The sequence below is a fragment of the Paenibacillus illinoisensis NBRC 15959 genome (assembly GCF_004000925.1).
Classification (GTDB): Bacteria; Bacillota; Bacilli; order Paenibacillales; family Paenibacillaceae; genus Paenibacillus; species Paenibacillus illinoisensis.
Genome location: NZ_BIME01000022.1, coordinates 1 through 44,836 on the forward strand (window position 1 = coordinate 1; position 44,836 = coordinate 44,836).

The 44,836-nt window shown below is 44.1% G+C and carries 31 protein-coding genes and 1 pseudogene; 5 read left to right on the forward strand and 27 right to left on the reverse strand.

The genetic code is table 11. From position 1 onward, the window contains the following. On the forward strand, positions 1–1,148 hold a 1,148-nt coding region (locus tag PIL01S_RS28660; RefSeq protein ID WP_127541163.1), incomplete at its 5' end, for a molybdopterin-dependent oxidoreductase. 121 nt (positions 1,149–1,269) lie between these two features. On the opposite strand, the gene ligA is transcribed toward PIL01S_RS28660, so the two are convergent. From ligA to PIL01S_RS28730, 14 genes are all read right to left on the reverse strand, one after another. Further along, positions 1,270–3,288: an NAD-dependent DNA ligase LigA gene (gene ligA, locus PIL01S_RS28665; protein ID WP_127541165.1), complete on the reverse strand. Its 2,019-nt coding sequence runs from the start codon at positions 3,286–3,288 to the stop codon at positions 1,270–1,272. Positions 3,289–3,501: 213 nt separating this feature from the next. Then, positions 3,502–5,862, reverse strand: coding sequence for a DNA helicase PcrA (gene pcrA, locus PIL01S_RS28670; RefSeq protein ID WP_127541167.1), 2,361 nt, complete (start codon positions 5,860–5,862; stop codon positions 3,502–3,504). 291 nt (positions 5,863–6,153) lie between these two features. Further along, positions 6,154–6,849: a heptaprenylglyceryl phosphate synthase gene (gene pcrB / locus PIL01S_RS28675; RefSeq protein ID WP_127541169.1), complete on the reverse strand. Its 696-nt coding sequence runs from the start codon at positions 6,847–6,849 to the stop codon at positions 6,154–6,156. A 364-nt stretch (positions 6,850–7,213) separates the two neighbouring features. Beyond that, on the reverse strand, positions 7,214–8,089 hold the full coding sequence (locus PIL01S_RS28680) for a phosphatidylinositol-specific phospholipase C/glycerophosphodiester phosphodiesterase family protein (RefSeq protein ID WP_127541171.1): 876 nt from the start codon (positions 8,087–8,089) through the stop codon (positions 7,214–7,216). Between the two features lie 179 nt (positions 8,090–8,268). Continuing rightward, positions 8,269–9,669: an undecaprenyl-phosphate glucose phosphotransferase gene (locus tag PIL01S_RS28685; protein ID WP_127541173.1), complete on the reverse strand. Its 1,401-nt coding sequence runs from the start codon at positions 9,667–9,669 to the stop codon at positions 8,269–8,271. Beyond that, positions 9,666–10,655, reverse strand: a complete 990-nt coding sequence (locus tag PIL01S_RS28690; protein ID WP_127541175.1) for a glycosyltransferase family 2 protein — start codon at positions 10,653–10,655, stop codon at positions 9,666–9,668. The genes PIL01S_RS28685 and PIL01S_RS28690 overlap by 4 nt, the downstream gene beginning before the upstream one ends. 94 nt (positions 10,656–10,749) lie before the next feature. Then, complete coding sequence (locus PIL01S_RS28695) at positions 10,750–11,718, reverse strand: glycosyltransferase family 2 protein (RefSeq protein ID WP_246058584.1); 969 nt, start codon at positions 11,716–11,718, stop codon at positions 10,750–10,752. A gap of 63 nt (positions 11,719–11,781) precedes the next feature. Continuing rightward, on the reverse strand, positions 11,782–12,645 hold the full coding sequence (gene rfbD / locus PIL01S_RS28700; protein WP_127541178.1) for a dTDP-4-dehydrorhamnose reductase: 864 nt from the start codon (positions 12,643–12,645) through the stop codon (positions 11,782–11,784). Then, entirely contained in the window at positions 12,645–13,667 is a 1,023-nt protein-coding gene (gene rfbB, locus PIL01S_RS28705) for a dTDP-glucose 4,6-dehydratase (protein ID WP_127541180.1), read from the reverse strand. The genes rfbD and rfbB overlap by 1 nt, the downstream gene beginning before the upstream one ends. Before the next feature lie 18 nt (positions 13,668–13,685). Then, on the reverse strand, positions 13,686–14,246 hold the full coding sequence (rfbC, locus tag PIL01S_RS28710; protein ID WP_127541182.1) for a dTDP-4-dehydrorhamnose 3,5-epimerase: 561 nt from the start codon (positions 14,244–14,246) through the stop codon (positions 13,686–13,688). A gap of 21 nt (positions 14,247–14,267) precedes the next feature. Then, on the reverse strand, positions 14,268–15,011 hold the full coding sequence (locus PIL01S_RS28715; RefSeq protein WP_127541184.1) for a sugar phosphate nucleotidyltransferase: 744 nt from the start codon (positions 15,009–15,011) through the stop codon (positions 14,268–14,270). Positions 15,012–15,029: 18 nt separating this feature from the next. Continuing rightward, positions 15,030–16,133, reverse strand: coding sequence for a glycosyltransferase (locus PIL01S_RS28720; protein ID WP_127541186.1), 1,104 nt, complete (start codon positions 16,131–16,133; stop codon positions 15,030–15,032). Positions 16,134–16,146: 13 nt separating this feature from the next. Next, entirely contained in the window at positions 16,147–17,148 is a 1,002-nt protein-coding gene (locus PIL01S_RS28725; protein WP_164764371.1) for a glycosyltransferase, read from the reverse strand. A gap of 35 nt (positions 17,149–17,183) precedes the next feature. After that, on the reverse strand, positions 17,184–17,867 hold the full coding sequence (locus PIL01S_RS28730) for a hypothetical protein (RefSeq protein ID WP_127541190.1): 684 nt from the start codon (positions 17,865–17,867) through the stop codon (positions 17,184–17,186). Between the two features lie 44 nt (positions 17,868–17,911). Here PIL01S_RS28730 and PIL01S_RS28735 point away from each other — a divergent pair, with 44 nt between their 5' ends. Beyond that, on the forward strand, positions 17,912–19,111 hold the full coding sequence (locus PIL01S_RS28735) for a glycosyltransferase family protein (RefSeq protein WP_127541192.1): 1,200 nt from the start codon (positions 17,912–17,914) through the stop codon (positions 19,109–19,111). Between the two features lie 151 nt (positions 19,112–19,262). Here PIL01S_RS28735 and PIL01S_RS28740 read toward each other — a convergent pair whose 3' ends face one another. The 5 genes from PIL01S_RS28740 to PIL01S_RS28760 all read right to left on the reverse strand — a co-directional run bounded on the left by PIL01S_RS28740 (position 19,263) and on the right by PIL01S_RS28760 (position 25,285). Next, complete coding sequence (locus PIL01S_RS28740; protein WP_127541194.1) at positions 19,263–20,420, reverse strand: hypothetical protein; 1,158 nt, start codon at positions 20,418–20,420, stop codon at positions 19,263–19,265. A 158-nt stretch (positions 20,421–20,578) separates the two neighbouring features. Then, positions 20,579–21,529, reverse strand: coding sequence for a glycosyltransferase family 2 protein (locus PIL01S_RS28745; protein ID WP_127541196.1), 951 nt, complete (start codon positions 21,527–21,529; stop codon positions 20,579–20,581). A gap of 3 nt (positions 21,530–21,532) precedes the next feature. Next, positions 21,533–23,620 (reverse strand): CgeB family protein, encoded by a 2,088-nt coding sequence (locus PIL01S_RS28750; RefSeq protein ID WP_127541198.1) that lies wholly within the window; start codon positions 23,618–23,620, stop codon positions 21,533–21,535. A gap of 24 nt (positions 23,621–23,644) precedes the next feature. Further along, on the reverse strand, positions 23,645–23,968 hold the full coding sequence (locus PIL01S_RS28755; protein ID WP_127541201.1) for a hypothetical protein: 324 nt from the start codon (positions 23,966–23,968) through the stop codon (positions 23,645–23,647). Beyond that, positions 23,969–25,285 carry a nucleotide sugar dehydrogenase gene (locus tag PIL01S_RS28760; RefSeq protein ID WP_127541221.1) on the reverse strand — a complete coding sequence of 439 codons (1,317 nt, stop codon included), beginning with the start codon at positions 25,283–25,285 and terminating at the stop codon, positions 23,969–23,971. Positions 25,286–25,490: 205 nt separating this feature from the next. Between PIL01S_RS28760 and PIL01S_RS28765 the strand changes: the two genes are divergently transcribed. From PIL01S_RS28765 to PIL01S_RS28775, 3 genes are all read left to right on the forward strand, one after another. Further along, positions 25,491–26,267 (forward strand): ABC transporter permease, encoded by a 777-nt coding sequence (locus PIL01S_RS28765; RefSeq protein WP_127541203.1) that lies wholly within the window; start codon positions 25,491–25,493, stop codon positions 26,265–26,267. Between the two features lie 16 nt (positions 26,268–26,283). Beyond that, a complete protein-coding gene (locus tag PIL01S_RS28770; RefSeq protein ID WP_127541205.1) occupies positions 26,284–27,015 on the forward strand; it encodes an ABC transporter ATP-binding protein in 732 nt (243 codons plus the stop codon). Positions 27,016–27,197: 182 nt separating this feature from the next. After that, a complete protein-coding gene (locus tag PIL01S_RS28775; protein WP_127541207.1) occupies positions 27,198–29,663 on the forward strand; it encodes an O-antigen ligase family protein in 2,466 nt (821 codons plus the stop codon). A 100-nt stretch (positions 29,664–29,763) separates the two neighbouring features. Here the strand turns inward: PIL01S_RS28775 and galU are convergent, their stop codons facing one another. The 8 genes and pseudogenes from galU to uvrA all read right to left on the reverse strand — a co-directional run bounded on the left by galU (position 29,764) and on the right by uvrA (position 44,561). Further along, positions 29,764–30,642, reverse strand: a complete 879-nt coding sequence (gene galU, locus PIL01S_RS28780) for a UTP--glucose-1-phosphate uridylyltransferase GalU (RefSeq protein WP_127541209.1) — start codon at positions 30,640–30,642, stop codon at positions 29,764–29,766. A 78-nt stretch (positions 30,643–30,720) separates the two neighbouring features. After that, positions 30,721–33,582 carry a DEAD/DEAH box helicase gene (locus PIL01S_RS28785; protein ID WP_371860031.1) on the reverse strand — a complete coding sequence of 954 codons (2,862 nt, stop codon included), beginning with the start codon at positions 33,580–33,582 and terminating at the stop codon, positions 30,721–30,723. A 666-nt stretch (positions 33,583–34,248) separates the two neighbouring features. Continuing rightward, a pseudogene (locus PIL01S_RS30205) lies at positions 34,249–34,491 on the reverse strand (SWIM zinc finger family protein); the annotation flags it as partial. Between the two features lie 189 nt (positions 34,492–34,680). Continuing rightward, positions 34,681–37,194 (reverse strand): U32 family peptidase, encoded by a 2,514-nt coding sequence (locus tag PIL01S_RS28790; protein ID WP_127541213.1) that lies wholly within the window; start codon positions 37,192–37,194, stop codon positions 34,681–34,683. 491 nt (positions 37,195–37,685) lie between these two features. Then, entirely contained in the window at positions 37,686–39,584 is a 1,899-nt protein-coding gene (locus PIL01S_RS28795) for a stalk domain-containing protein (RefSeq protein WP_127541215.1), read from the reverse strand. A 42-nt stretch (positions 39,585–39,626) separates the two neighbouring features. Next, on the reverse strand, positions 39,627–40,790 hold the full coding sequence (locus PIL01S_RS28800; protein WP_174818742.1) for a S1C family serine protease: 1,164 nt from the start codon (positions 40,788–40,790) through the stop codon (positions 39,627–39,629). Positions 40,791–41,049: 259 nt separating this feature from the next. After that, on the reverse strand, positions 41,050–41,259 hold the full coding sequence (locus tag PIL01S_RS28805) for a DUF2759 family protein (protein WP_095291462.1): 210 nt from the start codon (positions 41,257–41,259) through the stop codon (positions 41,050–41,052). Between the two features lie 443 nt (positions 41,260–41,702). Beyond that, positions 41,703–44,561 (reverse strand): excinuclease ABC subunit UvrA, encoded by a 2,859-nt coding sequence (gene uvrA / locus PIL01S_RS28810; protein WP_127541217.1) that lies wholly within the window; start codon positions 44,559–44,561, stop codon positions 41,703–41,705. Positions 44,562–44,836 lie beyond the last annotated feature (275 nt).

Consider the following 44,836-nt stretch of genomic DNA (forward strand, 5'->3'; position numbering starts at 1 on the left):
TACTAGCGAGTAAACACTGGAAACAGCTCCGGAACAGACCTTGGCAAAAAGTGAATACGATCATCGTGCTTGTTCTGCTGGTTGGCTGGTTAATCTCAGGCATTGTATTGTGGCAATTTAAACTAGCAGGACCGAGATGGTCAAATGCCGCACTTTTGACTCATGATTTGTTGACCTGGGTGGGTCTGCCTTATATTATCTACCACTCCATTACCCGTACCAAATGGTTGAAAGATTCGACACGCCGCACGGTGAGTGCTGCCACATCGACGAAAGACTTCAGCGGCACAGCCGATTCCTTGGGTACATCTGGAGAAAACACTGCTGCTGCTGCAATTTCAACTCCTAGATCGGATCGTGCTGCTGCGACAAAATCACCTGACCAACCCCAGAAACCCGAACCCGTGTATACACGGCGTGCGTTTATTCGGTCTGCTGTAGGTGTGGGGCTAGCCGTTACACTCGGCCCTACCTTTGTCTCCTGGGTTGGACGCAATCTCAGTATCGATAACAGCATCGACAGTATGCTGGAGAAAGACCCCAATCGGATGAGTCCGTTGCCGCAACCTGCGGCTGCCTCTTCCCCTCCCATTGGAGGAGGAGCTGAAGGTCATTTCCGAGTATACACGGTTACGCCCATCCCTTCCTTTTCGAATGAGAATTGGTCATTCCGGATCGATGGGCTTGTCGAACGGGCACAATTATGGAATTGGGAACAGTTCGTTAAACTCACTCGCACCGTACAGGTCAGTGATTTCCATTGTGTAACTGGTTGGTCCGTATACAAAAACACCTGGGAAGGCATTTCTCTTAAACAGCTGCTGACCCAAGCCGGAGTTAAGCCCGGAGCACACAGTGTCAAATTTTACTCTGGAGATGGGGTATATACGGATGCCATTACGATGGATCAAGCACAGATGGATGATATTATTGTCGCTGTCATGCATGATGGCAAACCCATCCCGGCAGATCTCGGGGGTCCGGTACGACTTGTCATTCCCCAGATGTATGCCTATAAGTCAGTAAAATGGTTGAATCGCATTGAGCTTATCGACAGCGAACATATCGGTTATTGGGAAGAAAGGGGATATGACAAGGATGCATGGCTTACAGGCGCAGCTCAGCGCATTCCCAATATCAGTTCCTAACGTTTGACCTCCACCCCATGTGGAGTCTATGAATGAAAAAACATCGTACAGATGCATAGCAAAAACCCCCGATCCACCTAATGTGGCTAATCGGGGGTTTCTTCATTTCCAAGGTTATAGGTTAGCCTTGCTGATTCAAAAGACGAACGAGTTCATCCTCATCCTCAATGGTTGGGATGCCCAGATCATGCGCTTTGGCTAGTTTGCTGCCCGCCTTCTCTCCTGCAATGACAAGGTCGGTCTTTTTCGAAACACTGCCTGTCACTTTCGCTCCGAGCGCTTCCAGTCTTTGCGTTGCCTCGTCACGTGTCAGTTGATGTAGCGTTCCGGTCAGCACGACCGTTTTACCGCTAAAGAAGGAGTCTTCGACTATCACTGCTGGTGCCTCAGGTGCCTTTGCTTTTACGCCCAAGTCCAGCATTTTCTCGATGGCAGCCTGGGTAAACGGATCTGCGAAGAACGTTACAATACTCTCTGCTACAATGCCGCCTACGTCTGGAAGTTCAACAAGTTCCTCCACGGTTGCATTCATAATAGCATGCAGATCACGATAATGGTCGGCCAGCATACGTGTCGTTGATTTCCCTGTATTCGGAATGCCCAGCGCGTACAGGAACGAAGCAAGGTCACGATCCTTACTATGCTCCAGCGCAGCGAGAAGGTTGCTCGCTTTCTTTTCACCAAACCGCTCCAGCTTCACCAGATCATCAAATTGCAATGTATACAGATCAGCAGGCTCACGCACACTGAGCTCATCATACAGCTGAATCGCTGTCTTCTCACTGAATGTCTCAATGTCCATCGCATCACGGGAAGCAAAATGGGAGATTCGGGCCACGGTCTGTGGTTTACAAGCCAATTTGTTATTACAGAACAGATGCGCTCCGCGCTGCTCAAGTGGGAATCCGCAAGCCGGACACTGCTCAGGATATATAATCTCCTCGCCATCGCTCTCTTCCGTCACTTTACCCAGGATTTCAGGAATGACGTCATTGGAGCGGCGGATAAAGACACGTGTGCCCAAGGCAAATTTCAGATTTTTACGCTCAATATCGCCCACATTGTTCAATGTACAGTTCGAAACCGTTACTCCCGCCAGTTCGACCGGTTCTACACGTGCGAGCGGAGTTACTTTGCCGGTACGGCCCACATTCCAATCAACGGATTTGAGGACAGTTGTGGTCTCTTCTGCTTCGAACTTGTAGGCTACAGCCCAGCGTGGGAACTTGTCCGTATAACCCAGCACTTCACGTGTGCGCATGTCGGTGATTTTGATAACGGCACCATCAATTAGGTAGTCCAGCTGACCCCGATTCTCCTGAATGGCGGCAAGCTGTTCCATCACATCATCAAATTCATGGAAGTACGTAATCGATGGATTAACTTTGAAACGGTTCTCACGCAGAAAATCCATCATCTCTTGATGATTGGCAAATTGAATGTCGTCCGAGTACCCTACATTGTAAAAATAGGCATTGAGCCTGCGCTCGGCCGTCGTCTTCGGATTCAGGTTGCGCAGCGCTCCGGCTGCTGCGTTACGGGCGTTTTTGAGCGGCTCCGCTGCCGTTTCATTGTACCGGTTCAGGACGGACAGATTCATGATGCCTTCGCCTTGTACTTCAATCGTACCGTCAGTATACGGAATTCGGAGCGGGACGGATTTGATCGTTCTAACCTGAGCCAAAATCCCTTCGCCAACCGTTCCGTTCCCGCGTGTAGAAGCCTGTACCAATTCACCATTGGTGTATGTCAGGTTCAGGGTGAGCCCATCAAACTTCAACTCAATAACGTAGCCGGGTTCCGGTAAAGGGTTGCCTGGATTTTTGCTGTTGTAGTCATTCACGAGCTTCAGTACACGAGTATTCCAGCTCCGCAGCTGCTCGATGTTTTGGGCTTTGTCCAAGCTCCACAATGGAGACAGATGGCGATGCGGGGTAAACCCCTTCAGCAGTTCGCCACCGACACGCTGGGTTGGAGAATCAGGCAAAACCATCCCGCTCTCCTGTTCCAGGGTAACCAGTTCGTCATACAGGAGATCATATTCCTTGTCACTGATCTGCGGCTGATCCATCGTGTAGTACTGATAATTATGCTGGTTCAGCTCCGTAACGAGTTGCTCCATCCGGTGCATCGGGTCCATACAGGGCCATCCCTCCGTTAATTTAATCTATGTAGAACGAACACTCAAATTGCACTTGAACTCCGCAGGCAGAATAATCCTCCGATCGCTGTTGTCACTGAATTTCTTGTCATATTCATTAAGGTTGAAATCCCGTGACAAAGGCGAACGCATTGCTTCTACAGATTTTCTGCCCTCTTCGTTATTGTGCAATATTAAAGTTTCGTTCTTAATCTATTCTACTTTGGTAATTGGAGCAAAACCGGCGAGCAGGCGCTTCACACCTACCGGAGCCGGGAAGGCAATTTGCAGTTCCGTGTCATTGCCGGTACCTTTTACCGCTACAATAGTACCCGTACCCCATTTGCCATGCTGCACTTTATCTCCGGCTTTGAAGCCTGCTTCACTATTCGAAGCTGCGGGCTTGGAAGCAGATGTTGGCGTAGCATATGTTGGACGCGAGGTACTTGTGGTCACACGGGAAGTTGGCGTGGACGAAGTAGCCGAGGAGCCACTTCTGCTCTGTTGTTCAAAGAGCTTGGCCGCACTTCCACCACCAAAGTTACTTCCTCCACTGGAGCCAAGTCCACGTCCGCCATAGGATCCTCCTGCATTGGCACCACGACGGTAACGGTCACGGGCAATGGATGTATCCTCTTTGAGCTCATCCGGAATTTCATCCAGAAAGCGTGAAGGCGGGTTCGCCGTAGTTCGTCCAAATAAGGTACGCATCTGGGCACAAGACAGGAAAAGCTGTTCTTCTGCACGAGTAATCCCCACATAAGCAAGTCTGCGTTCTTCCTCCAGCTCTTCATTATCCATAAAGGCCCGGCTGTGCGGGAAGACGCCTTCCTCCATACCCACGATGAATACGACAGGGAATTCCAGACCTTTGGCACTGTGCATCGTCATCAGGGTAACCGCGTCACTCTGATCCTCTTCATCATCGTTCATGCTGTCGATATCTGCAATGAGTGCCAGATCGGTGAGGAACGAGACGAGCGTTTTGTCTTCATTATTTTTCTCAAATTCCATGGTCACGGAAAGGAACTCTTCAATGTTTTCCAGACGTGCGCGGGATTCGAGTGTATTTTCATTTTGCATCTCAAGCCGATACTGACTCATCTCCAGAATCTTCTCGGTCAGCTCTGTTACAGACAGGTACTCTACCATCTGATGCAGTGCAGCAATCATGTCGTAGAACTCCACCAGCGCGTTCCGCGTGCGGCCCGCAAAGCCGAGATCATCCACAACCTGAAGCACACGGAATATGGAAACTCCACGTTCTCCTGCTGCAGCTGCCAGCTTCGCCACGGTTGTATCACCAATGCTGCGTTTAGGCACATTAATTATCCGGGTGAGGCTGATATCGTCGTCAGGGTTGGAGAGCAGGCGCAGATACGCCAGAATGTCCTTGATCTCTTTACGATCATAGAACTTGATGCCGCCGACAATCTGATACGGAATATCAGACTTGATCAGAATTTCCTCTATAACCCGGGACTGGGCGTTCGTACGGTACAAAATGGCATGGTTTTGATAGGATTTGCCGTTCTTCACATTTTTACTAATCTCAGAAGTAACAAAATACCCCTCATCATGCTCGGAGTCCGCACGGTATACCTTGATCTTCGAACCGCCTTCCTTGTCCGTCCACAGCTTCTTCGGCTTACGTCCGGAGTTCAGGCCAATAACCTCATTCGCTGCATTCAAGATGGTTGAAGTTGAACGGTAATTCTGCTCCAGCATAATGGTCTGTGCCTCTGGATAGTCTTTCTCAAAGTTCAGGATATTGCTGATATCCGCTCCACGCCAGCGATAGATCGATTGGTCACTATCCCCTACGACGCATATCCGGTGATGACTGTCAGCCAGCATGCGGCACAGCATATACTGCGCACGGTTCGTATCCTGATACTCATCGACGTGGATGTATTGGAATTTCTTTTGGTAAAAGTCGAGGACTTCAGGCACTTCTTTGAACAGTTGAATGGTTGCCATAATGAGATCGTCGAAGTCGAGCGAATTGTTGGCTCTCAGACGTTTCTGGTACATTTTATATACCTTCGCCACAATGCCTTCAAAATAGTCGCCAGCCTGCTTCTCATACTGGTCAGGACCGATCAGTTCATTTTTCGCGGTACTCATCATGGCCTGAACAGCTTTGGGTTCGAATTTCTTGGTGTCGATATTCTGGTCTTTCATACAGCTGCGAATAACGGATAACTGGTCGGATGAGTCCAAGATACTGAAGTTCGAAGTAAAACCGATACGTTCAATGTCACGTCGCAGGATGCGCACACACATGGAGTGGAACGTGGATACCCAAATGTCGCGGCCTTGGGAGCCGCCAACGAGCTGTGATACCCGGTCCTGCATCTCACGAGCAGCTTTGTTAGTAAACGTAATCGCCAAAATGCCCCATGGAGGTGTTTTGCGTGTTGCGATAAGGTAAGCAATCCGGTGTGTCAGCACCCGGGTCTTACCACTGCCCGCTCCGGCCATAATCAGTAACGGTCCATCGGTTGCCTCGACGGCTTGCCGCTGAGGGGTGTTAAGCCGTGCCACGGCATCATGTATATTTACAGGTTGCATGCATGCATGCTCCTTTCGTTGGTTGATCGATTAAGCAAAATCAGAGGTTACACTGGTCACTCCGATGGCAGTACCATCTTCCGATCGTTGTTATCCCCGGATTTTTTTGATTCCCTTCTTCAAAGGGAAAATCCTGTGATAAACACGAACACTTCGTTTCTTCAGATTGGTTCTGCCCTCTCCGTTGTTGTGTAAACGTAATTGTGCTTAATATAAATTTTATATTAGTAGGGCAAAGTTCTATTTTAACAGATCGCAAGGGGAAATTGGGGGAATGGTAAACTAAACCGATTAAACGGTTCCTTTTACAGCTTGTACCGTCTCAAGTGCCTTCTTCAAATCGCTGTACACAATGTTACCCACGACGACGGTGTCGGCAACTTTGGAAGCTTGTGCTGCTTTCTCGGAATTGTCGATTCCCCCGCCGTAAATGAGATGTGCGCGATCCAGTTGTCTATGTGTCTCACCAACCAGCTCCATGTCTCCAAACGTACCGCTATACTCCATATATACAATAGGAAGATTGAGCAGCCGCTCTGCAGCTTGGGCATACGCCACCGCCGCACCAGTTGTCAGCTCTGTATCTGCTCCGGTCAAATGCGCTACGGTGGAGTCGGCATTAAGCACAATATACCCTTCGGCAATCAACAGGTCCCACGGAATAAGGTAACCAAAACGTTCGATGGCCTGTTGGTGGTGCCCAATCATCCATTTGCTATCCGTGGCATTCAGCACCATCGGGATCAGATATCCGTCAAAACCAGGGACAACCGCCTCCAGATCGGATACTTCCAGCACACAGGGCAGCTCGTAGCGACGCACGCGGGACATCAGGTCTACTGTGTTGTCGTAGGTGATTCCCGAAGAGCCCCCAACGATAATAGCATCGGTTCCCGACATACATACCAGATCGAGTGCTTCATCCGTGATTTCCCGGTCCGGGTCGAGCTTAAATACGTGTCTCCACTGCTTAATCATGTCTATCAACGAACATTCCTCCAGAGGTTCTTCTGCATCCTAAAAAGCTTGTAAACTAAGTCTAAGTCAGTAGACAGTGAGTGTCAATGTTCGTATAAAAAGGGGAACAAAAAATCACAGACTTTTCCCTGTAAAGTGCAGGAATCAGTCTGTGATTTTAGGAGGGAAGGATGTTATCTCGCTATTAATCAAACAATACTCAAGTAATCTCGAGTAATAATGAAGGGCTACTTTTCTGAGGTGATTGGAATGAAACGTGCAGCTTTAGGTTTAGGTTAGGCTTGGGTGTACTTTGTGCCATGAGTATTACTTAGACGGCTATGTGGCATGCATAGTAAATGCAGTGTAAGTGTTGATTTGCAGCATACAGATATTACGGCTTCCAGGCAAAACGAGTATTCATCTGATCCAGTTCTTCTTCCGTCAACACATCTGAATAGACGCCATATACGCCCCACTTTTCATAGTTGGCCACCTGGTCGGTGTCATTGATGGTATGCACATAAGTAACAGCGCCTGCCTTCTTCAGCTTGGCGACGAAGTTCTGATTCACTTTATATTCCGGCATGGTTACGGCGTCAATATCATTCTTTTCCACAAAATCAACGACCTGCGCTTCAGTATCCTGCGTTGCATAGAGGGTATAGATAATGGACGGGAACGCATAGATTTCTTTCACGGTTTCCAGCATGGGCTCATTATAAATCTGCACGACGATGCGATCCATTACAGATGGGTCTTTCTTTTTGGCAGCATTGACGAGAGAAGATAGCACCTGCTGAATATCCTCATTTTTCTGCTCCTTGGTATCCGTTACGATATACATATCGGGATATTGCGACAGCACATTAATGATGCCCTCAGCATCCATGGGTTGGTAGATGCCCAAAATTGGGGTGTTCATAAATTCATCATGCGTAAGTGCCCCAGCCTGTTTGTCTTCAGGAAGCTCCTCTTCCTGTCCCAGCAGTTTGCTCATATTGGCAGTCCATTCATGTCTGGCTACGGCTACACGATCTGAGGTGAGCATGAAGTCGATCTCAAACACTCTTGTGCCTTTCTCATAATTGGCGATCATCGCTTCATAAGCGTTGGTATAAGGCTGATCACGGATACTACCCATGGCGTGAGCAATCAGTCGATAGGCCGTAAATCCATCCCGCTGTTCCTCACTCTGACTCTCATAGGCAAAAAAGAGGGTACCCACGGTAACGATCAGTAGTGTAATGACGGCAGCGATTCGTTTCATATGATGTTCACATCCTTTAGGAGTGATATTAGGGGGAGGAAATGTATAGCTAATTAGATATGACAGCGTATGTACGGGTTTTCCTTTTTGATAGCTAACTACCCGAATTGGTGAGGGGTAAAACAAAAAAGCCGCCCGGAGGCAGCTGTTAAATGGTGGTACGGTTTAGTTTGTTGGATCTAATACGCATTCTTGAGACCGTTTCGAATGGTTTCCCATATGATTTTGATATCGAATAATAAAGACCAGTTTTCAATATAAAAGATGTCCTGTTCGATCCGATCCTCGATGGACGTATCGCCTCTTAAACCTTTACTCTGCGCCAATCCCGTAATTCCTGGGCGGACATGATGTTTAATCATATACTTCGGAATTTCATCCCGGAATTGATTCACGTAGTACGGACGTTCCGGCCTTGGGCCAACCACACTCATATGACCCAGCAGCACGTTAAAAAATTGAGGCAGTTCATCCAGGCTGGTGCGTCTAATAAATGTACCGAATGCTGTTCGACGCGGATCATCCTTCGTGGACCAACCTGTATCAACTACACCTTCAGGAATGACTTTCATGGAGCGGAATTTAAACATCATGAAGTTGCGTCGGTTGAGCCCAACACGTTCCTGTTTGAAGATGATCGGTCCAGGCGACGTCAATCGTACACCCAATGCAACGATAACCATTACCGGGGAAGTCAGGATGATAGCGACGAGAGAGAACAGAATGTCGAACGCACGCTTCATCAATCGGTTTACAGCCATATCCAGTGGGATATCACGCACGTTAATCATCGGCATGCCGGCGAAGTTGTCGAAATGCGGACGTGCCGGAAGATAATCAAAGAAGTCTGGAATGATCAGTGTCCGTACGCCGGCCTTCTCGCATACCTCAATGATATGTGGATACTTATCGTGAGCATCCAAAGGAAGTGCAAGAATCACCTCGTCGATCATACGAGTCGACAGGATTTCTTCCAATTGGTCAATTCTTCCCCTGATCGGATTGTAGCGCTGCTGCTCCTCATGATCCCAGCGACGATAATCATCGAGAAAACCATATACCTCGTACCCGAGATCAGGATAGCTACGGAGGTTATCATAGAACCGTTTTCCTAGAGAACCTGCTCCAAGGATCAATACGAATTGACGGTTGAAGCCCTTTTTGCGTAGTCTTCTCAGTTGAAGTTTGACGATGTATCGGTAGATCAGGGTAAAAGCAACGTTACCAATCATGTACATGGCCAGATATGCACGAGAAATATCAACTTCCTTGAAGAAGAACATCAAGCTCATCAGCATAAAGAAGGCGATCCCATGGACCTGAATCAGTTTCATGAATTCATCTACAAAACGTTTTTTCCGTTTAGGCATATAAAGGGAAGACATCACACCCGCAAAGACGGAAAGCCCCCCGTAAACTAAGCTCCACGCAAAGTACTTCTCAATTGGCAACGAACCATGGTTGATAAGCAGGTCACTTTCAAACTTAATCCACCAAGCCATTAAGAAGGAAAACTGTATCACCATGAAATCAGCCGCAATGTACAGTTGAGTCAGGAATTGCTGATTACGACGAATCATGCTTTCACCTCGGAAGATGTCTCACGAACTTCCGCATGACCGGATGCTAATTCTTTTTGCGGAGCCGGTCTAATCAGCTTATTGCGGATCAGAGACAATGAGAATTTTAATGAGATACCGAACCATACGGCTGTGTTGATCAAAATGCCATAGCGCTTGGCATAATGTTTACGGTGGAAAACCCACATAGCTCTATGAAACTCATAAATAATTTTCATAGGTTTACGTCGGGCACTCGCACCTTTGTAATGCACAATATATGTACCTGGGTAATAATAAATGCCCCAGCCTGCTTCTTTGATGCGATAACACCAGTCGATATCTTCACCGTACATGAAGAAGGTTTCATCCAAGCCGCCCACTTGGTCGATGGTTTCACGCCGCACGAGCATGAACGCACCGACAAGACAGTCTACCGGATACTCGTCATCAGGACTGAGATGTCCCAATTGGTACTGGTTAAACTTTGGACGTTCTGGGAACATACGTGAGATACCGAATGCATAATAAAATGATGCCGATGGCGTGGGAAATCCCCTTTTGCACGCTTTATCCAGGGAGCCATCAGGAAGGATCACCTTACAACCGGATGCCCCCATCTCTGGATGACTGTCCATGAATTCAATCATGATATCCAAAGTATCCTTCTGTACGACCGTATCCGAATTGAGCAGTAGTATATAGCGTCCCTTTGCGATTTCCATGCCTTGGTTGTTGGCAACGGCGAAACCCGTATTGTCACGATTAGCAATTAACCGAACCTCTGGATATGCGTCACGGATGGCTTCTACGGTTCCATCATGAGATGCATTGTCAACAACAATTAGCTCATATTGATAGGAAGTAATGGATTTATATACTGATGCCAGACAATCCAGTGTCAGTTGGCGTGTATTGTAGTTTACGATGATGATGCTGACATCTGAATCATAGTTATTATTATTTTCCAATCCCCCTCGTAAGGGAACATCTGCTGTTTCAACCATTTTGTAAAACTCCTGACTTTGTAATGCTGTGTTTATCTATTGAAAGTATAGCATATTATGGGTGATGGTGTGGAAGGCATAGCCAATCTACAACTTATATCTTTTTCAAGACGTATATGAGCTTAAGAACAAGGTTATCAAGAGAAGCATGACGGTAAAAAGGCATTATCGACGCATATTTAATACGTTTTATCCAAGAGCTGTCCAGTTGGTTTAAAAAGCACTGTATGTCCTTTTGTTGTTGAGCAGATAATTGATCTTTATGGAGTTGTAAGAACATCTTTGCTTGTTTGCTTAAGATAAAATGATTCTTGCCATTCACGAAACGATTCCATCTATTTTTCCATTTCACGATCCAACCTTCGCTACTCCCGCCCAATACATTGTTTTGATGTTGTCGATACAAAATCGTCGGCTCTTCATCAAAGATAACTTCCCCAAATGCACTAACATACAGATAAATCCACCAATCATGCATAATAACCTGAGTTAGATCGGAAGGAATGTTCATCCTAACTTGCTGAAAAGCGATTGGATTCAAGACCATTGTGCAGCCCACACAGCAGTTTTCGACCATGGCATTATACATGCTTAGCGGTTTAGGAGGGAGGGTTGGCCACACATTCAAATTGTTTAGATCCTGATCTACCATTTGTGTAGAAGAACAATACATCAGTGGTACGTTCGATTGATTTAATTGTAGTTTAGTTACTGCCCTAATAAGTTTATCCCGCTTCCACACATCATCCTGATCACAAAATGCGTAATAATCATACACAGGCTCCGTTTGGCACATCAGTTCAAAAAAACTCCCGATCACGCCCAAATTTTCACCTTTAATAAATCGGATTTGGTCCGGATGAGACTTGGCATATTCGTTTAATTTTTGTACAGTTCCATCAGATGAACCATCATCCCTAATATTAATCTGCACGTCAACTTCATGTTGTGCGAGAAGGCTTTCCATCTGCTCCTCAATGTACTTTACTCCGTTATATGTAGAAAGCATTATGCATACTTTAGATTTATTCACGTGCCACCTCAAAATCTGACTTTTCTTCATTATATACGAAAACTCCCGCTCAAGAGTAAGAGCGAGAGTTACATCGTGCTACTATGGACGTTCCTATTTAGACAATAAGCTGATAAATTCACGCAGGCCCTCCCGCCATGGGCGGAGATCCGTCAAACCATTGGTCCGAATGGATAGATGATCCATTACCGAATTACGCGGCCTTGGAGCAGGTCTGGGGAACTGCTCTGTCGTACAAGGCTCCAATTGTGCTTGGATGGAAAGTCCTCCAACATTTCGAGCTTCCGCAAAGATAGCTTCCGTGAATTCATACCATGTACAAGTACCACTGTTGGAAGCATGATATATCCCATACATTTCGGTCTGCATAAGCTTCAGCAGGAATCCAGCCAAATCTACGGTATACGTAGGTGACCCCTTTTGGTCATGCACCACCTGTAGCTTTGGTTTTTCCTGACCCAGTTTCAGCATCGTTTTGACAAAGTTATTCCCATACAGACCATAAACCCAAGAAGTACGCACAACAAACCATTTGGAGGACAAAGACTGTACCAGTAATTCTCCTGCTCGTTTGGACTTGCCATACACACTTTGCGGGTTCGTATCATCGTACTCCTGATAGGGATTTAACGAGTTGCCATCAAATACATAGTCCGTACTAATATAGATAAGTTTGGCTCCAGCTTTTTCTGCCGCTACAGTAACATTGCGTGTTCCTACCGCATTTACCTTATACGCACCATCGATATCCGTCTCAGCTGCATCTACGGCTGTATAAGCTGCACAATGAACGACCACTTCAGGATGATAAGAGGAGATGACTTCATTACACTGCGCCTGATTCGTAATATCCATCCGATCCCGATCACAAGCAAGAACAGAATGTCCCTCCTTCTCCAAAAGAAGAACGACATCCCGTCCCAATTGTCCGTTTGCTCCTGTAACCAAGACCTTCATTACTTCGCGTCTCCCAATCGAGAACCATATTGCTTGGCATAGTACTGTTGATAGACTCCAGACTGAATACGAGTCCACCATTCTTTGTTATCCAGATACCATTGGATAGTCTCCTTGATCCCGGTTTCAAACGTATGCTTTGGTTTCCAGCCTAGTTCAGACATCGTTTTGGCCGGATCAATGCCATATCTGCGGTCATGCCCAGGCCGGTCTTGCACGTATTTGATTAGGGATTCCGGCTTGCCGAGTTGCTCCAAAATGGTTTTCACGATGTGCACGTTAGTTCGTTCATTATTGCCGCCGATGTTGTATACTTCACCGTTACGTCCTTGATGAATTACCAAGTCAATGGCGCTGCAGTGGTCTTCAACATAGAGCCAATCTCTAATGTTTAATCCGTCTCCATATACAGGCAGAGCCTCGTCAGCCAGAGCTCGGGAAATCATGAGTGGGATCAGTTTCTCCGGAAACTGATAAGGGCCGTAGTTGTTGGAACAACGTGTGATATTCACCGGCAGACCAAATGTCTCATGATATGCGCGCACAAACAGGTCTCCACCTGCCTTGGATGCCGAATAAGGGCTGTTGGGTTGTAATGGAGTCTCTTCAGTGAATAGACCTGTCGGACCCAGCGAGCCATACACCTCATCCGTCGATACTTGAACAAACTTGGTGATATTGTGTTTTTTGGCGGCTTCAAGCAGTGCCTGAGTACCGTTCACGTTCGTCCGTACAAATACATCTGGTTCCAAAATGCTTCGGTCCACGTGCGATTCTGCCGCAAAGTTAACAAGAACGTCCACGCCTTGGCCCATCAAGCGGTCCATTTCGGCAGCATCCGTAATGTCTGCTTTGACAAAGGTATGACGTGCGTTGCCTTCAAGTGATTTTAAGTTTTCCAAGTTACCTGCATACGTCAGCGCATCCACATTGATGATTTCGTAATCAGGATGCTGGTCCAGCATATACATCACAAAATTACTTCCAATAAAACCGGCCCCGCCGGTAACGAGCAGTTTCATAGTGTTGGAACCTCCTAATTACTTCACTTCGAAATTGAAATTGATCTCCGCATCTTGAAGTAAAGGATGTCTTTGATCCTTATCTGACAAAGTCGGACTAGATGTAGGCCAATCAATTCCAAGAGCCGGGTCACTCCATAATATGCCGCGGTCGTTCTCCGGGGAATAGTATTCGTCCACTTTGTACAAGACTTGGGTGTTTGGTACCAGAGTACAAAAGCCATGAGCAAATCCTTTGGGTACCAGTAACTGACGGTGATTATGTTCACTCAAGATGAAACCCTCCCACTGTCCGAAGGTAGGAGATCCTTGACGAATGTCCACGATAACGTCGTAAATCACACCCGAAATAACCCGAATTAACTTCGTTTGTGCTTTGGGATTAAGTTGGTAGTGCAATCCGCGCAACACACCAGGCTGAGCAGATAAGGATTGGTTATCCTGAATAAAGTGGTAGTTGATTCCTTGTTGATTCATAAGCTGCTCATTGTAACTTTCCATAAAAAAACCCCGGTGATCTCCGTGAACCACCGGTTCAATCAAACAGGCACCTGTCAGCTTGGAAGGAGTGATTTTCAATTATTCCGCATCCCTTCTCTTCTATAACTTTAACTTCCCGAACTCGTTTCCGAAAACAATATTCTGCGCCAATTCATTGGCCCTTGCCAATGACGCGTGAGTACCTGCGTCTGTCCACCAACCCTTAAGTATATCGTAGGTAAGATTTCCTCGTCCAATGTACGCATTGTTTACGTCTGTAATCTCCAATTCGCCTCTTGCAGAAGGCTTTAATGTCTTGATGATCTTAAAGACTTCACTATCAAACATATATATGCCTGTTACCGCGTATTTGCTTTTGGGTTTCTGTGGTTTTTCTTCAATGGATACGATGCAATCCCCGTGTAACTCAGGAACTCCGAAGCGCTGGGGATCGGTGACTTCTTGTATCAATATTTTAGCTCCGGACTTTTGCTCGCGGAAATTGGACACATACTCTGTAATGTCGTCTTCGAACACGTTATCACCCAGGATGACCACCATCTGGTCATCACCTGTAAATTGTTCTGCCAGTCCAAGTGCTTGAGCTATTCCTCCTGCTTCATCTTGCACTCGATAAGTGAATGAAACACCTATATCGCTTCCGCTGCCGAGTAGATTTACGACGTCCCCCATATGTTCTTTGCCGGTAATCACCATGATGTCGGTAAGGCCAGCTTGTTTTAATTTATATGCAGAATGGAAGATCATTGGATACTTGCCTACAGGAAGCAGGTGTTTATTAGTTACCTTCGTTAAAGGAAAAAGGCGGGATCCTGTCCCGCCAGCAAGAATTATGGCTTTCATTGCGACCCCCTCTTTACTTCAAAAGAAATTTGTATGCAATAATTCTGAGATTTGTTTTGCTCTTTTCCCCCAGGTGTTCTGCTCTAAGAAATGAATAACTTTTTGTTGCGGAATCAATTCTAATTCTTGTTTTATTAAAGTACGAATTATTTCAACGAGCTCATGCACAGTTTCATATAATTGAACAAATGGGAGAAATTTAATCATTTCTTCATAATTAATGCTTAATATAGGTTTCATAAAAAAGATGTATTCGTACATTTTCACAGGATCAACTGATCTAATTAAATCATTTAAAATAAATGGCATGATAAATGCATCAGCATAATCAGCATGGACTTTTAGCTGGTCATGCTCTATTAGCCCCAAGAACTCTAAACGGGGATGATTTGGAACATTCACTTCAATTGGACCTATAATAGTTACTTTCACTTCAGGAATTTCATTTAGAACTTGCAAAATTAAATCAAAGTCCATCCAATTACTCACAGTACCAAAATAGATTATATTGAAATGTTGATTAACAGAATCGGTTTTAATAGTACTTTTTTTCTCCATTAGAATGGTGTTCATTAAAGAGGTGCTTATACCGTTATTTATAACGAAAACCTTTTTCGTCAAGCCATAGTTTTGTAGCAACTTTTCCTTTAAATAATTTGAAGAAGCGATAATCAAATCAGAATATTCAAGCAATTCTCTTTCCAATGACTGAAAGTATTTAAAATTGCTATCTTCGCAATAAAATTGCGTGAAGTCATCCATACAATCATAAACAACTTTTTTTTGTTCTATAAGATGTGTAGGGATGAACTCCAATATTAAAGGTGAAGTAATCCATATAACATCATAATGATAAAGTTGCTTAATAGATATTGAGTTAATAAATCGCTCACACCATCTCAAAGATTTAATCTTACCTGAATAGGGAAGCTTATTGATGTTCAACACCTGAGAATCCCGATAAACATTACGATTGTTGTGTACTCTCTTGGCAGTGTATAGCTTTCGTATAGGGAATAAATCTACGCTAAAATACCTTGTTAGTTCCTCATATAAGAAATGTGGACGTTGTTTAATCCAGTTCCACTCCACATGCATTATATAGGCAATTCTGAAATTCACTAATATTCACCTACTAAGTATAAAGGATAGGATGAATATTACTCATCCAGTCATCTTCAAACAGATTATTGAAATATTCAATAGACTGCAACATAACCTTCTCATGCACTTCATAAAATTTGATTATATTTTTAATTTTCTGCAAAATATCAGCATAATCTCCCTTTGTGAATAGGTAATCCTCATTGAATTGAACTAACTGAGCATGGGCTTCATTATAAAATAATAAAACAGGGATTCCTGAATACATTGCTTCAGCTGCAGATAAGGCAAAGCTCTCAAAGTGAGATGCTGACAGAAAAAGACCTTTATTTTCCCTGATCATCTTCATAATAGAAGATGTCTTATCGAAGCTAATTTGAGGAAGGTAAACATATTTCTCCATCAGGTGATATTTCCTTAACAATCCTTCAAAATTGATTTCATGCTCTATGATATCTCCTACAAAAAATATCATTAAATCATCTTGAACTTCATCGTTGTATTGAGAAACGATCCTCATAACTTCTTCCACATTTTTCAAAGTGTCTAGTCTACCCAAATAAAATACAGGTGTTCTAGTATAGCGTATAGGGGATTGATGAATTTCATTTATATTATATCCAATATCATTGGATAATCTGAAGACTTTAGGTTTTAACTCTGTAGACACCTCATTGGCTATAGTCTGGACCATAGAGTTAGAAGGAGCTATGATGCCTTGAATATTTGATGGTACATCTTTTAAATATTCTCTATTTTTTCTGTAAGAAGTGTGACATTCAACAAATAACTTTTTTGGATTAATATCACTAATAACTTCTGGGGTATCGATAACAAAGAAAAGATCATACTCGTTATGATTGATTTGATCAACAATATCAAATCTTTCTTTATAATAATGCTGATTGATAATTTTTTTAATTTGTTCGTATCCAGGTCCATTTTGAAGAAAACAAACACTAACAGTGAGATCTTTGTACATATCTAATAATTTTAGAGCTCTGTTTAGCATAACTCTCTCTACTCCGCCCATAGTCGCCCACTTGTACACAAATAAAATTTTCCTTTTCATAAACGATACATGTTAGCATAAAATGCGTTTTCTATATCTGAATAAATCATCTTAATCAGCCTTTCATAGTTACCTTGGTTTGCCATCATATCTATTGTAAATATGTCTGATCTCAACTTATGCAATTCTCGAAAAAATATATCCGAATCCGTTATAATGATATCAGAAGAAAGTGCAATATCTCGTCTAATGCTATTTTTCACGTACTCTTCTAGTGCAATATAGTAAAAAGAAAACCCTCTCGCTCTTAAAAACGTAGTTTCACTAAACTTTAACAAAGTATCGTCAGTAAATATAACTTTTCTGACATTATAACACGTATCTTTCAAGAAATTTTCTGAGTATAGTATTAATTTAGGGATTACGAAAACATTCGGCATAATCTCTTTGAATAGATCCTTATGAAAAAAATTATCAGTTATAAGCAAAACTATAACTTGTGCTCTTCCTAAACATCTCGCTAAATGAAAATCACTTGTTTCGTATTTGGAAACAGACTTTCCAATAATAGTCAGAGAATCAATTCTTCTCAGCTGTATCTCATTATAAAAATCATATTCTTTAGATTTAATTATTTTGAATAACATCTTGTCTTTTCCATGAATATACTTACTTTTAATTCGTCTAAATGTGCCTTTAGCTCCGTATGCCCTAAAGGCATGTTTGATCTTATATATCATCTATGCCTCTCTTTTCTATGAATTTTACACAAGGAGAAATTATAATGACAGTTAAATTAACTAGAAATATGAAAAAATTCATTTCAGCAAATTGGAAAACAAAAATGCGATATCTAAAGAAGTTATGCTTTAAACTTCCTTTTGTAAGACGCATTAGCAAAAAAGTGCTCAAACGACGCACTATTAGTGCATTAAAATCTTTTGATCACTCTGTTAGTGATTCAGTTATCTTTATGTTTTCAGGGACCCACTATATAAAAAACTTCGAAGGAAACAGGCCTATACATCTGACTAGAGAATTTCTTAACAAAGGGCATAATGTTTTCTTTTCATATTGGCGATGGGACCAAGACGAAAAACTACCAACATCAATTAATCCAATGCTATTTCAGTCACCTATTGATTTAACTATAGAAAATTTGGATCTAATAATCAAATACCCGCTTAGTCATTCAAATAAAATCTTCATCATTTCATTCCCTCACCCCTCGTGTGCTAGAATTTTAACAACTCTAAAGTCACATGGATGGAGGATTGTTTATGATATAAGAGATGATTGGGAAGAATTCCACAAAGTGGGACAGGCTATCTGGTATGATAAAAATATTGAACATACAATTCTAAAAGAAGCTCATAGCGTATTAGCAGTATCCCAAGTTTTAGCTAACAAGTTACAGCCATTCTCTACAACGAAAATTACACTAAGTCCTAACGCTCTTTCGCCTAGCTTTAATCAATTGGACATCAAGGGTAGACATAATATCAGAAAAGACAATATTATTGGATATATTGGTCATTTAACTGAGTCTTGGTTTGATTGGAAAGCCTTTTTAAAGCTCGCTAAAAGAAATTCAGATTGGAGTTTTGAAATAGTTGGGCATTCACTCCCCGAAGATATTAGTTTTCCTGATAATGTAAAATATCTGGGTTTCAAAAATCATGATGAAATAATCCAAATATCTATGAATTGGAAAGCAGCAATCATTCCTTTTAAAACATCGGCTCTGTCCGATGCGGTAGATCCCATTAAAGTATATGAATACCTAGCCTTAAGATTACCAGTTGTATCATTTAGAATGCCTCAGATTGAAAAGTACCCATACGTTTATGTATCTCATAATCTTGAAGAATTTGAAATAAATCTGAGGAGAGCATTGCAAATTGCCCCCAATGAAAATGTGATAAGAGAATTCCTGGAATACAATTTATGGGAACAGAGAGCTCAACAATTCCTTTGTGATTAAAATGCTAAGAACCGCTCTATAAGCACTTTTGTGCAATAGAACGGTTCATTTAACCTCTAATGTTTATTCTCTACCTCATGAAGTTCTATCTACTCATTCAAAGGACTAGAAAACTACTCACACAACTACTAAGGGAAATAAACCATTTAGTTTAAAATATATCATAATACTTAGACAACACTCTTTTAACTTCAGTGTACTCTCTCCAATCATCCTCAGTATAAGGCAATATTCCTGCCTCTGAAATATTCTTTAATAGCCCCCCAAGAAGGTGTTGTGGGAAATTCACAATTAAGTTTGTGTTCAGTCGTTCGTAAAATTCTAATTTCAAATTGTTAGCCACTTCAACTACTTCATCTGGTATTCCACTAATCGTATGACTAGCGACTTCTATTCCGGCGTATTTAATAATATAGAACGATAAAAAATCGGATGCAAAATATTGACCAAACTTAAAGTGCGGTTTTTTGGGAGGATCCAGTTCCATTATCTCAATTTTTTTACCAAGCCTTTTAGATGCAATCATCGCAAGTACCTGTTTTCTGTAACGTTTTTCTTCCCCTGGATTAGCTAAAGACGCCAAAGAATCATTAACATATTCAGGCATATAATGTGCAACAACTAGCAATGTCCCCACTTCTGTTAGTCCAAGTACATAGGGAGCATTTCTAATTCCTACTGCAAAATATGCAGCAAACTCCCTACTTTTAAATTGACCTTCAGAAAAATTACCTGGAGATGCTTCTAATATATTTCCGAAAGCATGATATTCGGTGTTTAAATATTCACTAAATAACAATGACGCAATTCCCATAAACGACCACGAATTTTTTCGTAGAGGAGTGTCAACAAGATTAGTTTTGACTGTGTATGGTTTGAACTTTTTGAAGAATAGCTCTTCTCTTGAAAATTTCCCTCCGAAATCCATAGATACTAATCTTGTCTTAGATGGCATCAAACATTTAGCAGCCAAACTATCAAATCCACCACTGAAATTCAATACCAAGTTTTTGCTTTTCTTTTTTTTTAATTCTTTACCATCTAATGTTTTCACATCTGATTTTGTGAAATCTCTAATGGAACTAGCTGTTGATTTACCAACTGGAAGGTTGATTACTATCTCATTGTATTTATTCCCACATAAAGTAGATATAGCCATTGCAACTAAATTATTATCGGGCCGTATCTTAGGAGACAATTCAAAATAAATACGACCACTACTATCTTGTTCATCCCCTCCCTCTTCTTCAAAATTAAAACCAATATGCCCTCTAGATATTAAAAAATCAGTAAATGTTATTTTTTTCATAGATATTCAGCTACCTCTTCGATTTTTATCTAGAATATCACAATATATTCATTAATAATCATATAGAAAGTCTTTGATTACTAGTCCAATTCCTCAAATTTATTTATAAAAAAAAGATTAGAGCCAATGCTGCAAGTTCCCTTGTGTGTAGTCAACACTTAAGCTAAAGCCTCTAATTCAAGATTAAGGGTTTTAATATCATTAATAATGAAATTGTACATTTTTAAGTATCCTGGATACCATCCCTTTACGATTTCATTCCGGTTTTCTTCTTTAACTGACAAAAGCATGTATTCAGTAGTTGCGTTAATTCTTTGCAAGATTTCAAGTGTTAAAAATATCAAATCATTATTAATTCTCGCATACTTTAAACAAAAATTATGAACATAAGTAATAATTTCTTCCCGATCCTTAAATGCTTTAATATTAAATGTTTGAGTCGCTGATAAATTGTTTTCGTTTTGACGAATTGTTCGATACAGAATTATGGAATTAATAGCTATGATTTTTTTTGCATAGAACCATGTTTCTAATGTCAAAGGGATATCTTCATGGTAAACTCCTTCCATAAATTCAACATCATTGCTAATAAATAAATTTCTTTTGAACATTTGATTAGTTGCACTTCCACAATAAAAATTAACTACAGGAATTTCTCTCAAATTGGTATATGGAAGCTTTAGAAACTCATTAATCTTATTCTCTATATAATTAACAGGAGTTAACTTCCCTCCAGTTCCTTTCTCATACATTCTACCTAAGACAACATCAGCATCTGAATATCTGATTGCATCGTACATCCTTTGTAACGCATCTAACGGATAACTGTCATCCGAATCTAAAAAGGTAATGTACTCCCCTCGTGCTTTCTTCAGTCCAGAATTCCTCGCTGCTCCGACTCCCTTATTAATAGAATGGTTAACTACTTCAAAGCGTTCATCTTTCCCTACGAATTCTTCGATTATAAATTTTGAATTATCAGGGGAACAGTCATTTACAACTACGACTTGAATATCTGTAAGTGTTTGTAAGAGTAAAGAATTCAAACTTGCTCTTAAATATTCCTCTGTCTTATATACTGGCACTATTACTGTTACTAAGGGAATCATTTTTTACCTCCTTTCATTTTGGGTTATATATTGTAATAAATTGTTTTTAGGTTGAGGATCAATCATAATTTCTTTAATGATAATTTGCGACAATCCTGATAACTCAATAGAAAACTTATAGTAGAGAGCCCCCTCCTTTTTTCTTATGGATGTGCAACCCTTTGTTATGATTTGATAACCACCCAACACTCGATCATCTTCATCGAAAAAAGTACAAATGACCCTTGCTTTCCCTTGAACTACAGCATCCAAATACACCACTATTATTTCATTACTATTTTCATTCAACATGAATTTCTTTTGTAGGTGAATCGTTGTAGGAGAAGCTGAATCCTTTAATGTATAGATTCCTGTATCATTGTCCGTTGTTACAGATTTACCTATTTTACCTGGAATGGATCTAACAATATTGAAAAGCTCTTCTTTTGATAGGGATTGTTCATAGCTATAATATAACTCTGAAGATTCTATTAAAATACTTAGTTTATTTACATCTTCTAAAGACACTCCTTGATGTAATGAAATGTCATCAACTGTCTCACAAGTATTGAGAGTGTAGTTCTCACAGAAATTGAAGGGGTCTACGGATAAACAGGTCACTCCTTCAAGAGTGCTATTCCCTTCGTTATTACTCTGGTTAAAGCCAACACTCTTTTTGAATTGGGTATCAACAATTGAACGGTCAGTTCGAAGCGAAGTTATTAATGTATACTTTTTCTCAGCATTTTTGAGCTGAACTTCCTCTTGATTATAGTAATAATAACTTCCTTTTCCAATAACCGTTGCAGTCGGCTCATATTTCAAGGATAAGACCAAATCTGTCAAAAAATGATCTCCGTAGTAGTTAGCAACATCAAAGTAAGAAACAAAATCTAATCCGTCTAAAAAACTTTCTTTCATATTTTTTATATTTTCAACTTGAACAGGACAATCAAAATTTTGCAAATTCTGATTTATGGCTTGATCATTTTCAGAAAACAAATATAATTTTTTAGAACCATATTTTTGCCTTTTAAAACTCATATTTATATATTTATATTCCTCAATGTTATTAATAACACTGTATACTCCAATATAAGGATCTTCATTAATTTTTTTTTCCTTGAACACAAGCTGATAGATAAAACCGACACGTTCTTTGTACGTATGCTCTTTTAAAACTTTTCGCAATGCTAATAATCTAGTTTTATCATAAAGAAGCTCATTGCTCGATAAGTTTTCTAATTTGTCTCCGAAGCTTTTTTTGTTATCAAAATAAACTATTAGGTCGCCAAACAAGTTTCTTAACCCCAAACACTCATTGCTTAAAACCAGAGTATTACAAGATATTAGTTCAAAAGCTCGCCGGGCTTGCATCGTTGATGAATGTTTCACTATATTCAAGGTTATACCAAACTTATAGCTTTTATATGCTATATCAACCTGGTCAGGGGGAAGCGTTCCTACAATATATTTCTGATACTTTTTAGGATAGGTGTACTCAGGATTGTTAGGATAAGGGTTACGGTCATATATATCAATTTTCCATTCTTTTTCATCTATTAGATCGACAATATCTTCAAAATCTTTTTTTCTCTCCTCTCTCTTATTATAATAAGAGCCCGCAAAACATGTTCCGTCAGTTCTCTCATACTTTTCAAGCGGGGAATACATCTGTACTGAAGATGCAAAAGGCATACAAAATACTTGATCGTGGCCCAATAGCCTCTTGTAAAGAGGTACACAATCAAAATCTGTTGTAAGAACATAATCAAAATGCGATGCTATATGCATGAAGGTAGTAAAGTGTACTGGATCTTCTTTGTTCCAAAATACTGTTGGAATTTTCTTTTGTTTACACCAATTCATAAGACTTAGAAAATCTTCACTAGGGGATGGTAATAATTTACCTCGCCATGTTCCCTTATAACCATTCCATATTGATTCCACAAATACTATATCTGGTTTAAACTCCCCAATTTCCTCTTTCCACATTCCTGCATTTAAGTTCAAAAAGTCACATTCATACGGAAAAAAATTTTCACTCAATTCATCCAACATCCCGGCAATTCGCACACCGGATATTTTTTGTGTTTCCTCCACATTTCTCATAAATCCAATTTTCCATTCCTCTCTTTATCTTTTTAATAATTTTTTCACAAGTTTCTTTAAAGTAAACTTAATTCCATACACCGCATAAAAGTATGCAAACTTTTTTGTAACGAACAAGAACCTCGAAAATAATCCTTTAGATGACAAATCCACCGGGAATGGAAGATAGGTATTATATTGATTCGAATTAGCTGTATTAGTTTTTATAACAGCTTTCTTTCCTGAATAAGAACCCGCTTGTTCTAACAACTTTATTGAGAGAATGTCCAATCTATTTTTTAATTCTCTATTTTGGCTTCGGACCTTTAACAACTCCATTACAATTTCATTACTTTCCCTCTCTAACACTCACTCTCCCCCTTTAAAGCTAATTGCATTTATTTCCGTTCTTCTTAATACATCAGTAGCAGCGCCACCTAGAACATAAGAACTAAAACCTGCTTCAGTCCATTTTTCTAGGTCTAAAATGTTGCGTGTATCGAGTACTATATTTCCCTTCATTAGGTTTCTCATCTCTTTTGAATCTACTTCTTTGAACTCCCTATGATCAGTCAAAACCAAGATTGCGTGAGCACCCTTCACGGTGTCCTCTAGATTTTCCTCTTTATTCGGGAATTTTTCACCCACATGAGGATCAAAAACACTCAATTGGAAGCCAACTTCCAAAAGTTGACTAACAACAGTCACCGCGGGACTCTCGCGGATATCATCAATGTTCCCTTTAAAAGATAGCCCTAAAATGGCGATTTTAGCTTCTGCCGGAAAAGGAAACATTGATTTCAGCTTTTGCACCACAAAACTTGGCATACTGTCATTAATCTCACGCGAAGTATGTATAAGTTTTGCTATAGTAGGAGCAGACTCATATATAAACCATGGATCGACAGCAATACAATGTCCCCCTACGCCTGGGCCTGGCTTATGAATATTAACTCTCGGGTGGCAGTTAGCAAGTTCTATGGCTTCCCAAACATTAAAGCCCACATTTTCTGCGATTTTTGCCATCTCATTCGCAAAAGCAATATTGACATCACGATAGGTATTTTCCATTAATTTGACCATCTCTGCTGTCGTAGCATCCGTTAAATGAATAGTGCCTTTAACAAATTTCCTGTATAGTTCAGCCGTCCTCTCGGAAGAAATTGTGTTGATACCCCCAACAATCCGATCATTGTAAACCAATTCTTCAAGAAGGTTTCCAGGAAGAACCCTCTCCGGAGAATGAGATATGTACAGATCTTCTTTAACATTTAATCGGGTTTGCTCAAGAAGGGGCATCATTACATCTTCAACTGTTCTAGGAGGTACAGTTGATTCAAGGATTATTAAATTATTTTTCTTAATGTAAGGAAGTATGGATTGAGTCGCTTGAACTACATAATCCAGATTTGCACTTTTGTCAGCTTTAATCGGGGTAGGTACGGAAATGATGAAAGCATCAGCAGGCTGAGTTATCGTTCCGAAACTCAGTCTGCCACTATCCATAACTTCATCCAACATTTCTTGAAGCCCCGGTTCTTCGATATGAATATTACCTAATACTAACCCTTTGATAACTTCTGTATTGATATCAACGCCGTGAACTTCTACGTTGTGTTTAGCAAACATAATTGCAGTGGGCAATCCGATATATCCCAAACCAATGACACATAATTTCATTGTAATTCTCCTCACATTCTATCTTTTCATCTACATATTAAAGCATTATATCATGAATTCCGACAAAATTTATGGCAACCTCAAGATGGACAGATATCTCCTAAATTAGGTTTCATTTGCTCTAAATTGTAGATCTATAATGAATGTGTTAACATAAACGAGGCACTATGATAATCATCTTTTTACGATTGAATATATTAAGGAGCAAATTATGCGAGGATATTGGGATAATTTTCTGAAGTATAAAGATTTAATGATTGAACTCACAAAAAAAGACATTACCCTCAAATATAGAAACTCTTTTCTTGGAATTATTTGGAGCGTGCTAAATCCCCTTCTTTTTATGCTTGTGTTAGTTATCATTTTTCAGGAATTCTTTTCTAGCGATATCGAATACTTTGCTGTTTACGTTTTGATTGGAAGACTGATATATTCTTGCTTCTCTGAAACGACTAACTTCGCTATGCAATCCATTGTTTCAAATGGAGGCCTTATTAAAAAAGTTTACGTTCCTAAGTATTTCTTTCCAATTTCTAGAGTGGCATCTTCCTTTATCACCTCATTGCTGGCTATGATTTCATTGATTCCTGTCATGCTTCTTAGTGGATTGAGTATTTCATTACAAAGTTTCTACATTATTTTACCTTTATTTTATCTTTTACTAATTTCCCTGGGGATAGGATTAATATTAGCCACTATCTACACTTTCTTTAGGGACCTGCAGCATCTTTATTCACTTGCATTGGTTATCATTATGTATACATCAGCCATATTTTATCCTGCTAGCATTATACCTGAACGCTATATGCCCATCATCCGATTTAACCCGATCTTTGATATTATTGAAATGAGCAGAAACATCTTGATATATGGCATACTTCCTTCTCTTCAAACGAATTTATTCTGTTTAATTTATGGAATGGTCGTTTTTCTGTTAGGTTTAGGGATATTCTATAAAAAACAGGATAAATTTATATTCTATTTATAAGGATGGAGAGTTTCATATGAACGAAATAGCCATCAGAGTCGATAACGTCTCCATGAAATACAGGCTACTCAGTGGTAAAATGAATTCATTGAAGGAATTTTTCATACACAGTTTGCACAAAAAAATAAAATATGATGAGTTTTCGGCACTCGAAAATATTAGCTTTGAAGTTAATAAAGGAGAAGTGTTTGGAATTCTGGGTTTAAACGGTGCAGGAAAAAGTACATTGCTAAAGATTATTGCTGGTATTCTTAAACCCACTTCGGGAACTGTAGAAAGAAATGGTTATGTTGTCCCTTTGCTGGAGCTTGGAGGGGGCTTTAATCCTGAACTTTCTGGAGTGGAGAACATTTATTTAAATGGAATGTTACTCGGGTACTCAAAGAAGTTCATTAAAGAAAAAATGGATGAAATTATTGAATTTTCTGAATTAGAAAAGTTTATTCATACCCCAATTAAAAACTATTCGTCCGGAATGAAGGCGCGCCTTGGATTCTCTATAGCCACTTTGGTAAAACCGGAAATTTTGATTGTAGATGAAGTACTGTCTGTAGGAGATCATAAATTCAAGGAAAAATCCGAGGCAAAAATGAAGTCGCTTATGGGATCCGGAGTAACAGTCCTATTTGTATCCCATTCTATCAATCAAATGAAAACAATGTGTGACCGTGCTTTGTGGCTTGAAGATGGGAAGATACGTGAAATGGGATCAGCTGAAGATGTCTGTAATCTTTATCAATCCAATTAAATGTGATTAGTTTTTTTCTATAAGCGACCCTCCTGCAAATTAAAGCGAGAGAGTCGCTATTTTTTGGTATGTGCTTAATATCTGTTACTACCTCTTCTCTTAGTATTCTTACTGAGTTGGTCAATAACTGCGATTGTATGCTAAAATATTGTCGTATCTACAAGAAAAGGAGACTCATTACCTTGTCGAATCCAGTATACGGGAAACAAAAGAAGACGTCGAGCAAGGCTCATTCAAGTTCGACTTCACCGCTTTTATGGACTCTCACCATAGGACTCATCTTATTTTTACTCTGGTCCACGTTTCAAGTTGCGTTATTTAACGGACAGTTGCTTCAATTCGAAGGCCCCATTTATTGGGCACTCGCAATCACAACCCTCCTATTCATTATCTGGGCTGTAGTCTACTACAGAAATATCTCACTAGACTCCCATAGAGATTGGCTGAAATTAGCCGTCCTCCTACTGCCACTTACATACATCCTGTCACTGATCAGTGCAGCTTCAAATTATTTGGCAGTCAACATGATCTTGATTCAATGCATCTATGCCATGTTGTTTGTCATGACGTTGTACCTGCTTCAGAACAAACAAACTAATCATATCATACAATCTTCCTTAATAGGACTTGCGTATGTAATTGTCGGATATGGTCTATTGAATTGGTTTGGTGCATTTACCTTTGCAGGGAAGCTGGTTGGTTGGTTCTCTTCAGGCGTAGTTAACGGGGTATATAACCAAGCGATCTGGAACGATGCCAACGGTCCGCGGCTAGCTTCCGTATTCCAGTACCCGAATACATACGCAGCATTCTTGATGGCTTTTCTGTTCATTAGCATCTTTAGCCTGATTCGTTCTAAAAAGGTGTATATGCAGTTGATCCATGGCTTCATGCTTGTTCCCATCTTGCTGTCCCTGTTACTTACATTGTCGCGGACAGGACTCGTGATGATGCCAATCGTGTTCGTGATCATCCTGTTGTTGCTTAAACCAGCAAAACAGATTTTATGGTTCATTTATCTTGCCATATCAGGTATAGGTACGATTGCTATCTTAAATCCGGTCAATACCGCTGGACTTGAATTGCAGCAGCAGTTCTCTGCTGGACTTGCATCTAAAGGCTGGATATATTTGATTGCCGCATCCATCGTTGTGTCGATAGTCATCTGGGCTATTCAACGTTGGATCGCCCCCAAACTGGAAACAAAGCTCCAAGCTTGGGGTAACCGCAAAGGCGCAAGCCTCTGGATCCCGCTTGGCTCTGCGCTGCTAGCCATTATTGCAGCAGTTCTGCTGTTAGGGACCAGTGTTCGCAACATTCTGCCTGACAGCATCAGTACACGTCTGGAAAACATCAACTTCCAACAGCACAGTGTCCTGGAACGGCTCACCTTCTACAAAGATGCCGCCAAGGTCATTGCGGACTATCCTTTAATTGGAGCAGGTGGCGGAGCTTGGACTGTACTGTACGAAAAATATCAAAACAATCCTTATGTAAGTGCACAGGCACATAACTTCTTCATGCAGTATCTCGTAGAAGTCGGAATCATCGGATTTATCATTTTCATGGCATTTATTATCTATATCTTCTATCAATTTATTCGCAGCTACTTGAGAAGAGACGAGAGTGAAAGAGAATCGCATTTTGTATTTTTTATTTTGTCCATGACCATTTTGGTATTAAGCCTTCTCGATTTCAACATGAGTTATGTCTTCATCGGCATGTTGGTGTTTATCGGGTTTGGAGGTATGGCAGCGGCAATTGAACCACGGCCCGTACAACGTTTGAAAGTAATCCCATCTGCCGCCCGAGGAATTTATACTGCCATTGCCGGGATATCGATCATTGTACTGTTAATTGTATCCGTGCGCTTTTTGCAAGCAAACCAATATGCAAAAACAGCCAAAGAGGTCGCTCAAAATAGCCAGAACTTCCAAGAGATAAAAGCTGCATTAGAAAAGGACTTATCCATTCGTAGCACCCATACTGATTCTTTACTGACACTTTCGACCTTGTATCAACAAGGTTATGAGCAAACGAAAGATGATCAATTTTATAACAGCTCTCTTGATTTACTTCAAAGAGGTATCACAACTGAACCATATAACAAAAGTATAGTAATCCAAATGATACGTCTATATGATCTAAGAGCAGAATACGATGCAGCTTACGCTCTTCAAAAAGAATATGCCAACAACTATATCTGGGATATGGATTGGTACGAACAGCTGATCAGCCGTTCGTTCGATCTCGGATATCAGGCACTGGGACAAGGCGATACAGCTAAGAAGGAATCTTACTTCACATCAGGTCTGGATGCTTACCAACATGTTGTTGATGGCGTAGAACATCTCAAGACTCTCCCTGAAGGGCAGCTTCAAGGACAGCCATTCGAGCTTACCCCAACAATGATTCTGAATGCTGGAAAAATGAAATACATGTCAAACGATTCTGTCGGAGCTGTAACGATTCTTAAGGGTGGAATTGCTGAGGATCTGTCCGATGCGACCAACCGTGAAATTGTCCGTTGGTATCTCGCAGCTCTGACTAAGGACGGAAAACAGGATCAAGCGGTGTATGATAAATTGATTGCTGTATCACCTAATGAAGCCGACGAAATTAAACAAATTGCTGAACTGAACTTCTAACAAAAAAGTGTCCTAACGATTCTATTAATAATATTTCACACTTAAAAAAGGTTTGCCCTAGATGGGCAAACTTTTTTTTCTCTAATCCGTTAAAAGCAAGCTAATTCGATGACACGATCTTCTTCAAGTAATTCAGTAAATCATCCCTAAGATCCGGGCGCTGAAGCGCATAATGAATCGTCGTCTCAATAAACCCAAGCTTCTCCCCAACGTCATGACGCAGACCTTCAAAATGATAGGCGAGGATCTGCCGCTGGTCATTCAAGCGGGACAAGGCATCCGTTAACTGGATCTCCCCTCCGACACCGGCAGACTGCTGACCAAGAATATCGAAAATATCAGGTGTAAGAATATACCGTCCCATGATGGCTAGGTTCGAAGGTGCGTCTTCCGTCTTCGGTTTCTCGATTAAACGACGTGCACGAAATACACGATCATCAGTTGGAGATACGACCTCTCCATCTACGATTCCGTAACGGGATACTTCGCTCCAGTCGACCGGTTGTACCCCTACGATCGGGGATTGCAGCTCGTCATAGACCTCAATCATCTGCCCCAAACAAGGCTGCTTGGATTCCACGATGTCATCCCCGAGAAGTACAGCAAACGGTTCGTTACCGATAAACTTGCGAGCGCACCAGATGGCATGGCCGAGGCCCTTCGGTTCTTTTTGCCGAATATAGTGGATATCTGCCATATCAGAAGGTTTGCGAACTTCGTTCAGCAAGTCCCACTTCTGTTTGCCTGCCAGATTCTGTTCCAGTTCAAAGGAATAATCGAAATGGTCCTCGATGGCGCGCTTCCCTTTACCTGTAACGATGATGATATCTTCAATACCCGAAGCTACCGCTTCTTCGATAATGTACTGAATTGTCGGCTTGTCGACGATGGGCAGCATTTCCTTCGGCATGGCCTTGGTTGCAGGCAGAAACCGGGTACCCAGCCCGGCAGCCGGAATAATGGCTTTGCGGATTCGCAGCAGAACCCACTCCTTTGCTAGATAGAGTCATATTTTAATATATTTAATGATGGAAAACTCCAATATGATTGGACTTCATTATACCATCAACAGCTCCCGAATATCCCGCTCAGATAAAGTGGTTGATCCCCCATCTCCCGGTTCGATCACTTCCGCAATCAGATCCTTCTTCCGCTGCTGAAGTTCCAAAATCTTCTCTTCGATCGTGCCTTCCGTAATCAGACGAATAACCTGAACGACTTGCTTCTGCCCCATCCGATGGGCGCGGCCAATGGCTTGTTCTTCGACTGCGGGGTTCCACCACAGATCATATAGTATTACGGTATCTGCACCTGTTAAGTTCAGTCCAGTACCGCCAGCTTTCATTGAGATCAGGAACAGCTCGCCTTCCCCCTCGTTAAATCTTCGGCACATGTCGACACGGCTCTGAGTCGGTGTCTGCCCATCCAGATAAAACAGATTCCTACCCTGCACAGTCAATGTCTGCCGGATCAAGTTCAGCATGCTTGCAAACTGGGAGAAGATCAGAATCCGTTTGCCTGCTGCCAGACAATCCTGAACCGTTTCGAGCAGCTGCTCCATTTTGCCTGAGTCTCCCTGATAGCCCTCAACAAACAGAGCCGGGTGACAGCACAGCTGGCGTAAACGGGTGATGCCTGCGAGTATTTTGATCCGATTCTTCTGAAAACCGTTCTCTTCCATATCCTTGGATGTCTCATCCTGAAGCTGGGAGAGGTAGGCGGCATACAGTTTCTTCTGCTCCACCGTTAGCTCAGAGCGCTGTACTGTCTCAATACGATCCGGCAATTCCTCCAGCACGTCCTTCTTCAGGCGGCGGAGAATGAACGGACGAACCATCCGGGCAATGCGCTCAGGCGGCAGGTCCCGGAATCTGCGATAGCTTGGAAACAGACCGGGGAATATGGCTTCAAAGATGGACCACAGCTCATCCAGTGAGTTCTCTACAGGCGTTCCTGTGAGCGCAAAGCGCCGCGGGGCCTGAATCTGCTTAACTGCCTGAGCCGTCTGGGAGGAAGAATTTTTGATCGCCTGAGCCTCGTCCAGGATAAGCGTATGAAATGTTCTTCCCAAATACATGTCCAGATCTCGACGCAGCAATGGATACGACGTTACGATGACATCCGCCTGATTCATGTCTGCGAGCATGTTGGCGCGCTCTTCCTTTTGTCCTGCAGCGATAAGAACGCGTAAATGCGGGGCAAAGCGCGCAAATTCATTCGCCCAGTTATAGGTCAACGAAGCAGGTGCAACGACAAGCACTGGAGGATGGGTTGCTTGGCTTCGAATGGTTAAGCCATCCTGCAATGTTCCCGATGCACGGGAATTACCCCCTAGTCCCACCAGAGAAGCCTCATCCCATGGCAATCCGGTTACAGGATCAATCCCTGAATAGGCAGCCTCTGAAGCACCCTCTCGCAGTATTCCATTTTTCCCGTAACGATCTGATCTTCCAACATCTCCGTCTAAAATCGGGTTCTCACTTAGTTCAGCCGTGATATAGGCGATACTTTGCAACGTTTTACCGAGTCCCATATCATCTGCCAGGATCCCGCCAAAACGATAAAAGGCAAGTGTGCGCAGCCACTGATATCCACTGGCCTGATAATCTCTCAACACGGGAGCGAGTCCATTCGGCATTGCAAAATCCATCCGCTCGGGATCACGAAGGTCATCCAGGAAACGCTTCAGGGAACCTCCCCATTTCACATGTCCAGAAACCTCATCCCGGCCCGGCAGCTGTAACGCTCGAACGGCTGGCAGCCGAATGTGGCTGCCTTTGATATCGCCCGCTCCAATGCCCAGCGAGTCCGCCATGTGGGCGAAGCTGTCAGCTCCTTCATTTTCAAGCGAAAGAAAGACGCCGCTACGCAAGCGGAAGTACGGTTTCTTTTCCACAATGCTGCGCATGATCTCCTGAAGTTCCTGCTCGTTCACGCCTTCCATTTCAAACGAAATCTCCAGCCAGTCCAGCCCTTTCCCGAGATCTGCCCGGACTTTGGGAGGCGTCGGATAGGATTGCATCATGGCCTTCACTGCATTCGGGACATAGATGTTCACCTGTCTCTCCAATTCGGGCACCAAATGATACATCACATCATAAATCGCGTCTTCACGCTCACTCGCCCACACGCTGCCTTCACGTTCCAGAAAGGAACGATCCAGTCGATCAATCAGATTCCGCTCGGCATGACGATCACGCACCAGGATAACCTTTTTCTCTTCTTCATCGATTAGATACTCCGCCAGCGGATTAATCACCATTACACCATAATCAAACTCCAGACGCGCAGTAATCCGTTCCCGATAAAAATCAATATAGAGCTTCGGCGCAAGCTCCGGCTCAGCAATTCGTTCACGCACCTGGGAGTCGATCGACAGATGTCCAAGCGTACGGAGTTCCGGCACCACATGCTGCACGAACTCATCGACTTGCTGGGAGGAAATATCGATGCTTTCCTTAATCCCATACGAAGTGAGCGCCCCGCTCAAGTCTTCCAGACTGCGCATCTGCATCGGCTCCAGCATATGAAGTTGCCCTTCGACCACTGCAGCATCATATGCCGGAAGTAGAATCAACTCGCGCAAACCCGAGATCTCGAGCTGGTACCCCTCATTGTCCCCCTGGGCAATTCGGTAAAACAGAGGCAGTGCCCCTTCACCCAACGTGAGCGGTCCGTTCGCGAGTCCCGTGCCTTCCATCCGGCTGTCGGCCTGAAGCAGCAATTCCAGCAGCGGTTTCCACACCAGCGGCGCAATCAATATATCCCGGCCATCCGAAGCACCCAGATAACCGGAGATGGATTCACGATACGCTTCTTCACTCTGCCTCATACGAATCAGCATGGATAGAATCTCCTGATCCTGAGGGCTGAAATAATGCATCGAAGGGTCATAGAAAAACAGTTTGGTAAACGACATTGGCTCGCCCTTTTCAACGCAGTTCAGGAATTGTTTCACCTTTTGCACCACGTATAGCCGTTTACTTCCGACCTTAAGCTCCAGCGCGAGCTTGGCTCCCCCCTTGTGAACCTGAACGAGTTTGCATATAAACTGAACCTGAAGCTCTTCTCGCAGCGATGAGCGGGTGACAGGTGCCGTATATTTACGTTCACCCGCATGTAAGGGACTGCGTTCCTTGGCAAAGATGGACAGAATCTGGTCAGCTGTGCGATACGAAGGCTTATCTGCCGAACGACCCCACCCTGGGGCTGAGCTTGGGCGGCCTGCCTGGGCAAAATGGGCAACCGGTTGATGATCCGCATCAGAAGCGGAATTAAGCCCGAAAGCCGAGGATTCATTCTTTTGTGCAAAAGAATGCGATGTTGTACTCGTACTGGACTCCGTATACCGTTTTGAACTTGAACCTTCGTGTCGTTCAGGACTTTCATTCCTAGCCGAGTCTAAGGTTGAAGAAGAGTTGGGACGCTCCCACTCCTTCTCTTCCACCAGCGTACCTACTCTGGAAGCGGAGCCTGTACCGGAGCCAGAAGGATTCCCTGAAGAAGGTTTGGATGTTGCCTGAGAACTACCGGTACCGGCAGCGTTAAGCTCCTGCTGCTCACCCCATTCATGAATCGCCAGCAGAACTGCAGCGACATGTTTGCAATAGTCATAATACCGGCCATCGCCTGGACAAGTGCAGCCTGCCTCAACTTCCCCTTTTTCGTCCAAATCCACCTTCACCTGATATCGTTCCGTGCCACGCACCATGGCTTCATAATGACGCTGATCGTCACTGACAACCAGATTGCTCACCCTGCCGGACTGGTTATAGGCTTCCCCTCGTTTGAATGCCGTGACCCCGCACAGCAACTTGATATCCATCATGGTGAATGGCGCCACGTATTTCGCCTCCTTATGCGTTCTGGCGGGTATGAATATTCTCTCAATCCACCTGTCCCTTTTACAGAAAAAACCCCAAGAGCTCCGTAAAGCAGAGATTGGGGTTGCTTCATGCTTGTAACCTGTTGCTTGCTACAATACTTATCGTCCTAATAGATGTAACCTACGATCCGTTTATTTCACCAATTGACCACGCGTAACGCCCAGTTGGTTGGTTGCTTTCAATGTTTTCCACACTTGTGTACCGCTGATCTCGCCGCGAAGTGCACGGTTGTACAGATCAATAACCTCCATAACCTGCTCCGGCGTCTCTTCCAGGAACTCGACGCGGTAACGGGATACACCCAGGTCCATGAAGTTGGTCAGGTACTCGGCACCCGACTGTTCCACTGCGTTATAAACGGTATTACGGCAGCCTTCATCCACACGTACGGGGTGAGACATGCCAATCCGGTCTTGCAGGGATGCACGCTGTTCTTCACAAGGGCGTCCACAGTTCGTATAATCCGTTCCTTCACTCATAAAAGTACAATACACGCAGTGCTCCGTATGGAACATCGGCAGATGCTGATGAATAACCACTTCGGTCTGGCTTGTACGGGAATTACCCAGCAGATCAACCATTTGTTGAATATTCAGGTCATAGGATGGCGTGATCCAGTCACATCCTGCTTCCAGGAACAGTTCAACAGCCTTATGGTTGGCGATGTTCAATGAGAAGTCACCGATCAGTTCAGGATGATCCGCATCCGGGTTCTCCATCCGGTGGCGCAGGTAGAAGTACAGCGCACCTGTATTACGTACCAGCACAGCGTCTGGCTTCAGACGCAGGATGTTGTTGTGGTATCCGTTCTCGCCCGGCATGTGAATGCGCGGTGTTGCCAGGGCAATCTTGCGGCCAGCGGCATGTACGGCTTCCACAGCTGCCGGGAACTGCTTGATAAACTCGAAGTCGGCGTAGATCATGCCGACACCCGCTTCCAGCGCTGCCTCGACTTGAGGCAGGCTGCGGCAGAGCGCGGTCAGCTCCGCTTGACCGCGAGCCACTGGCGATGCCGGTTTAACCGCATCGCCGTAAACTTCCACCGCCCGTTTCACGTAGACGGGCGGTTTAGGGCGCTCGCCTGCGAGCTGTTCCACCGCCTGACGGCGAATGTTATTCAGCTCGCGCATCGGGATGATGACGTCACCGTGCAGGTTGACGTCCAATTCTTCCAGCTGGAACACCGTGCCGCCCAGACGTCCGAATTGCTCCTCGAGCAATTCATAGGTCATTGGACGCTTCTGGGCAATGTCCAGTTCCATCTCGGAATCGATCCGGACGGTCGTGCCTTTCTGCACGTCTGTCCACCAAGTGCTGAGCGGCTGCCCAGGGCTGCCGATGACTTTTACTTTTATCGGGAATACACGGTACGGCTTCTCGGTCTCGAAGCTCTGACGCAGACGTTTGTCCAGCGCAGGGTCATTCGTTTTCCACACTTTGTCGCCAACCTTCACGCGGCGCAGATCCACGTCACTACGACCTGGCACGATGTCCACGATCCAGCCTTCACCGGCTTCGCCTTCGATTTTCACGCCTTTACGACGTACATCGTATACCCGTCCGCCTTCTTCCTTCTGCGTTGGATCACCAGCGTCAAACACGATGCCGTCTCCACGCTTCACAGGTGCGTCCAGCTTCAACACAACACCGTCACGCAGAACTTGATCCACGCGTCCGAGGTAAACACCACGGCTTTTCGGGAACGTACCATCTACCAGCTGTTTGTTATTCGTCCCGTCCAGGAAACCATGTGTGAAGCCACGGGAGAAGCTTTGCTGCAGCTCACGGATTTCTTCCTTGCTTGGTGGCGTATTGTCACCGTCGAAGTAACGGTCAATTGCTTTGCGGTATTTGCTGACCACGTTCGCCACGTATTCCGGGGTTTTGAGACGACCTTCGATCTTGAAGGAAGTTACGCCTGCTTCGATCAGTTCCGGCATCAGGTCAATGGCAGCCAGGTCCTTCGGAGACAGCAGGTATGCGACATCACCCATCGGCTTATGCTCTCCGTCGATCATCAAGTCATATGGCAAACGGCAAGCCTGTGCACATTCACCGCGGTTGGCAGAACGTCCACCCCACATCTCGGAGGTCAGACATTGTCCTGAATACGATACACACAGTGCACCATGCACGAATACTTCCATTGGAAGTTTCGCCTGTTCACCAATCTTCTGAATCTGCTTGAGATTGTTTTCCCGTCCAAGAACGACACGCTCCATATCAAACGGCTTCGTAAACTCAACCGCTTCCGGTGATGTAATCGTCATTTGAGTGGAACCGTGAATCGGGAAATCCGGTGAGATCTCGCGAATCAGTTTCACCAAGCCCAAATCCTGTACGATCACGGCATCTACGCCAGCATCGACACATGCGTCGATCAGTTCCTTGGCATCCGCCAATTCATTTTCAAAAATCAATATATTAAAGGTCAAGAACCCTTTTACGCCATAACTGTGCAAAAACGCCATAATCTCCGGCAGCTCTTCCATGCGGAAATTGTTCGCGCGTGCCCGAGCATTAAACTTTTCGACTCCGAAGAAAATCGCATCCGCGCCATTGGCCACCGCCGAACGCATACAATCCCAGTCACCTGCAGGTGCCAGAAGCTCGACGTCTTCTCTTCGTAATGTTGCTGTTTTCATGTAGATCCTCCCCATAACCGGCCTCCGCCGGATTTCATCCCTGTTTCCTCATACATTAGCCTGTACCTTCATCCCGTACGCCTGCATTGTCACTGTATCGCTATATCTATACATTATGTCTGTATTGCCTGATTCCCAAGCCTACAGTCATCTTTATTTATCAGATCAGCAGTCATAACTCCTGAACTAAGATATTGTACCACTTCTGCACTCACTCTTCTACGCTTTCCTGAAAAAACCGTTTACCATTTTCATTTCCATCTGCTGACTTATAATTTTACACTTTACCACTCCGATTGCAGTACCATCTTCCGATCGCTGTTATCCCCGGATTTTTTTGATTCCCTTTACTAAAGGGGAAAATCCCGTGATAAAGGCGAACGCTCCGCTTCTTCAGATTGGTTCTGCACTCTTCGTTCCGTGTAATATTGGATTCATTTGATTTGAAATATAAAAACCGGAAGGTCTCTGACCCTCCGGCATAAACTTCATTATTTTGTAAAAGTAAATGATTTCACGGCTTTTTCCAGCGCTGCGGTCTGCACATCCGTTTTGTTGGCATCATTTAGTCCCGTCGTAATCGTATACGTCATTCCATTCTGTTCAAAGACGATCTGCTGCCCGGTATACGGTACGCCATTGTCCAGTTCATGATACGTGAAGGAGAACGCCGGAACACCAGCAATGGTCGTCTCCCCACTGTTCAGCAGCTTGAAGTTTTTCCGCGTTTTCGCAGCCTCCTCATAAGCTTCTCTCAGCTGGCTTACCGTCATTTCGACCGATTGATCCTCGTTCACACCAATGGAGAATTGACCGCCTGTGAACGTATAAACAACGGGAGAATACTCGAATCGGTCATTATACGCCGTCCAGTAACGCGGAATGTCGACGCTATAATGGTACCGTTTGGACGTGCGTGTTAAAGTCTTCGTTTTATCGGTCAAATACGGATCTTCATCCAGTTGTCCGAAGTTATCGGATACGGTGTCAAAATCAATCACAACACTCTTCATGATCCGCTCAAACCATTCCCGATCCTGAGTCTGCTCCTCAGGGAATGTGTATTCGGCATAATACCGATAACTGTTCTTCTGCAAAAGTACATCGAACTCGGTCTGCCATCCGTCACCGAAGTTATAACGGAACTCATTGACCTCCGCCGTTTCGCCGGAAACGTCAATGGTATACGAACGAATCGGTTCGTAACTTTCAGGTGTGAACGTTTCTCGCATCCATTTGTCCAGTTGACTGCTCCAGTCTTTTACGGTTGCCCCGGCTGGCGCTGAGGTTACGCGCATTTGCAAAAACGCACCATCCTTGGACTCATAAGTCATCTGTGTATTATCCATGGACCAACCTGCCGGGACATTCAGTTCGATGCCGTAATCGTCATTCCATGCGGAACGCATGCCATTATCGACGGTGGACAGATCCTTAATGGTCCGATCCGATTGCACGTAGGTAGGCTGGAATGAGTTGAGGAACGCGGCACGTTTGTTCAGATCCTTGTAGTTCATCGCATCGTAATCCGCCAGGTAAACGTCATATTGACGCCCATTATTAATGTACTGGCGCATCTCCCATAACATGCCGTCCGTATCTTTAACCACGATCCGAGCATAAGGCGTTTTGCCTTTGGCAACGGATTCCCGGTCCAGCACCGTATCCCCCGATTGCTTGGCCTCCTGCACCAGCTGCTGCAGCATGTCATCCGAATCCAGAGCTACATCCTGGTCGCTAACATACACCTCAAGATAATAGCTGCTGTCTGCCGAGCCAAACGTCATCATCCGCTCCTGTTCACCCGTTTGCAAAACCATCAGGTCTGCCGGGTAATTAATGGACCAGCCGTAATAGCTGTTGCCGATTCTTGTTTTGCCTGCGTCGAGATCGATACCACCCTCATCCTCTTCCACGGAATCATCTGTTTGCAGTAATCGAATGACCACTTCCCCGGAACTGCTTGGAGCGAGCGTCGCTCCAATGCCGGCAGCTACCGGACGAAGCGGGACCATAAGCACACCATTCACCATTTTGGGAGCGGCACCCATTTCCTTTTTGACCCCATCCACCCAGGCAACGGAGCTGCCAATCGTTAAGGTGACCGTGTGCGGTCCTTCCTTCACTTTGATAACATCATTTTTCTCCAGCCGAATTTCGCTGCCAAACGCCTTCTTGAAGACACCGACAGGCACCATCGTCACACCCTTAACCTTATATGGTTTGGCGATCGCTTGCTTGCTGCCGTTGATGTAGGCGCTCGTGCTTCCGGCTTGGATCCGCAGCTCGTTCGTCGTATATTCAGCTGCCCATACAGGCATTGCAGCACCCATGGCTAGCATCCCGGTTAACACCCCTGTGCTCAGCACACGTAAAAATGACTTCTTCATTCCATTCAATCGTCCTCTCTGATCCGGGTCGTTCACCGGGCTTTATTGTTCTTCATCTACCGGAAACGGCTCTAATTCCTCTTCTTGGATATCTGCACGATCCGCAAGCACCAAAGTACGTGTGACGATATCACCATCGGTTTGCATCAGCAGTTTCACTTTTTGCCCGGGTACATATTTCTTGAGCAGCTCATTAATATCCACAACGGAAGAGACACGTGTACCCGCTACGCTGTATAACACGTCTCCTTCCTGGATCTTGGCTTTCTTCGCTTCACTGGACAGCACACCCGTGATCGTGAGCGGATCGTCCGTAGGCAGACCCACAATCGCAGACCAGCTCTCTTCGAGCTGCAGACCGAGGCTTGCCCGTTTGATTTTGCCGTATTCAAAAAACTGATTGATAATATATTGAACGGTATCCACAGGAATCGAAAATCCCATATTCTCGACACCCACCGCTGAAAACTTCATGGAATTAATGCCCACAACCTCCCCCTTGAGGTTAACGAGAGGTCCCCCGCTGTTCCCCGGGTTAATGGCTGTATCCGTTTGAATCAAACGATAAGTTGCCTCCACTCCGCGATTCAGGCCACTAATGACACCCACGGTTGCCGAGTTTCGCAGGGAGAAGGAGATGGGTGTACCAATAGCGACAACTGTCTCGCCGACTGAGGTTTGAGAAGCTTTGGCAAACATCGCCGGTTTAAGCGATTTGGCATTGATTTTGATCAGCGCCAGATCACTCAGTGGATCGCTATATGTTTTCGTAATTTTATATGTATTACCATCGGTCGTCACAACCAAGGCGTTGCTTAATCCATCCACTACATGTGCGTTGGTCACAATCCAGCCATTGGAGCGTATAATCACGCCGGTCCCATGAGCCAGGTTATAGCGGTCTGTCGTGACCCCTTCCTGCCCTGCATCCGCTTTGCCAATGATACCAACAACAGATGGTGACACCTTCTCGATTACTTTAGGAATGGCTTCATTCCCCTTGTACTGATAGGTTCCCGTTTTTGCATCATACTGGCCATTCCCACCGATGGACTTGACCAAATCAGCGGCACTGACATACACTTGTCCGTCCACGACTTTGGCCTTCATGCCAACCGATTCTGCTGCTCCAGCCGTAGACGCAACACTCACCCCGAGTACAGCAGCCATACACACTGCCATGCATTTTTTCCCCAACGATCTCATCTTTTCACCTAACCCTCTCCATATATCCTCCGTTATGCGACATCCCAGCATCCAACTCTATGGATTTCTTGTCTCTATCATCTGCTATACCGGTATCCTCCAATTTAACATACATATTCTTCCTGTACAAATGTTTTCAGTCCTACTTTTACTCGCAAAAACATGGCTTCGCACATGCCCACCAGCACACAAAAAAACACCCTCCACCATTACCCAGGAAAGTGTTTTGTCTGATTCCGTTTGCTATTTTTTGAACACCCTAACTAAACCAGTTCTTAATCATTGCATAGTCCGTCATTAGGAAGACAAGCAGACTGACTACTGCAAATCCAATCGCAAACAGATTCTTCTTCGGTGCTCGAAGAAGACGAACCACACCAATAAAAATAATGATTGTAAACAGAATGACAAAAATATCAAATGCATTAAAATTGGATGTACTCGCCGTGGCAGCTTCTGCAAACAGCATGGATAGACAGACCCCCTCACCATAGTTGAACAGCTAACGCATACCCTAATATCTTCCTCTATGTTATCTGTCCCCTGCTAGTAATGCAAGCCCTATCATCCAGAAAAATGAAAAAAATCCAGTTCGAACTCGGATTGCTGTAATGCCTGCCCTACCTCATATGTAAACACTTTCAATGAAATAACTATTATGCTAACTTCAGTGAAAAAGGAATAACCCCTCTTTGAATGGAGCAAGGCACTCATCGGAAAATAAATACCTCGCCCTTCATCAAAAGAAGGGTTATTGATTACAGAGATATATCCACCCCACTTAGCTAGTCAACAATTTACGTTTTCGACCCAGCTTGAAGCCAGGACAGAGACAAGTAAATGGTACTTGATTCAAGTAGGGTGAATGGTCACTCATTTTTCATTTGATTTCAACGAACTATAATGTGCTACCTACTCCGTAAATTGCAGCGTCTTGCTTCGTTCCGTGTCGCGTTCCAATACCGGTTTAAGGTACCTGCCTGTATACGAAGCTTCCACCTTAATAATGTCCTCTGGTGTCCCTGTCGCCACAATCGTTCCGCCGCCACTACCACCTTCAGGACCTAGATCCACGATATAATCAGCGGTTTTGATGACGTCGAGATTATGCTCGATCACAAGTACCGATTCACCGGAATCCACCAGACGGTGGAGTACATTAAGCAGACGATCAATATCATCGACATGCAGACCTGTTGTAGGCTCGTCCAGAATGTAGATTGTTTTACCTGTACTGCGACGATACAGCTCGGAAGCAAGCTTCACACGCTGTGCTTCACCACCAGACAAGGTCGTTGCAGGTTGTCCAAGGTTAATATAGCCCAGACCTACATCAAGCAATGTCTGCATTTTGCGATGAATCTTCGGAATGTTCTCGAAAAATTGTGTAGCATCTTCGACTGTCATTTCGAGTACATCCGCAATATTTTTGTTTTTATATTTAACTTCAAGGGTTTCCCGGTTGTACCGTTTCCCTTTGCAGACTTCGCAAGGGACGTAGACATCGGGCAGGAAGTGCATCTCGATCTTGATAATTCCATCCCCGCGGCAAGCTTCACAGCGTCCGCCCTTGATATTGAAGCTGAAGCGGCCCTTTTTGTAACCACGAACTTTCGCTTCATTCGTCTGTGCAAACAGATCACGGATATCATCAAAGACACCGGTGTACGTAGCCGGGTTGGAACGCGGTGTACGTCCGATTGGCGACTGGTCGATATCGATGACTTTATCAATATGTTCCAGACCCCGGATCTCTTTGTGCTGTCCAGGGCGCACACGTGCACGGTTCAGATCCCGTGCGAGCGTTTTGTACAAAATTTCGTTAATCAGTGTCGATTTACCTGATCCGGATACCCCTGTGACTGCGGTGAATACACCAACCGGAATTTTCACATTCAGGTTCTTCAGGTTATTTTCCTTCGCACCGCGCACTTCCAGCCAGCGATCTCCTACGCTGCGGCGTTCCGTCCGTACAGGAATAAACTTACGCCCGCTAAGGTACTGCCCCGTCAGAGAGTTCTCGTCATTCATGATCTCTTCCGGTGTACCCTGTGACATGACGGTACCGCCATGAATACCTGCGCCTGGGCCGATGTCGATAATGTAGTCGGCTGCCAGCATCGTGTCTTCATCATGCTCTACGACAATCAGCGTGTTACCGATATCCCGCATGTGAGCAAGTGTGGAGATCAGACGATCATTATCCCGTTGATGCAGACCGATACTCGGCTCATCGAGAATGTACAGCACGCCCATCAGACTGGAACCAATCTGGGTAGCGAGACGAATCCGCTGCGCTTCACCACCGGACAATGTTCCGGCAGCACGGCTCAGGGTCAAATAATCCAGACCGACGTTGACCAGGAAGCCAAGACGGCTGTTAATCTCCTTTAGGATCAGTTTGGCAATGGCTTGTTCCTTCTCGCTAAGCTGCAGAGATTCGAAGAAACGTCCTGCTTCCCCGATGGACAGGCCGGTCACATATGCCATGTTGTGGTCGTTGATGGTAACAGCTAAGCTTTCCCGTTTCAATCGGTTTCCTTTGCAGGTACCACAAGGCTTCGCACTCATGTAACCTTCGATAAACTCGCGGATCCCCTCAGATGCCGTCTCACGATAGCGGCGTTCCAGGTTGTTGACGATTCCTTCAAAAGTCACCATGGCTTCCTTGCGCTGCCCAAAATCATTCTCGTAACGGAAACGAACCTTCTCCGAACCTGTACCATTCAACAGCTTGTTCATCTGATCCGCTGGCAGATCCTCTACAGGCACATCCTGTGGAATTTTAAAGTGCTCGCATACCGATTTCAGGAACTGAGGATAGTATGTGGACGTACCACCTGTCCAGGCGTCAAACGCACCTTCTTCAATCGTTTTGCTGCGATCCGGAACGAGCAGATCCGGGTCTACGATCATTTTCACGCCGAGTCCATCACAATCAGGGCAAGCTCCGAACGGACTGTTGAAGGAAAACATCCGTGGCGCCAGCTCCTCAATACTGAACCCGCACACCGGGCAGGCAAAATTGGAACTGAAGCGCAGTTCTTCTTCACCCATAATATCAACCAGCAGCTGTCCTCCGGACAGATTCAGTGCCGTTTCAATGGAATCAGCCAGACGGGCTTGTACATCTTCCTTGACTACAATCCGGTCGACGACCACTTCAATGGTATGCTTTTTATTTTTCTCCAACTGAATATCTTCAGACAAATCACGCAGTTCTCCGTTCACCCGCACACGGACGAAGCCTTGCTTGGATACATCGGCAAATACACTTTTGTGCTCGCCCTTACGGCCGGAGATAATCGGTGCCAAGATCTGCAACCGGGTACGTTCCGGGTACTGCATTACGCGGTCTACCATCTGCTCTACGGTCTGGGATGTGATCTCCACACCATGATCCGGACAGTGAGGATGTCCCACACGTGCAAACAGCAAACGCAGGTAGTCATAGATCTCTGTAACCGTTCCTACCGTGGAACGCGGGTTACGGCTTGTTGTTTTTTGGTCGATGGAAATGGCCGGTGACAGGCCCTCGATAGAGTCGACATCCGGTTTTTCCATCTGTCCGAGAAACTGACGTGCATAAGCAGATAATGATTCCACATAACGCCGCTGTCCTTCGGCATAAATCGTATCAAAAGCCAGCGAGGACTTGCCTGAGCCACTCAGACCGGTCAGTACGACAAAACGGTCACGCGGGATGGTAATATCAATGTTCTTTAGGTTGTGCGCTCGCGCACCTTTAATGACAATGTTCTCGCTCGCCAATGGTTATCCATCCTCTCAATGTTGTGATTCCAACCTTTTTAAGGCTTTTCAAGCGTTTCGATCCCACCCAAACCCTCCCTTCCAAGAGAGGGCCCCATAGGGCGCAGCCCTCTGGACACCCGAAACAGGCTGTGCTTGGTGTGGGGTCGGGTCTTGCTATGTGAAGGTATGTCGTTTGCCCGCAGCTTCTTCCAAGATTCCGGCCTGCTGCCGGTCTCTTGGAAGGCTGCTCTACTGCGAAAGGGCGCTCACGGCTCTGCCTCGTTCGCGGTAAG

What these genes read in the sequence shown, in the direction of transcription:
- PIL01S_RS28690 (WP_127541175.1), bottom strand. Translation starts at nt 10,655, where the DNA reads ATGGTTGAAACAGCAGATGTTCCCTTACGAGGGGGATTGGAAAATAAT.
- PIL01S_RS28680 (WP_127541171.1), bottom strand. Translation starts at nt 8,089, where the DNA reads ATGAAACGAATCGCTGCCGTCATTACACTACTGATCGTTACCGTGGGT.
- PIL01S_RS28785 (WP_371860031.1), bottom strand. Translation starts at nt 33,582, where the DNA reads ATGTCGTTTACCAAACTGTTTTTCTATGACCCTTCGATGCATTATTTC.
- PIL01S_RS28765 (WP_127541203.1), top strand. Translation starts at nt 25,491, where the DNA reads ATGCGAGGATATTGGGATAATTTTCTGAAGTATAAAGATTTAATGATT.
- pcrA (WP_127541167.1), bottom strand. Translation starts at nt 5,862, where the DNA reads ATGCAACCTGTAAATATACATGATGCCGTGGCACGGCTTAACACCCCT.
- PIL01S_RS28715 (WP_127541184.1), bottom strand. Translation starts at nt 15,011, where the DNA reads ATGAAAGCCATAATTCTTGCTGGCGGGACAGGATCCCGCCTTTTTCCT.
- PIL01S_RS28805 (WP_095291462.1), bottom strand. Translation starts at nt 41,259, where the DNA reads ATGCTGTTTGCAGAAGCTGCCACGGCGAGTACATCCAATTTTAATGCA.
- PIL01S_RS28730 (WP_127541190.1), bottom strand. Translation starts at nt 17,867, where the DNA reads ATGATATATAAGATCAAACATGCCTTTAGGGCATACGGAGCTAAAGGC.
- PIL01S_RS28770 (WP_127541205.1), top strand. Translation starts at nt 26,284, where the DNA reads ATGAACGAAATAGCCATCAGAGTCGATAACGTCTCCATGAAATACAGG.
- PIL01S_RS28695 (WP_246058584.1), bottom strand. Translation starts at nt 11,718, where the DNA reads ATGAAGAAAAGTCAGATTTTGAGGTGGCACGTGAATAAATCTAAAGTA.
- rfbB (WP_127541180.1), bottom strand. Translation starts at nt 13,667, where the DNA reads ATGAAACTGCTCGTTACCGGCGGGGCCGGTTTTATTGGAAGTAATTTT.
- PIL01S_RS28750 (WP_127541198.1), bottom strand. Translation starts at nt 23,620, where the DNA reads ATGAGAAATGTGGAGGAAACACAAAAAATATCCGGTGTGCGAATTGCC.
- ligA (WP_127541165.1), bottom strand. Translation starts at nt 3,288, where the DNA reads ATGGACCCGATGCACCGGATGGAGCAACTCGTTACGGAGCTGAACCAG.
- PIL01S_RS28735 (WP_127541192.1), top strand. Translation starts at nt 17,912, where the DNA reads ATGACAGTTAAATTAACTAGAAATATGAAAAAATTCATTTCAGCAAAT.
- PIL01S_RS28800 (WP_174818742.1), bottom strand. Translation starts at nt 40,790, where the DNA reads ATGAGATCGTTGGGGAAAAAATGCATGGCAGTGTGTATGGCTGCTGTA.
- PIL01S_RS28685 (WP_127541173.1), bottom strand. Translation starts at nt 9,669, where the DNA reads ATGATTCGTCGTAATCAGCAATTCCTGACTCAACTGTACATTGCGGCT.
- PIL01S_RS28740 (WP_127541194.1), bottom strand. Translation starts at nt 20,420, where the DNA reads ATGAAAAAAATAACATTTACTGATTTTTTAATATCTAGAGGGCATATT.
- PIL01S_RS28790 (WP_127541213.1), bottom strand. Translation starts at nt 37,194, where the DNA reads ATGAAAACAGCAACATTACGAAGAGAAGACGTCGAGCTTCTGGCACCT.
- PIL01S_RS28745 (WP_127541196.1), bottom strand. Translation starts at nt 21,529, where the DNA reads ATGATTCCCTTAGTAACAGTAATAGTGCCAGTATATAAGACAGAGGAA.
- rfbD (WP_127541178.1), bottom strand. Translation starts at nt 12,645, where the DNA reads ATGAAGGTCTTGGTTACAGGAGCAAACGGACAATTGGGACGGGATGTC.
- PIL01S_RS28725 (WP_164764371.1), bottom strand. Translation starts at nt 17,148, where the DNA reads ATGGGCGGAGTAGAGAGAGTTATGCTAAACAGAGCTCTAAAATTATTA.
- PIL01S_RS28795 (WP_127541215.1), bottom strand. Translation starts at nt 39,584, where the DNA reads ATGAAGAAGTCATTTTTACGTGTGCTGAGCACAGGGGTGTTAACCGGG.